The organism is Bradyrhizobium sp. LA2.1 (assembly GCF_040547725.1).
Taxonomy (GTDB): Bacteria; Pseudomonadota; Alphaproteobacteria; order Rhizobiales; family Xanthobacteraceae; genus Bradyrhizobium; species Bradyrhizobium barranii.
In genome coordinates, this window is sequence record NZ_JBEPQI010000003.1 from 114887 (window position 1) to 171285 (window position 56399).

54 protein-coding genes (2 of these 54 running past the window's edge) are annotated in these 56399 nt (G+C 64.6%); 30 read left to right on the forward strand and 24 right to left on the reverse strand.

The annotated features are described in order from the left end of the window. The 4 genes in view from ABIB95_RS06080 to cnbZ are tightly spaced (at most 9 nt apart) and all read left to right on the forward strand, a layout consistent with a single transcriptional unit that may run on beyond the window. A protein-coding gene (locus tag ABIB95_RS06080) for a sensor histidine kinase (RefSeq protein WP_354238226.1) crosses the window boundary here: on the forward strand, positions 1-2032 show its 3' portion. Its footprint begins 566 nt before the window's first position; the window shows 2032 of its 2598 coding nt (coding positions 567-2598); its start codon lies beyond the left edge, outside the window; it ends in the stop codon at positions 2030-2032. Beyond that, positions 2029-2418, forward strand: a complete 390-nt coding sequence (locus ABIB95_RS06085) for a response regulator (RefSeq protein ID WP_166350850.1) — start codon at positions 2029-2031, stop codon at positions 2416-2418. The genes ABIB95_RS06080 and ABIB95_RS06085 overlap by 4 nt, the downstream gene beginning before the upstream one ends. Further along, a complete protein-coding gene (locus ABIB95_RS06090; RefSeq protein WP_166350852.1) occupies positions 2415-3665 on the forward strand; it encodes an adenylate/guanylate cyclase domain-containing protein in 1251 nt (416 codons plus the stop codon). Before ABIB95_RS06085 ends, ABIB95_RS06090 begins: the two co-directional genes overlap by 4 nt. A 9-nt stretch (positions 3666-3674) precedes the next feature. Beyond that, a complete protein-coding gene (cnbZ, locus tag ABIB95_RS06095) occupies positions 3675-4421 on the forward strand; it encodes a 2-amino-5-chloromuconate deaminase CnbZ (RefSeq protein ID WP_354238227.1) in 747 nt (248 codons plus the stop codon). 117 nt (positions 4422-4538) lie between these two features. Here the strand turns inward: cnbZ and ABIB95_RS06100 are convergent, their stop codons facing one another. From ABIB95_RS06100 to ABIB95_RS06155, 12 genes are all read right to left on the reverse strand, one after another. Continuing rightward, complete coding sequence (locus ABIB95_RS06100; RefSeq protein WP_039151440.1) at positions 4539-5426, reverse strand: ABC transporter permease; 888 nt, start codon at positions 5424-5426, stop codon at positions 4539-4541. Positions 5427-5429: 3 nt separating this feature from the next. Then, a complete protein-coding gene (locus ABIB95_RS06105) occupies positions 5430-6371 on the reverse strand; it encodes an ABC transporter permease (protein ID WP_071915894.1) in 942 nt (313 codons plus the stop codon). A 31-nt stretch (positions 6372-6402) separates the two neighbouring features. Then, the gene (locus ABIB95_RS06110; protein WP_354238228.1) at positions 6403-7914 is read right to left on the reverse strand and encodes an ABC transporter substrate-binding protein; all 1512 of its coding nucleotides are present in this window, start codon (positions 7912-7914) and stop codon (positions 6403-6405) included. Between the two features lie 23 nt (positions 7915-7937). Continuing rightward, the gene (locus tag ABIB95_RS06115) at positions 7938-9038 is read right to left on the reverse strand and encodes an ABC transporter ATP-binding protein (RefSeq protein WP_354238229.1); all 1101 of its coding nucleotides are present in this window, start codon (positions 9036-9038) and stop codon (positions 7938-7940) included. Further along, the gene (locus tag ABIB95_RS06120; protein ID WP_166350860.1) at positions 9038-10027 is read right to left on the reverse strand and encodes an ABC transporter ATP-binding protein; all 990 of its coding nucleotides are present in this window, start codon (positions 10025-10027) and stop codon (positions 9038-9040) included. The genes ABIB95_RS06115 and ABIB95_RS06120 overlap by 1 nt, the downstream gene beginning before the upstream one ends. Further along, positions 10024-10734, reverse strand: coding sequence for a DUF1028 domain-containing protein (locus ABIB95_RS06125; protein WP_354238230.1), 711 nt, complete (start codon positions 10732-10734; stop codon positions 10024-10026). The genes ABIB95_RS06120 and ABIB95_RS06125 overlap by 4 nt, the downstream gene beginning before the upstream one ends. A gap of 9 nt (positions 10735-10743) precedes the next feature. Next, on the reverse strand, positions 10744-12549 hold the full coding sequence (locus ABIB95_RS06130; protein ID WP_354238231.1) for a gamma-glutamyltransferase family protein: 1806 nt from the start codon (positions 12547-12549) through the stop codon (positions 10744-10746). A gap of 85 nt (positions 12550-12634) precedes the next feature. Then, entirely contained in the window at positions 12635-13624 is a 990-nt protein-coding gene (locus tag ABIB95_RS06135) for an ABC transporter ATP-binding protein (protein WP_354238232.1), read from the reverse strand. Then, positions 13621-14607 (reverse strand): ABC transporter ATP-binding protein, encoded by a 987-nt coding sequence (locus ABIB95_RS06140; RefSeq protein WP_354238233.1) that lies wholly within the window; start codon positions 14605-14607, stop codon positions 13621-13623. The genes ABIB95_RS06135 and ABIB95_RS06140 overlap by 4 nt, the downstream gene beginning before the upstream one ends. A gap of 13 nt (positions 14608-14620) precedes the next feature. Further along, positions 14621-15592 carry an ABC transporter permease gene (locus ABIB95_RS06145; RefSeq protein ID WP_071915888.1) on the reverse strand — a complete coding sequence of 324 codons (972 nt, stop codon included), beginning with the start codon at positions 15590-15592 and terminating at the stop codon, positions 14621-14623. A 10-nt stretch (positions 15593-15602) separates the two neighbouring features. Then, on the reverse strand, positions 15603-16583 hold the full coding sequence (locus ABIB95_RS06150) for an ABC transporter permease (protein ID WP_063984746.1): 981 nt from the start codon (positions 16581-16583) through the stop codon (positions 15603-15605). A 104-nt stretch (positions 16584-16687) separates the two neighbouring features. Then, on the reverse strand, positions 16688-18283 hold the full coding sequence (locus ABIB95_RS06155; protein WP_354238234.1) for an ABC transporter substrate-binding protein: 1596 nt from the start codon (positions 18281-18283) through the stop codon (positions 16688-16690). 385 nt (positions 18284-18668) lie between these two features. Between ABIB95_RS06155 and ABIB95_RS06160 the strand changes: the two genes are divergently transcribed. The 6 genes from ABIB95_RS06160 (at position 18669) to ABIB95_RS06185 (ending at position 26403) form a co-directional block, all read left to right on the forward strand. Next, a complete protein-coding gene (locus ABIB95_RS06160) occupies positions 18669-18926 on the forward strand; it encodes a DUF6489 family protein (RefSeq protein ID WP_071915885.1) in 258 nt (85 codons plus the stop codon). Beyond that, complete coding sequence (locus ABIB95_RS06165; protein WP_354238235.1) at positions 18927-19727, forward strand: esterase/lipase family protein; 801 nt, start codon at positions 18927-18929, stop codon at positions 19725-19727. Between the two features lie 46 nt (positions 19728-19773). Continuing rightward, positions 19774-21324, forward strand: coding sequence for a WS/DGAT/MGAT family O-acyltransferase (locus tag ABIB95_RS06170; RefSeq protein WP_354238236.1), 1551 nt, complete (start codon positions 19774-19776; stop codon positions 21322-21324). A gap of 10 nt (positions 21325-21334) precedes the next feature. Beyond that, the gene (locus ABIB95_RS06175) at positions 21335-22330 is read left to right on the forward strand and encodes an alpha/beta fold hydrolase (protein ID WP_354238237.1); all 996 of its coding nucleotides are present in this window, start codon (positions 21335-21337) and stop codon (positions 22328-22330) included. Positions 22331-22461: 131 nt separating this feature from the next. After that, on the forward strand, positions 22462-25698 hold the full coding sequence (locus ABIB95_RS06180; RefSeq protein WP_354238238.1) for a bifunctional cytochrome P450/NADPH--P450 reductase: 3237 nt from the start codon (positions 22462-22464) through the stop codon (positions 25696-25698). Between the two features lie 30 nt (positions 25699-25728). Further along, entirely contained in the window at positions 25729-26403 is a 675-nt protein-coding gene (locus ABIB95_RS06185; protein WP_354238239.1) for a spermine/spermidine synthase domain-containing protein, read from the forward strand. A 99-nt stretch (positions 26404-26502) separates the two neighbouring features. Here the strand turns inward: ABIB95_RS06185 and ABIB95_RS06190 are convergent, their stop codons facing one another. Beyond that, positions 26503-26967: a nuclear transport factor 2 family protein gene (locus tag ABIB95_RS06190; protein ID WP_354238240.1), complete on the reverse strand. Its 465-nt coding sequence runs from the start codon at positions 26965-26967 to the stop codon at positions 26503-26505. A 124-nt stretch (positions 26968-27091) separates the two neighbouring features. Next, positions 27092-28006, reverse strand: a complete 915-nt coding sequence (locus ABIB95_RS06195; RefSeq protein WP_354238241.1) for an alpha/beta fold hydrolase — start codon at positions 28004-28006, stop codon at positions 27092-27094. Between the two features lie 164 nt (positions 28007-28170). Between ABIB95_RS06195 and ABIB95_RS06200 the strand changes: the two genes are divergently transcribed. The 16 genes from ABIB95_RS06200 (at position 28171) to ABIB95_RS06275 (ending at position 42219) form a co-directional block, all read left to right on the forward strand. Continuing rightward, complete coding sequence (locus tag ABIB95_RS06200; protein ID WP_354238242.1) at positions 28171-28554, forward strand: hypothetical protein; 384 nt, start codon at positions 28171-28173, stop codon at positions 28552-28554. Continuing rightward, positions 28551-29633 carry a PHA/PHB synthase family protein gene (locus tag ABIB95_RS06205; protein WP_071915877.1) on the forward strand — a complete coding sequence of 361 codons (1083 nt, stop codon included), beginning with the start codon at positions 28551-28553 and terminating at the stop codon, positions 29631-29633. Before ABIB95_RS06200 ends, ABIB95_RS06205 begins: the two co-directional genes overlap by 4 nt. Next, positions 29630-30220, forward strand: a complete 591-nt coding sequence (locus ABIB95_RS06210) for a GNAT family N-acetyltransferase (protein ID WP_354238243.1) — start codon at positions 29630-29632, stop codon at positions 30218-30220. Before ABIB95_RS06205 ends, ABIB95_RS06210 begins: the two co-directional genes overlap by 4 nt. A 200-nt stretch (positions 30221-30420) precedes the next feature. After that, the gene (locus tag ABIB95_RS06215) at positions 30421-30876 is read left to right on the forward strand and encodes a phasin (RefSeq protein ID WP_071915875.1); all 456 of its coding nucleotides are present in this window, start codon (positions 30421-30423) and stop codon (positions 30874-30876) included. Between the two features lie 162 nt (positions 30877-31038). After that, positions 31039-32325, forward strand: a complete 1287-nt coding sequence (locus tag ABIB95_RS06220) for a DUF445 domain-containing protein (protein WP_354238244.1) — start codon at positions 31039-31041, stop codon at positions 32323-32325. Between the two features lie 201 nt (positions 32326-32526). Beyond that, positions 32527-33297: an esterase/lipase family protein gene (locus tag ABIB95_RS06225; RefSeq protein ID WP_014496932.1), complete on the forward strand. Its 771-nt coding sequence runs from the start codon at positions 32527-32529 to the stop codon at positions 33295-33297. A gap of 202 nt (positions 33298-33499) precedes the next feature. After that, complete coding sequence (gene paaX, locus ABIB95_RS06230) at positions 33500-34366, forward strand: phenylacetic acid degradation operon negative regulatory protein PaaX (RefSeq protein ID WP_166350890.1); 867 nt, start codon at positions 33500-33502, stop codon at positions 34364-34366. A gap of 75 nt (positions 34367-34441) precedes the next feature. Further along, on the forward strand, positions 34442-35434 hold the full coding sequence (gene paaA, locus ABIB95_RS06235; RefSeq protein WP_085403974.1) for a 1,2-phenylacetyl-CoA epoxidase subunit PaaA: 993 nt from the start codon (positions 34442-34444) through the stop codon (positions 35432-35434). Between the two features lie 10 nt (positions 35435-35444). After that, positions 35445-35732: a 1,2-phenylacetyl-CoA epoxidase subunit PaaB gene (gene paaB, locus ABIB95_RS06240; protein ID WP_014496929.1), complete on the forward strand. Its 288-nt coding sequence runs from the start codon at positions 35445-35447 to the stop codon at positions 35730-35732. After that, the gene (paaC, locus tag ABIB95_RS06245; RefSeq protein ID WP_354238245.1) at positions 35732-36508 is read left to right on the forward strand and encodes a 1,2-phenylacetyl-CoA epoxidase subunit PaaC; all 777 of its coding nucleotides are present in this window, start codon (positions 35732-35734) and stop codon (positions 36506-36508) included. Before paaB ends, paaC begins: the two co-directional genes overlap by 1 nt. After that, a complete protein-coding gene (gene paaD / locus ABIB95_RS06250) occupies positions 36502-37005 on the forward strand; it encodes a 1,2-phenylacetyl-CoA epoxidase subunit PaaD (protein WP_354238246.1) in 504 nt (167 codons plus the stop codon). Before paaC ends, paaD begins: the two co-directional genes overlap by 7 nt. Before the next feature lie 2 nt (positions 37006-37007). Further along, a complete protein-coding gene (gene paaE, locus ABIB95_RS06255; RefSeq protein WP_354238247.1) occupies positions 37008-38090 on the forward strand; it encodes a 1,2-phenylacetyl-CoA epoxidase subunit PaaE in 1083 nt (360 codons plus the stop codon). Positions 38091-38145: 55 nt separating this feature from the next. After that, positions 38146-38595 carry a hydroxyphenylacetyl-CoA thioesterase PaaI gene (gene paaI, locus ABIB95_RS06260; RefSeq protein ID WP_354238248.1) on the forward strand — a complete coding sequence of 150 codons (450 nt, stop codon included), beginning with the start codon at positions 38146-38148 and terminating at the stop codon, positions 38593-38595. 46 nt (positions 38596-38641) lie between these two features. Then, on the forward strand, positions 38642-39973 hold the full coding sequence (gene paaK / locus ABIB95_RS06265) for a phenylacetate--CoA ligase PaaK (protein WP_354238249.1): 1332 nt from the start codon (positions 38642-38644) through the stop codon (positions 39971-39973). 180 nt (positions 39974-40153) lie between these two features. Beyond that, positions 40154-41158 (forward strand): quinone oxidoreductase family protein, encoded by a 1005-nt coding sequence (locus ABIB95_RS06270; RefSeq protein ID WP_354238250.1) that lies wholly within the window; start codon positions 40154-40156, stop codon positions 41156-41158. Positions 41159-41160: 2 nt separating this feature from the next. After that, positions 41161-42219 carry a YeeE/YedE family protein gene (locus tag ABIB95_RS06275; RefSeq protein WP_354238251.1) on the forward strand — a complete coding sequence of 353 codons (1059 nt, stop codon included), beginning with the start codon at positions 41161-41163 and terminating at the stop codon, positions 42217-42219. Here the strand turns inward: ABIB95_RS06275 and ABIB95_RS06280 are convergent. Next, positions 42198-43112, reverse strand: a complete 915-nt coding sequence (locus ABIB95_RS06280; RefSeq protein ID WP_071917623.1) for a DMT family transporter — start codon at positions 43110-43112, stop codon at positions 42198-42200. The two genes, ABIB95_RS06275 and ABIB95_RS06280, sit on opposite strands and share 22 nt — an antisense overlap. Positions 43113-43194: 82 nt before the next feature. Here ABIB95_RS06280 and pdxR point away from each other — a divergent pair, with 82 nt between their 5' ends. After that, a complete protein-coding gene (pdxR, locus tag ABIB95_RS06285; protein WP_354238252.1) occupies positions 43195-44640 on the forward strand; it encodes a MocR-like pyridoxine biosynthesis transcription factor PdxR in 1446 nt (481 codons plus the stop codon). A 61-nt stretch (positions 44641-44701) separates the two neighbouring features. On the opposite strand, the gene ABIB95_RS06290 is transcribed toward pdxR, so the two are convergent. The 5 genes from ABIB95_RS06290 to ABIB95_RS06310 are packed head-to-tail and all read right to left on the reverse strand — an operon-like array spanning position 44702 to position 49470. Then, complete coding sequence (locus tag ABIB95_RS06290; RefSeq protein WP_354238253.1) at positions 44702-45925, reverse strand: bifunctional alpha/beta hydrolase/OsmC family protein; 1224 nt, start codon at positions 45923-45925, stop codon at positions 44702-44704. A gap of 25 nt (positions 45926-45950) precedes the next feature. Beyond that, positions 45951-46613: a sulfite oxidase-like oxidoreductase gene (locus ABIB95_RS06295; RefSeq protein ID WP_354238254.1), complete on the reverse strand. Its 663-nt coding sequence runs from the start codon at positions 46611-46613 to the stop codon at positions 45951-45953. Positions 46614-46616: 3 nt separating this feature from the next. Beyond that, positions 46617-47951 carry an MFS transporter gene (locus ABIB95_RS06300; RefSeq protein ID WP_354238255.1) on the reverse strand — a complete coding sequence of 445 codons (1335 nt, stop codon included), beginning with the start codon at positions 47949-47951 and terminating at the stop codon, positions 46617-46619. Between the two features lie 30 nt (positions 47952-47981). Continuing rightward, positions 47982-49202, reverse strand: a complete 1221-nt coding sequence (locus ABIB95_RS06305; RefSeq protein ID WP_354238256.1) for a cytochrome P450 — start codon at positions 49200-49202, stop codon at positions 47982-47984. A gap of 58 nt (positions 49203-49260) precedes the next feature. Continuing rightward, complete coding sequence (locus ABIB95_RS06310) at positions 49261-49470, reverse strand: ferredoxin (protein ID WP_007607931.1); 210 nt, start codon at positions 49468-49470, stop codon at positions 49261-49263. Positions 49471-49622: 152 nt separating this feature from the next. Between ABIB95_RS06310 and ABIB95_RS06315 the strand changes: the two genes are divergently transcribed. Continuing rightward, complete coding sequence (locus ABIB95_RS06315; RefSeq protein ID WP_208085646.1) at positions 49623-50270, forward strand: TetR/AcrR family transcriptional regulator; 648 nt, start codon at positions 49623-49625, stop codon at positions 50268-50270. Here ABIB95_RS06315 and ABIB95_RS06320 read toward each other — a convergent pair. The 4 genes from ABIB95_RS06320 to ABIB95_RS06335 all read right to left on the reverse strand — a co-directional run bounded on the left by ABIB95_RS06320 (position 50267) and on the right by ABIB95_RS06335 (position 54317). Further along, entirely contained in the window at positions 50267-50917 is a 651-nt protein-coding gene (locus tag ABIB95_RS06320; RefSeq protein ID WP_354119603.1) for an aspartate/glutamate racemase family protein, read from the reverse strand. The genes ABIB95_RS06315 and ABIB95_RS06320 overlap by 4 nt on opposite strands. A gap of 148 nt (positions 50918-51065) precedes the next feature. After that, positions 51066-52079 carry an amino acid ABC transporter substrate-binding protein gene (locus tag ABIB95_RS06325; RefSeq protein WP_063984716.1) on the reverse strand — a complete coding sequence of 338 codons (1014 nt, stop codon included), beginning with the start codon at positions 52077-52079 and terminating at the stop codon, positions 51066-51068. Between the two features lie 12 nt (positions 52080-52091). Then, positions 52092-53441, reverse strand: coding sequence for an aspartate aminotransferase family protein (locus ABIB95_RS06330; protein ID WP_354238257.1), 1350 nt, complete (start codon positions 53439-53441; stop codon positions 52092-52094). A gap of 3 nt (positions 53442-53444) precedes the next feature. Further along, a complete protein-coding gene (locus tag ABIB95_RS06335; protein ID WP_354238258.1) occupies positions 53445-54317 on the reverse strand; it encodes a MurR/RpiR family transcriptional regulator in 873 nt (290 codons plus the stop codon). Between the two features lie 87 nt (positions 54318-54404). Here ABIB95_RS06335 and ABIB95_RS06340 point away from each other — a divergent pair, with 87 nt between their 5' ends. Together ABIB95_RS06340 and ABIB95_RS06345 are read left to right on the forward strand one after the other, a co-directional pair. Next, on the forward strand, positions 54405-55592 hold the full coding sequence (locus ABIB95_RS06340; RefSeq protein WP_085403949.1) for an amino acid ABC transporter permease: 1188 nt from the start codon (positions 54405-54407) through the stop codon (positions 55590-55592). A gap of 2 nt (positions 55593-55594) precedes the next feature. Next, a protein-coding gene (locus ABIB95_RS06345; RefSeq protein ID WP_354238259.1) for an amino acid ABC transporter permease crosses the window boundary here: on the forward strand, positions 55595-56399 show its 5' portion. It continues 305 nt past the right edge of the window; the window shows 805 of its 1110 coding nt (coding positions 1-805); the start codon lies at positions 55595-55597; the stop codon falls past the right edge of the window.

Here is a 56399-nt window from a genome sequence, read left to right on the forward strand (position 1 = left end):
CGCGCTGGCCGGCGCGCGCAAGGATGCCGGCGTCAGCATCGCGGAGGTCAATCTCAAGCTGATCTGGGACGTCGTGTCCCAGATCAAGGTCGGCGAACACGGGCACGCCTATGTGGTCGGCCCGGAGGGACGCCTGATCGCGCATCCCGACATCAGCCTGGTGCTGCGCAACACCGACATGTCGGGCCTCGCGCAGGTGCGCGCCGCGCAGGCTGGAGGCGGCACCCTGTCCGACGCGCTCCCCGAAGCGCGCAATATCCAGGGGCAGAAGGTGCTGACCACATCGGCCCCGATCGAGCCGCTGCATTGGACCATGCTCGTCGAGCTGCCGGTCGAGGAGGCCTATGCGGCGCTCTATGCTTCGCTGCAGCGGCTGGCGATCGTGTTGCTCGCAGCGTCGATCTTCGCGGTGCTCGCCGGGATTTTTCTCGCACGCCGCATGGTCGGACCGATCCAGGCCCTGCGCAGCGGCGCCGAGCGGATCGGCGGCGGCGATTTCTCGCAGCGCATCTCGATCAAGACCGGCGACGAGCTTGAAGGACTCGCCGACCAGTTCAACGACATGGGCGCGCGGTTGCAGGAATCCTATGCGGATTTGGAAAACAAGGTCGAGCGGCGGACGGCTGAATTGTCCGAAACGCTCGAGCAACAGACGGCGACTTCTGAGGTGCTGGAGGTCATCAGTTCCTCTCCGGGTGAACTCGCTCCCGTGTTCTACAAAATGCTCGAAAATGCGACGCGGGTCTGTGGCGCAAGTTTCGGCGTCATGAATCTCTGGGACGGTGAAAGCTTCACGATTGCGGCGGATTACAATGTGCCGGCTGCGTTCGCTGCTTCGCGAAAAGATGTGGAAATCCGACCTCGTCCGAACAGCGCGCTCGCCGAGGTCGTCAGGACACGTGAGGTCGTCCACGTTCACGATGTGCGAAACACACCTGCCTATCTTGCTGGCGGGCCTGCCGTTCGCGCGATCTCAGACGTCGCCGGCGCCCGTACGATCGTCATCGTGCCGATGCTGAAGGAGAACGAGCTGATTGGCACGATCGCGGTCTATCGCAAGGAGGTCCGTCCGTTCGCCGACAAGCAGATCGCACTGGTTGAGAATTTCACCAAACAGGCTGTGATTGCGATCGAGAACGCTCGACTGCTCAAGCAGCTTCGTGAGCGTACCACAGAGCTGTCGCAGTCGCTCGACAATCTGCGTACCGCGCAGGATCGCCTGATCCAGACCGAGAAGCTCGCCTCCCTCGGCCAGCTCACGGCGGGGATCGCCCACGAGATCAAGAACCCGCTCAATTTCGTCAACAATTTCTCCTCGGTCTCGACCGAGCTGATCGATGAACTCAACCAGGCCCTGCAATCGGCTTCGCTCGACGGCAAGACGAAGGAGGAGGTCGACGAGCTGACCGGCATGCTCAGGAGCAATCTGGAAAAGGTGGTGCAGCACGGCAAGCGCGCCGATTCCATCGTCAGGAACATGCTGCTGCATTCGCGCGCAGGTTCCGGCGAGCATCGCCCCAGCGATATCAACGCGGTCATCGAGGAGAGCCTTAATCTCGCCTATCACGGCGCGCGCGCGGAACGGCCCGCCTTCAACGTCACGCTCGAGCGCGAGTTCGACCCTGGGGCCGGGATGGTCGATGTCTATCCGCAGGAGATCGCGCGCGTCTTGCTCAATTTGATCTCGAACGGCTTCTATGCTGCGGCCAAGCGCAAGGAGAGCGCGACGGACGGCTTCGAGCCCACCTTGAACGCGGCCACCAAAAACCTCGGCGACAAGGTCGAGATCCGGATCCGCGACAACGGCACAGGGATTCCGCCCGAGGTGAAGGCGAAACTGTTCAATCCGTTCTTCACCACCAAGCCGGCCGGCGAGGGCACCGGGCTTGGCCTGTCCATGAGTCATGACATCGTCGTGAAACAGCACGGCGGCACGATCGACGTGAACACCGAGCCCGGTGTATTCACCGAATTCATCATCACGCTGCCGCGCATGATGGCGGCAGGCGGCACTCCCGGAGGCAAGAGTTGAACGTTTACATCCTGGTCGTCGATGACGAGCCCGACGTCGAGGCGCTGTTCCGGCAGCAGTTCCGGCGTGACCTGCGCGCCGGACGCTTCCAGATGGAATTCGCGCCGTCCGCGTCCGATGCGCTCAGGCTCGCCTCCGAGGTGCGCGACCCCTCGTTGATCCTGATCCTGTCCGACATCAATATGCCCGGCATGAGTGGGCTCGACATGCTGCCCAGGGTGCGCGCCGAGCATCCGGACGTTCCCGTCATCATGATCACGGCCTATGGTGACGCCGAGACGCGCCGGAAGGCGATCGAGCGTGGCGCCATCGGGCTCCTCACCAAGCCGATCGATTTTGCGCTGCTGCGGCAGGAGATCGACACGAGGCTCGAGCAAGCCGCATGACTTCGACCATCCTCTTCGTCGATGACGAGCCAGACCTCGAGGCGCTGATCCTGCAAAAATTTCGCAGGCAGATCCGCGACGGGCTCGTGGACATCATGTTTGCACGCGACGGCGTCGAGGCGCTGGAATCGCTCGAGCAGAACCCGCATGTCGACATGGTGGTCTCCGACATCAACATGCCGCGCATGGATGGGCTGTCGCTGCTGGCGAAGCTCCAGGAGGCCGAGGACAAGAAATCGACCATCATCGTCTCGGCCTATGGCGACATGAGCAACATCCGCACCGCCATGAACCGCGGCGCGTTCGACTTCCTCACCAAACCGATCGACTTCGCCGACCTGGAGGCCACGATCGAGAAGACCATTCGCCATATCGAGATGCTGCGGGAGGTGCGGCGCCGTCAGATGGAGGCGGAGCGGGCCCATGCCGCGCTGTCGCGCCATTTCTCGCCCGAGCTCGCCAAGCGTCTGGTGGCCGGCGGCGAGGGTGAGGGGATCGAGGTGCAGTGGCGCGATGTCGCGACCATCTTTACCGATATCACCGGGTTCACCTCTCTGGTCGAGAGCGCGCCGCCCGAGACGCTGGGCGCGCTCCTCAACGAATATGTCGGCGGGATGACCGAAACCATCTTCGCACATGAGGGGACGGTCGCAAAAATCATCGGCGATGCGATCCAGGTGCTCTTCAATGCGCCCGGCGATCAGCCGGACTATGCGACGCGTGCGGTCGCCTGCGCCCATGACCTCGATGCCTGGGCGCAGGATTTCTGCGCGCGCCAGAGGGCCGTGGGCGTGAATTTCGGCACCACCCGCATCGGCATTCACGCCGGGCCGGCACTGGTCGGCAATTTCGGAGGCAACCGCTTCTTCGACTACACCGCCTATGGAGACACCATCAACATCGCGGCGCGACTGGAGGCCGCCAACAAGCATCTGGGAACACGCATCTGCGCCAGTGCCAGCGTCGCCAAGGCGGCCGAGCATTTTCAAGGCCGTCCCGTGGGTGATCTGATGCTGCGCGGACGCAGCGAACCGCTGCGTGCGTTCGAACCGTTGCCGCAGGAAAAATTCGAAGCGCCAAGGACGGCGCAATATTCCGAGGCTTTTGCCAAGATGGAAGCCGGCGACGTCGCGGCGATGCCGGCCTTTGCCGCGCTGGTCGGGATGCACGCCGACGATTCCCTGGCCGGCTTTCACCTGAAGCGCCTGCTCAACGGCGCCAAGGGTGTCCGCATGAAACTGGAATAGGAGTTCGACATGATTGGTGATTTCTCCGCCGGCAACTATCGTTTCATTCCGTCCGTGTTCCAGTATTCGGCGGGTGCTGCCGCTGACGACGGATACGAGATCGAGCGGGTTCGGTTCGATCGCCTGGTGCCGCTGGCCGAGGGATTTGCGCTCGCGGCGAAGTATATCCAGGAAGCAGGGCGTCCGCTGACGGCGTTCTGTGCCTGCGAGTTGCGCTCACCGGCGGCCTTCAGCGAGGACGGCTTTCGCGCATTCAACCTGCATTATGTGAAGACGCTGTCCGAATGGGGCATCTTCGACGGCACCACCAATCCGGTGGCGCGCAGCAATGTCTGTCCGGAGTTCGATCCGCCATCCGAACCGTCGTTCTATGCCTTCTCCTTCACGCGTCCGACAACCTCGAAGAGTCCTAGCTTCGTGATCGCCGGTGGCGCCGAGGCGCGCGAGGGCGGCGGGACCTATGTCGAGCGCACGGTGCGCTATCGCGACCTCAGTTCGGAGGGGCTTCGCGAGAAGGTGCGGTTCACCACCACGTCGCAGATGGAGAACCGGATGACGGCCTTCGGCTTCGGCTGGAAGGACACCACCGGCGTGCAGGCCTATTCCGTGCACGATTTCCACCACGCGCTGGTCGACGAGCTGGTCCGCCACGGCGCGCTGCGCTCCGGCCTGACCTGGCATTTTGCCCGGCCGCCGGTGGTCGACCTCGAATACGAGATGGATTGCCGCCGCGTGCTGCGCGAGACCGTGATTTGAGGTCCTCATCCTGAGGAGCGGCCGTCAGGCCGCGTCTCGAACGATGGCTCCAGGTGACAGTCGGGCCTTCATGGTTCGAGACGCGCGTAAGAACGCGCTCCTCACCATGAGGGACTGCTAGCGCTGGCGCGGGTCGAGTGCGTCGCGCAGGCCGTCACCGAGCAGGTTCAGCGACAGCACCACGAGGAAGATCGCAAGGCCCGGCCAGATCGCCATCCACGGCGCCTGGGTCAGGAAGCGCTGCGCCGCGTTGAGCATGCTGCCCCAGGACGGTGCGGGCGGCTGCTGGCCGAGACCGAGAAACGATAAGGCGGCCTCGGCGATGATGGCGGCGGCAATCGACAGCGTCGCCTGCACCAGCAGCGCCGGCAGGATGTTCGGCAGGATGTGCGAGAACGCTATCCGCCATGGCGGATTGCCGAGCGCGCGCGCAGCCTCGACATAGTCTTCGGCCTTGACGCTCAGCACCTGCCCGCGCGTCAGACGGATGAAGATCGGCGTTGCCGAGATACCGATCGCGATCATGGCATTGCCGAGGCTCGGGCCAAGGAACGCGGCGAGCGCGATCGCCAGGATCAGGAACGGGCAGGCCAGCATTGCATCGGTGATCCGGCTGATCAGCGCGTCGACAAATCCGCCGCGATAGCCGGCGAGGAGACCAAGGGGGACACCGATCCCGAGCGCGATCGCGACCGAGATGAGACCCGCCATTAGCGAGGCCCGCGCGCCGTAGATGACGCGGCTGAGGATGTCGCGGCCGAGATCGTCGGTGCCGAACCAGTGGGCGGCGGTGGGCGGCTTGCGCACCAGGCTCCAGCTCGTCGCAATGGGATCATAGGGCACGACCAGCGGCGCAAGGGCCGCAAGCAGGATGAAAGCCGTGATCACGACAAGTCCGAAGACCGCGGCCTTGCGCTTGAACAGGCGCCGCCGCGCACGGCGGGCCGGGCTGTCCAGCTCGTAGGCCTGGGTGGCGGGACTGGCTGGCAGTGCGGCGTCGGTCATCGTCTAACCTCGCAGCCGCGGATTGACGAGGACATAGGCGACGTCGGCAACGAGATTCAGCGTGATGTAGACTGTGGCCGTCACCAGCACCACGCCCTGCACCACCGCATAGTCACGGTTGAAGACGGCATCCACGATCAGCTTGCCGAAGCCGGGAATGGAGAAGATCTGCTCGGTCAGCACCGCGCCCGACAACAGCGTGCCGAGTTCGAGCGCTCCGAGGGTGATGATCGGCGTCAGCGCGTTGCGCATCGCATGCTTGAGGATCACCGAGCGCTCGGAGAGACCTTTCGCGCGCGCGGTGCGGACATAGTCGCTCTCGAGAACCTGGAGCATGGCGCTGCGCGTGTGCCGCATCAGGACCGCCGAAATTGCGTTGCCGAGCACGAAGGCCGGCATGATGGTGGCTGCCAGGCTCGCGCGCCAGTCCTCAGTGAGCGGCACATAGCCTGAGGCCGGCAGCCAGCCCAGGTGAATCGAGAACAGGAAGATCATGAGGATTCCGAGCCAGAAATTCGGCGTCGAGATGCCCCACAGCGCGAACAAATTGGCGCCATAGTCCCAAACCGTGCCCTTCTTCACCGCGGAGATGATGCCGGCGGGAATGCCGATGAGGAACGCGATCAGGATCGCCATCGAGCCGAGCTGGAGCGTCACCGGCAGCTTCTGTGCGATCAGCTCGCGCACCGGCATCTTGTTGCGCAGCGACTCGCCGAAATTGCCTGAGAGAACGCCCTTGAGCCAATAGACGTACTGCACGGGGATCGGCTGATCCAGCTTGTACTGCTGGCGGATCTGTTCGATCACGGCGGGATCGCGCTCCTCGCCGGCCATCACCAGCGCGGGATCGCCCGGCAGCAATTGCTGGAGCGAGAAGATCAGCACCGACACGAAGAACAGTGTCGGCACGATCTGCGCGATTCGGTGGGCGAGGAAGTTCAGCATGGCTCCACGCGCGTCCCAACCGCTGCCGTGATCACTTGAACTTTAATCCGACCACACGCACCAGCCCATCGGGCATCTGCCTGTAGCCGTCGAGCTTCTTCGTGTGCGCGATCAGCAGTGTGCGGTGGTAGATGTAGATGATCGGCAAATCGTCAAGCAGGATCTTGGTCAGCTTTTCGTAGATCGCCTTGCGCTCCTCGACGTTGGACGTCATGCGTCCATCTTCCATCAGCTTGTCGGCCTCGGGGTTCGAATACACGCCGTCGTTTTGCGGCGCCTTGCTGCGCATGAAGATGTAGGAATTGCCGTCGGGATCGATGCGGCCGCTCCAGTTGATCTGGAAGATCTGGAACTCGCCGGCCTGGGCCTGCTTGAAGGTCGTCGCGAATTCGACCGCGCGGATCTTGATGTCAAAACCCGCTTCCGCGGCCATGGACTGGACGACCTGGGCGACGGCTTCGTTCTCCGCGCCCTTGGGGATCATGTAATCGACCGTCACCGGCGCGGTGACGCCGGCTTCCTTCAGCAGTGCCTTGGCCTTCGCGATATCGCGACCGCGAACCGGGAACGCTTTCTGGTAATAGGGATGCTTCGGGCTGACCCACTGGTTGCCGGGCGTGAACTCGCCGTTGAATACGACCTGGTTGAGGGCTTCGCGGTCGATCGAGAGATCGAGCGCCTGGCGGACCTTCGCCGACTGGCTCAGCGGCCCCTTGGTCTTGTCGTTTCCGATATTGACGGTCAGGCCGAGATAGCCGAGCTCCGGCGCGGTCGACAGCACGAGGCGGGAATCGGCGCGCACGTCCTTGATGTCGGTGGCCAGCACGCGCTCGATCAAATCGAGCCCGCCGGACTTGAGGTTGGCAAGGCGCACCGTCGCGTCGACAATCGGCAGGAACACGACGCGGTCGATATGGATGTTGTCCTTGTTCCAATAGTCGGCAAACCTCTCGAACACCATGCGGTCCTGCTGGACGCGCTCGACGAATTTGTAGGGGCCGGCGCAGACCGGATGCAGGCCGAACTTGTCGCCCGCCTCCTTCGCTGCCTTCGGCGAGACCATCATGCCGGAGCGGTCGGTGAGCTGGGCGATCAAGGGCGAGTAGGGCGTCTTGAGCACCAGCTTGATGGTCAGGGGATCGACCACCTCGACATGGTCGACGCTGGCAAGCTCCGACTTCCGGAACGAGGTCGGCAGCGTCATGTGACGCTCGATCGAGAACTTTGCGGCTTCGGCGTCCAGCGGCTCGCCGTCATGGAATTTGACGTTGGGCCGGAGCTTGATCGTCATCTCCTTGCCGTCGGCCGAAGTCTCGTAGGACAGCGCGAGCTGCGGCACGATGTTGAGCTTCTCGTCGATGTCGAACAGCTTGTCGCAGAAGGCGGAGAAGACGATGCGGCCGACATAGGTGCGGCCGATGCTGGGATCGAGGATGTCGGGGTCTTCGGCGATGCCGACGCGAAGCGTGGTCTGAGCCTGGGCTGCGCCCGCGAGCGACGTCAGCACAGCCGACGCCAGGATTGTCAAACGCATGAAACTCATCGCTCTCAACCTCTGTTTTGCGGCTATGCCGGGTCCGTTCCCAATGAACTAACCCCGCTGCCGCGGACTGCTTCCGGGCCCCCGCTGAAGGCGGCGACCAATTTTTCAAGGACCGGCGAGAAGCCGCCGTCGGACGGGACGATCGCCGCGGAGGACGGCAGTTCCGACGTTCGGTGACAGGCCGTTGCATGTCCGATGCCATCCGGCACGAGCTGCGGCATTTCACTGCGGCAGCGGTCGATCACGTAGGGGCAGCGGGTGTGGAAGCGGCAACCCGGCGGCGGGCTGAGTGCGCTGGGGATCTCTCCCTGCAGCACAATTCGGCTGCGCTTTGCCCGCGGTTTAGGCATGGGGATCGCGGACAGCAGCGCACGGCTGTAGGGATGGCGGGGTGCCGCGAACAGGGCGTCCGCCTCGGCAGTCTCGACGATCTGGCCGAGATTCATCACGGCGACATGGTCGGCGATGTGCTTGACCACGGCGAGGTCATGCGAGACGAAGATATAGGCCAGCCCAAGCCGGTCCTGAAGCTCGCGCAGCAGGTTCAGGATCTGCGAGCGGATCGAGACGTCCAGCGCCGAGACCGGCTCATCGCAGATGATCAGTTTTGGTTCGACCGCAAGCGCGCGGGCAATTGCGATGCGCTGGCGCTGGCCGCCGGAGAACTCGTGCGGATAGCGCCGTTCGAGCCGCGGCTCGAGACCGACCAGCCGCAGGATTTCCGCGACGCGTTCGCGCCGTTGCGCCGGCGGTACCAGATCGTGCAGCGCCAGCGGCTCGGTGAGAATCTGGCCGACCGTCATGCGCGGATTGAGCGAGGCGTAGGGGTCCTGGAAGATGATCTGCGCTTCGCGGCGGAAGGCGCGGATCGCCCCGGCGTCCAGCGAGAGCAGGTCACGGCCGGCGAAACGCACCGTGCCTGCATCCGGCTCGATCAGCCGCAGCACCAGGCGACTGACGGTGGATTTGCCGCAACCGGATTCGCCGACCAGGGCCAGCGTCTTGCCGGCGTCGAGAGAGAAGCTGACGCCATCGACCGCTTTGACATGCCCCAGTGCCCGGCCGAACAGCGAGCGCCCGGCGACAAAATGCTTGACCAGGCCTTCGACCTCGAGAAGCGCCATCACGACACCAGAAGTTCGAGCGGTGCGCGGATGCAGCGCGAGAGGTGATCGGGGCTGACTTCGACCAGCGGTGGCGGCACCTCGGTGCAGGCGTCCAGCACGAAGGGGCAGCGCGCGGCGAAACGGCAGCCGGCGGGTGGCTGCGCCATGTTCGGCACCATGCCCTCGATCGTGGCCAGTTGCTCGGCGCGATGATCGAGCCGCGGGATCGAGCCCAGCAGGCCGACGGTGTAGGGATGCTGCGGCATCGCGAACAGCTCGTCGACCGGCGCGCGCTCGACGATCTCGCCGGCATACATCACCGCGACCTCGTCGCAGACTTCGGCGACGACACCGAGATCGTGGGTGATCAGGATGATGGCGGCGCCGCTCGCCGCCTTCAGTTCGCGCATCAGCTCCAAAATCTGCGCCTGCAGGGTGACGTCGAGCGCGGTGGTCGGCTCGTCCGCGATCAGGAGCCGCGGATCGCAGGCGAGCGCCATCGCGATCATCACGCGCTGGCGCATGCCGCCGGAGAGCTTGTGCGGATATTCGTCGATGCGGCGCTCGGGCGAGGGGATGTGAACGCGCCGCAGCAGCTCGATCGCCCGCTCGCGCGCGCTGCGCCGGGAGCCGCCGCGGTGGCGCAGAATGGTCTCGATGATCTGGTCGCCGATGGTGAAGCTCGGATTGAGCGACGTCATCGGCTCCTGAAAAATCATCGCGAGCCGGTTGCCGCGGAGATCGCGCAGCGTCTGGTCAGGAGTCTTCAGCAGGTCGAAGCCGTCGAAGCGGATCGCGCCCGAGATCTCCGCGCTTTGCTTCGGCAGCAATCCCATGATCGCCAGCGACGTCACGCTCTTGCCGCAACCGGATTCGCCGACGAGGCCGAGCGTCGCGCCATTGGCAACGCTGAGATCGACGCTGTCGACGGCGTGGGTCACGCGGCCGTCGTCGCCGTGGAAGCGGATGCGCAGATCCTTGATCTCGATGAGAGGACTTGCGCTCATGATTGCCTTGCTCGGCTCGCAGCAATGCTGGCGTCGATGACGCTGCGATCGGTGTTGCCTGCCGGGTTCTGCCGCGTCGGCATGGAAGAGCGGAAATGCACCCAGAGTTCCTGACTGACGCGCTCCAGCCGTTCGAGTTCGCCCAGCGGATCGGGATGATCGTCGGCGCGAATGTCCAGCGCCGGCCATTCCTCCTCGCCGTGGATCAGGAGCGCAGCGGATTGCTTGCCGCGCTTGTCGCCGCCGGCGGCCTCGCCCGCGCGCATGGCGGCGAGCAGGCGGCGCGGGAAGGGCAGGCTGTCATTGGCGATATAGGTCTTCGCGGTCTCGTCGAGCACGTCGGCGCCGGCAAGCATGTTGCCGGCGATCGAGAAGCCGCTGCCGGCGATGTGCCCGCACCAGTCGACGCAGTCGCGCCCGGTATGCGAGGCGATCGCGCCGCTGGCGTCCATGATGTGGATCTGGCGGCTCTCGCGGCCGTCGTCGGTCGCGAGCTGGGTGGCGAGAACGTCATGCGCATTCAGGCCCTCGCGCAGCAGCTTGACGCCGTCGATGCCGTAATAGGGATTGACGAAGGCCTGGGTCGCGATGGCGCCGAGACCGGCCGCGATGTAGGGCACGCGCGCTCCGACGGCGAAGAAGCGGGTAGCTACAGCGATGCCGAACTGGCCGGTGGCAGGGTCTCGCGCGATGATCGACCAGGTCATGTGCTGCCTTCAGCGCCCTGCGGCGTAGCCCTGCATGCCACGCGGGTTGGCGGCGGCGCGGCGGCGCACCCCGACGCGCGAGGCCGCGGTGAGGCGACCTTCCGACCAGTCGGGGCCGACCTCGACAATGTGTCCGCGCTCGCGAAGGTTCTCGATCGTCGCCTTCGGCACGCGGTTCTCGACCACGAGCACGCCGGGGCGCGCGGTGCGCGGCCAGAACGAGATCGGGAAATGCTCGGAGTGCCAGGCTGGCGCGTCGATCGATTCCTGGAGATTGAGGTTGCAATGGACGTGCCGCAGGAAGAACTGCGTGATCCACTGATCCTGCTGGTCGCCGCCGGGCGAGCCCCAGGCGAGGTACGGCTCGCCGTCGCGTAGCGCCATGGTCGGCGACAGCGTCGTGCGCGGCCGCTTGCCCGGCGCAAGCGCTGCAGGATGGTCTTCCTCCAGCCAGAACATCTGCGCGCGGCTGCCGAGGCAGAAGCCGAGCTCCGGAATGATCGGCGAGGATTGCAGCCAGCCGCCCGATGGCGTCGAGGACACCATGTTGCCGGCCTTGTCGATGATGTCGAAATGCACGGTGTCGCCGCGCACTTCGCCGAAACGCCCGACTGTCGGCTCGCCCGCGCCAAGCGCGCCGACCGCCTCGCGCTGCCCCTCGGCGCGGCGCAGCTTGACCACGCCGCCAAAACCTTCGACCGAACCGGGGAGGAAGTCGAGCGATGCCTTCTCTGAGATCAGTTTGCGGCGTTCGTCGTTATAGGCATCCGACAGCAGCGTCGCGATCGGGATCTCGCTGAATTTGGGGTCGCCGTAGAATTTCTCGCGGTCGGCAAACGCAAGCTTGGCGCATTCGATCTGGAGGTGGATGAATTCCGGCCCGGTGGGATCGAGCCCGTCAAGCGCAAAGCCCTTGAGCAGCGCGAGCTGCTGGAGCGTCACCGGACCCTGGCTCCAGACGCCGGCCTTGCAGACGGTGTAGCGGCCATAGTCGTAAGTGAGCGGTGCCTCGATCGTCGGCTGCCAGCGCGCCATGTCGTCGGCCGAGAGCACGCCGCGATGCGGCGAGCCGCTGACATCCATCACTTCCTGGGTGCGGCAGAACTTGTCGATGGCTTCCGCAACGAAACCTTGCGACCAGGCCTTTCGCGCGCGCTCGATCTCGGCGTCGCGGTCACCGCCGCCGCTCTCGGCTTCGCTGAGAATGCGGGCGTAGGTCGCAGCCAGCGTCTTGTTGGTGAAGAGCGTGCCGGGCTTCGGCACTTCGCCATTGGGCAGATAGACCGCCGCCGAGGTCGGCCAATGCTTGCGGAACAGTTGCTCGACGGTCTGGATCGTGGCACAGGCGCGCTCGACCAGCGGATAACCGTCGCGCGCGTAGGAGATCGCAGGCTCCAGCACGTCGCGCACGCGCATCGTGCCGTATTCGCGCAGCAGCATCATCCAGGATTCGAACGTGCCGGGGACGCAGGCCGCGAGCAGGCCGGTGCCGGGCACCATGTCGAGGCCTTCGCTCTTGTAGTGGGCGATGGTGGCGCGCGCCGGCGCCGGGCCCTGGCCGCAGATCACCTCGGTGCGTGCGCGTTTGACGTCATGCACGATGATGGGCACGTCTCCGCCCGGGCCGTTCAAATGCGGTTCGACGATCTGGAGCGTGAACGCTGTGGCGACGCCGGCGTCGAAGGCATTGCCGCCCTTTTCCAGGATGGCCATGCCGACCGCGGTCGCGATCCAGTGTGTGGTGGCGACGACCCCGAATGTGCCCTCGATCTCGGGGCGCGTCGTGAAGGGATCGGGATTGACGTTGCTGGCCATGGGATTTCGCTACCTTATTTGTCGCGCGCAATTGATCACAGGCGATGCCGTGCCGCCAATGCGTGGACCGCATGGCACGCGCGCGTCACGCCGGGACCGGCGCGGTGTTCACCGCATGGCAGGCGACGCCGGCGATCAGTTCCGGGGCTTCCTTGCGGCAGAGATCGTACGCCAGCGGGCAGCGCGGATTGAAGGCGCAGCCGGGCGGCGGATTGATCGGATTCGGGATCTCGCCCTTCACCGGAATACGCTGGCGGCCCGACATCGCGAGGTCAGGCACGGCGCCCAGCAGCATCTTGGTGTAGGGCATGCGCGGTCGGGCGAACAGCTCGCGTCCCTCCGCGATCTCGACGATGCGGCCGAGATACATCACGCCGACGCGGCTCGCCATGTGGCGGACCACGGCGAGGTTGTGGCTGATGAACATGTAGGTCAGGCCGAACTTGTCCTGGAGGTCGCGCATCAGGTTCAGGATCTGCGCCTGCACGGAGACGTCGAGCGCCGAGGTCGGCTCGTCGCAAACGATGAACTCCGCATCGGAGGCGAGCGCTCGCGCGATCGCGATGCGCTGGCGCTGGCCGCCGGAGAATTCGTGTGGAAATTTCAACCGGTCGTCGGGATGCAGCCCGACAAGGCTGAGCAGTTCGCCGACGCGCGCCTGGATGTCGCGCTCGCCCTGGATCAGGTCGAAGGCGCGGATCGGCTCGGAGATGATGGCATCGACCCGGAAGCGCGGGTTCAGGCTCGCATAGGGGTCCTGGAAGATCATCTGGATGCGGCGGCGCAGTTTTCGCCGCGCCTGCGCCTGCCGTGGATCGGTCATCGAGATGCCGTCGATCAGCACGTTGCCGGAACTCGGCGGCAACAGGCCGACGACCATCCGCGCCACCGTGGTCTTGCCCGAGCCGGACTCGCCGACCAGCGCAAATGTCTCGCCCTTCCGGATGTCGAAGCTAACGTGATCGACAGCCTTGAGATATTCGAGATGCCCGCCTTCGAGCACGCGGTTGAGCCAGGGTTTGGAGACGTCGAAGACGCGGCGCAGATTTGTGGCCTGGACGAAAGGCGTGCTCATGCCGCGCTCTCCGCAGGCACGGTGTCGTAGAGATGGCAGGCAACGGATTGGGTGCCGCGCGATAGTGGCTCCGGCCGTTCAACCCGGCAGCGATCGAAGGCGAAGGCGCAGCGCGGATTGAACGAGCAGCCGCGCGGGATCGCCGACAGGCGCGGCATGGAGCCGGGGATCTGCACCAGGCGCTTGTCGTCCCCGGCAAGCGTCGGAATCGCGCCCATCAGGCCCTTGGCGTAAGGGTGCAGCGGATTCTTGACGACGTCCTGTACCGGGCCGATCTCGGCGACGCGGCCGGCGTACATCACCGCGACGCGGTCGGAGGTCTCCGCGATCACGCCCATGTCGTGGGTCACCAGCATCACGGCGGTGCCGTGGTCGCGGCCGAGCCGCTTGATCAGCGAGATGATCTGCGCCTGCACGGAGACGTCGAGCGCGGTGGTCGGCTCGTCCGCGATGATCAGTTCGGGCTCGGCGCAGATCGCCAGCGCAATCACCACGCGCTGGCGCATGCCGCCGGAGAATTCGTGGGGATAGCCGTCGATGCGCTTTTCCGGCGCGGGAATACCGACCTCGGCGAGCAGGTCGATGGCGCGGCGGCGGGCGGCCGTCTCGGACAGGTTCAGGTGGGTTTTGATCGTCTCGATGATCTGGTCGCCGACGCGGTACAGCGGATTGAGCGAGGTGAGGGGGTCCTGGAAGATCATGCCGATCCGTTTTCCCCGGATGCGGCGTATCTCCTCGGCCGGCAGATTGTCGATGCGCCGGCCGGCGAGACGAATCTCGCCGCCGGCGATGCGGCCGGGCGGATCGATCAGGCCGATCACCGCCAGGCCGGTGACGGACTTGCCGGCGCCGGATTCGCCGACCACGCCGAGCACCTCGCCCTTGGCGATGTCGAACGAGACGCCGTCGATCGCGCGCAGCGTACCGCGGCGGGAGGCGAACTCGACCTGGAGATTGCGCACGGAGAGAACGGGTTCGGTCATGGGCGACGCATACTCATCGAAGCTTCGGGTTCAACGCGTCGCGCAGCCAGTCGCCGAGCAGGTTGATGGACAAGATCAGCGCGGCCAGCGCGATGCCGGGGAAGGCGACGATCCACCATTCACCCGCGAACAGATAATTGTTGCCGATGCGGATCAGCGTGCCGAGCGACGGCATGGTGTCGGGCAGGCCGACGCCGAGGAACGACAGCGTCGCCTCGGTGATGATGGCGAGTGCGAGGTTGATGGTGGCGATGACCAGGATCGGACCCATCGTGTTCGGCAGCACGTGGCGGAACATGATCTTCGGCGCGGGCAGGCCAATCAGCTGCGCCGCGGCCACGTAGTCCTTGTTCTTCTCGACCATGACCGAGCCGCGCACCGTCCGGGCATATCCCACCCAGAAACTCAGGCCGATCGAGATCACCAGCACCACTAGCATGCTGTTGGCATCCAGCCGGTTGCCGAGGATCGATTTCGCGATGCCGTTGACCAGCAGCGCGATCAGAATGGCGGGGAAAGTGAGCTGCACGTCGGCGATCCGCATGATCACGCCGTCGACCGCTCCCCCGAAATAGCCGGCGATCAGGCCGAGTGCGATTCCGAGCGCGCCGGCGAAGACCACGCCGGCGACACCGACGGCGAGCGAGATGCGCAAGCCATACAGGATGGCGGAGAACACGTCGCGGCCCTGCTCGTCGGTGCCGAGCAGGAACGGGCTCTGGCCGTCGGCGGTCCAGAGCGGTGAGATCCGCGAGTTCATCAATTGCAGCTGCGCCGGATCGAACGGGTTCTGCACCGCGAGTGCCGATGCAAAGATCGCGAGCAGGAAGAACAGCACGGTAATGGCCGCCGCCACCATGGTCAGCTTGGAGCGGCGGAACGAATAGAAGATGTCGCTGTCGAGCGCGCGGCTGAGCCAGCTGCGGGCGGCATGCGTCGGCAGCGTGCTCGGCTTGTCGGAATTTGAGGCGACTACGTCGGACATGGAGGCTGCCTTATGCCGCGCGGCCGATGGTCGAGCGCAGGCGCGGATCGACCACGGTGTAGAGGATGTCGACCACCAGATTGATGGTGACGAAAATCAGAGAGACCATCAGCAGGTAGGCGGCCATAATCGGGATATCGACGTTTTGCACGGCCTGCACGAACAGAAGTCCCATGCCGGGCCATTGGAATACGGTTTCGGTGATGATCGAAAATGCAATAACCGAGCCAAACTGTAGTCCGGCCACCGTGATGACGGGAATGAGCGTGTTCTTCAGTGCGTGGCCGAAATGGATGGCACGGGTGGTCAGCCCGCGGGCCCGAGCGAAGCGAATATAGTCGGTCCGAAGCACTTCCAGCATTTCCGCGCGCACCAGCCGCATGATCAGGGTCATCTGGAACAGGCCGAGCGTGATCGAGGGCATGATCAGCGCCTTCAGGCCCGACAGCGTGAGCAGCCCCGTCGTCCACCAGCCGAGCTTGACCACCTCGCCGCGACCGAACGAGGGCAACCAGCCCAATGTCACCGCGAACAGATAGATCAGGAGAATGCCGATCAGGAAAGTCGGCAACGAGATGCCGATCAGCGAAACCGCCTGGAATAATTTGGCGAGCACGGTGTCGCGTTTGAGCGCCGAATAGACGCCCATCAGGATGCCGAACACCATTGCGAATACGGTCGCGCAGATCGCCAGTTCCAGCGTCGCGGGCATGCGCTCCATCAACAGCGTAGAGACCGGCTGGCGGAACTGATAGGAGACGCCGAATTTGAACTGCGCGGCGTTGCCGAAATAGCGGACGAACTGCACCGGCACGGGATCATCGAGGCCGAGCGATTTGCGCACGGCTTCGCGTTCGGCCGCCGACGTATCGATCGAGACGATCTGGTTGACCGGGTCGCCGGCGAAGCGGAACATCGAGAACGCGATGATGCCGACGGCGAACATGACGCCGATGGCCTGAAGGGCGCGGCGAAGAGTGAAAGCGAGCATGCCTTCCACTATCCTTGGGTGTGCGTTTGGCTGACGTCTTTGTCAGCCGGAAAAGGAAAGGTCCCGGAAGCCTGACGCTGCCGGGACCTCGTGTTCAACTGTCGCTATTCCTTCTTGGTCGCCCAGTGGAACATGACCAGATTGTCGGCGCGCTGCGGCAGGTTGACCTTCTTTGATACGCCCCAGGCCAGCGCCTGCTGGTGCAGCGGGATGTAGGACCAGTCCTTGTTGCCGATTTCGTAGGCCTGCTTGATCAGCTGGTTGCGCTTGGCGGTGTCGGTTTCGACCAGCACCTTGTCGGTGATGGCGTCGAACTCCTTGTTGCAGTAACCGCCGAGATTGGCTTCGCCGCGCGAGGATTTGGCATCGTCGCGGCAGCCCATGATGTCAAAGAGCACGTTGTGGGAATCCATCGTGCTCGGCGTCCAGCCCAGCATGTAGAACGAGGTCTGGTAGCCGCCTTGCTTCAACACCTTGGCGAAGTATTGCGCCTTGGGCTGCGCCAGCAGATTGATCTTGACGCCGATGCGGGCGAGCATGCCGACGACGGCCTGGCAGATCGCGGCGTCGTTGACGTAGCGATCGTTCGGGCAATCCATGGTGACCTCGAAGCCGTCGGGGTAGCCGGCCTCGGTCAGGAGCTTCTTGGCGCCTTCAGGGTCGAATTTCGGCCGGGTGAACTCCTTGGACAGCAGGAACAATTCCGGAGCGATCATCAACGCCGACGGCGTCGACAGCCCGCGCATCACGCGCGTCTTGATCAGCTCGATGTCGATCGCCTTGTAGAAGGCCTCGCGGACCCGGATGTCCTTGAATGGGTTCTTGCCCTTGATGCTGGAGTAGAGCAACTCGTCGCGGACCTGATCGAAGCCGATGAAGATGGTGCGCAGCTCCGCCCCCTTCAGCACCTGGGCGTTCGGGCTCGAATCGACGCGGGAGATGTCCTGGATCGGCACCGGCTCGATGACGTCGACTTCGCCCGACAGCAGCGCGGCGACGCGGGTGGCGTCGGAGGCGATCGGGGTGAAGATGATCTCCTTCAAATTGCCTTCGACCTTGCCCCAGTAATTGGGATTGGCCTTGAACACCGTCTTCACGCCGGGCTGGTGGCTCTCGATGATGAAGGGACCGGTGCCGTTTTCGTGGAGCGAGGCGTAGCTCGGCGTGGTCGCCGCCACCGGCGTCGGGTCGACGACGTTGTTCTCCTCGGCCCATTTCTTGTCCATGATGTACCAGACATCCCACGCGTTATGCAGGATGGGATTGGGCGACGGCAGGACGAAATCGACGGTGTAGTCGTCGACCTTGATCACCTTGACGTCCGGAGCAAGGCGGGTCTGCATGTTGGACCCCTTCTTGCGGACGCGATCGGCCGAGAACAGCACGTCGTCGGCGGTGAAGGGATCGCCGTTGTGGAATTTCACGCCTTTGCGCAAATGGAAGCGCCAGCGGGTCGGCTCCGGGGTTTCCCAGCTTTCCGCCAGCGCCGGAATGATCTTGAGGTCCTTGTCGCGCGCGGTGAGGCCTTGATAGACGTGACCGAGATGGGCGTGGGTGGTGCTCTCGTTGAGCGTATAGGGATCGAGCGACTTCAGGTCACCCTGGTTGGCATAACGTAGCGTCTGGCTCGACGCCGGCGAGACCGCCAACGCAAGCGTACCGGCGAGCGTCGCCGCAAACAGAGTTCGACCGACTGACATTCTTGACCCTCTCCACTCTGCCGCGCCGTGATTTTTGATTGTTCGGCGGGCGTCCCAATCCATGTTGCCCAGAGTTCACGACCCGTGCAAGCGCCATTCCAGCAAGGAACGCGCCAAGTTGCGCCGCTGTGCAGCAATGCTGGCCGACAATCTGGCGGCGAGGGGTTCGCGGGCGATATTCGACTTTCGATCGGTGAAGTCCCCGGCCGCGGGGCCCTCGTGCCCCGCCGGGCGCCGAGGAAGCGGGCTCATGGCGGGCGCGATTTCATTGACCATATCCGCCGATCGCGGAAGCAAGGCCGGCCGCCAGCCTCAGGTCGCTTGCGTTGCACACCGTCTCGCGGCGATACTGCGACAGGCCGCTCGAATCTCATCTGGAGGGGACATGAAAGTTAACATCGAAATTGACTGCACCCCCCTTGAAGCCCGCCAGTTCTTCGGACTACCCGACGTGATGCCGATGCAGACCGCCGTGATGGACAAGTTGCAACAGCAGATGATGTCCAACATCGACAAGGTCTCGCCGGAATCGCTGATCCAGAGCTGGTTCACCTTCGATCCCAAGATCGCCGAGCGGTTTCAGGACATGTTCGTCACCATGGCCGGTCTCGGCAGCCCGCGCAGCGGCGACAAGAAGAAATAAATGCCGCCCGGGCCGGACGAGCCGCAGGCGTCGGGCCGGCTTCGTCCGCCGAGCCTCGGCCTGCTGCTGGCCGAAGCGCGTGGACTTTTCGAATTCAACGCCAGCGTAATGCTGTCGCCGCTCCTGATGCGCGCGCCCAGGGGCGACGGCCATCCGGTGCTGGCGCTGCCGGGCTTTCTTGCCAGCGATCTTTCGATGGCGCCGATGCGGCGCTATCTCAGCGAGCTCGGCTATGAGGCGCATGCCTGGCGGATGGGGCGCAATCTCGGTGGGCTGGAACGGATGAGGGAAGCCCTGCGCGCGCGCCTTGCCGAAATCCACGCCACGAGCGGACGCAAGGTCAGCCTGGTCGGTTGGAGTCTCGGCGGCGTCTATGCCCGCGATCTCGCGCTCCAGGCGCCCGAGATGGTCCGTTATGTCGTCACGCTCGGCAGCCCGTTTGCCAACGACGTGCGGGCGACCAACGCCACGCGGCTGTACGAAGCGCTGACCGGCGACCGTGTCGAGGACTTTGCCGAACTGCGCGAGGCGATCGCCGGCGATCTGCCGGTGCCGGCGACGTCGATCTATTCGCGCGCCGACGGTGTCGTGAACTGGCGAACCTGTTTGTTGCGTCCCTCCGACCGCGCCGAGAACATCGAGGTGCACCTGGCGAGCCATATCGGGCTCGGCGTGAACCCCGCGGCGCTGTGGGCCGTGGCGGACCGGCTGGCGCAACCGGAGGGGGAATTCTGGCCGTTCGACCGGGCAGGGCCGTTTGCCATTGCATATGCCCCGCCGGAACGGGCAGTATCGGCCTGACGAGAAGCGCCGGCAAAGGCGCCCGTCAAAACGAGCGGAGGGAACTATGGCTGACGGTAAGAAGCTGTCGTCGCTGGACGCATCATTTCTCTATCTGGAAACGCCGGAGATGCCGATGCATGTCGGCAGCATGGCGATCTTTCGCCTGCCTGACGGCTACAAGGGCGACTTCTTCGAAGACTTCAAGGCGATGATCGTCTCGCGCCTGCACATCGCGCCGATCCTGAAGGCGCGGCTGGAGAAGGCGCCGCTTGATATCGATCATCCCTCCTGGGTCGAGGACGACCAGTTCGACATCGACCGCCACATCTTCCGCGCCAGCCTGCCGCAGCCGCGCGACCGCGCCACGCTCGAACGCATCGTCGGCTGGATGCACGCCAAGCTCTTGAACCGCGCCCGGCCGCTCTGGGAGTTCTACGTGTTCGAGGGCATGAAGGACAACGAGGTCGGGCTCTATTCCAAGATGCACCATGCCGCCATCGACGGCGGCGCCGGGGCGGCGCTGACCAACATGATCTACGATATCTCGCCCACCCCGCGGAAGGTCGATCCGCCGACGGCGGGCAGCAAGCCCGGACAGGAGCCGCGCGACATCGCCGCCAACCTGCTCGACTCCTATCAGCAGCTCTTCACCCAGCCGCTCGATGCCTCGGCGGCAGCGAAGAACCTGCAACTGCCGCGCACGGGCAAGAGCGACATCGGCTCGATCCTGTTCGACAATGCGATGTACCAGATCGAGAGTGCGGTGCGCTTCGCCGGCAACATCCCGACCATGGTCAAGAGCGTCTCCGACGTGCTCGGCAAGATCTCCGATCCGAAATCCCGGGAAAGCCTCGCCAGCATGGTGTCGCCGCCGACCATGCTGAACAAGACGATTTCCTCGGAACGCAGCTTTGCCGGCGTCTCGATCTCGCTGTCGCGTTCAAAGGCGCTCGCCAAGCAGGCCGGCGGCAAGCTCAACGACGTGGTGCTGGCGCTCGCCTCCGGCGTGGTCCGGCGTTACCTCCAGCAATATGGCACGCTGCCCGCGAAATCGCTGACCGCCGCCGTGCCGATCTCGCTGCGCGAGGAAGGCAACACCGAGGCCAACAACCAGGTGTTCGGCATGATCTGCTCGATCGCGACCAATATCGACGATCCCAAGGCGCGGCTGGAGGCGATCATCGCGCAGTCGACCAAGTCCAAGGAGATGTCGCATCCATTGCGGGCCCTGATGCCGCAGATTTCCAACATCTCGATGCTGGGTGCGCCGATGATGGTGCAGGTTCTGGCGCTGCTCTACAGCCGCTCGAACCTGTCGGATGTGCTGCCGCCGGCGGCCAACATCACGGTGTCCAACGTGCCGGGCCCGCGGCAGACGCTCTATGCCGCCGGCGCGGAGCTGTTGCACATCTTCCCGGTGTCGATCTCGACGCATGGACAGGCGCTCAACATCACTGTGCAGAGCTATCGCGACCAGCTCGACTTCGGCTTCATCGTCGGCGCCAACATCATTCCGCACGTGCAGGTGATGTGCGACATGCTGCCGGAGGAGTTCGCCGCGCTGGAGGCGGCCTACGCGCCGCCGGCGGCCGACGTCAAGGGCGCCGCAGAGTAGGAATATTGCGATGATTGAAATGCCACCGCTCAAATTCGTGCAGACGAACGGAATCCGCATGGGCTATTACGAGGCGGGCCCGGTCAGCGACAAGCCGCCGATGGTGCTGTGCCACGGCTGGCCGGAACTCGCCTTCTCCTGGCGTCACCAGATCAAGGCGCTAAGCGAGGCCGGCATCCGGGTGATCGCGCCGGACCAGCGCGGCTATGGCGCGACCGACCGGCCCGAGCCGGTCGAGGCCTACGACATCGAACATCTGACCGGCGACCTCGTCGGGCTCCTCGATCATCTCCAGATCGACAAGGCCATCTTCGTCGGTCACGACTGGGGCGGCTTCATCGTCTGGCAGATGCCGCTGCGGCACATCGACCGGGTTGCGGGGGTGGTCGGCATCAACACGCCTCATACCAACCGTGCCTGGGCCGATCCGATCGAGCTGTTGCGCGCTCGCTTCGGCGACAAGATGTACATCGTGCAGTTCCAGGATCCGGCGCATGAACCCGACAGGATCTTCGGCAGCCGCGTCGAGCAGACATTCGATGCGTTCATGCGCAAGCCGGCGCCGCGCCCGCCCGATGCGCCGGCAGAGGAAGTGATTGCGGGCGTGGGTGCTTCGCCGCGGGTCAATCTGGCGTTTCCGCAGATGATTGCGGCTTACGACGCGAAGCACGATCCGCGCACGCCGATCCTGTCGCCGGAAGAGAAAAAGGTGTTCGTCGACAATTTCACCAGAACGGGCTTCACCGGCGGCATCAACTGGTACCGCAACATGTCGCGCAACTGGATTCGCGCCGAAGGGCTCGATCATACGGTGCGGGTGCCGTCGCTGATGATCATGGCGGAGAACGACGCGGTGTTGCCGCCGTCTTCCGCCGACGGCATGGACAAGCTGATCCCCGATCTCGAAAAATATCTGGTCCGCGACAGCGGCCATTGGACGCAGCAGGAGAAGCCGGAAGAGGTCAGCGCCAAGCTGATCGAATGGCGTAGAAAGCGGTTTGGCTAGCGCTCGTCGTTGCGAACTCGTCATTGCGAGGAGCGAAGCGACGAAGCAATCCAGACTACCTCCGCGGATATATTCTGGATTGCTTCGCTTCGCTCGCAATGACGACATTGAGGCAGGGGGACTACATTTCGATGTCATCCAAGAACCGTCTGGACCCGATTCCGCAGCCACCGACCAAGCCGGTGGTCGGCAACATGCTGTCGCTGGATTCGGCTGCGCCGGTGCAGCACCTGACCCGGCTTGCCAAGGAGCTCGGGCCGATCTTCTGGCTCGACATGATGGGCTCGCCGATCGTCGTCGTCTCCGGCCACGATCTCGTCGACGAGCTCTCCGACGAGAAGCGCTTCGACAAGACGGTGCGTGGTGCGCTGCGCCGCGTGCGCGCGGTCGGCGGCGACGGCCTTTTCACGGCCGACACCCGCGAGCCGAACTGGAGCAAGGCCCACAACATCCTGCTGCAGCCGTTCGGCAATCGCGCCATGCAGTCCTATCACCCGAGCATGGTCGATATCGCCGAGCAGCTCGTCAACAAATGGGAACGGCTCAACGCCGACGACGAGATCGACGTCGTCCATGACATGACCGCGCTGACGCTGGACACGATCGGCCTGTGCGGCTTCGAGTACCGCTTCAATTCCTTCTATCGACGCGACTACCATCCCTTCGTCGAGTCGCTGGTGCGCTCGCTCGAAACCATCATGATGACGCGCGGCCTGCCGTTCGAGCAGCTGTGGATGCAGAAGCGCCGGAAGACGCTCGCTGAAGACGTCGCCTTCATGAACAAGATGGTCGACGAGATCATCGCCGAGCGCCGCAAGAGCGCGGAAGGGATCGACGACAAGAAGGACATGCTCGCCGCGATGATGACCGGCGTCGACCGCTCGACCGGCGAGCAGCTTGACGACATCAACATCCGCTACCAGATCAACACGTTCCTAATCGCGGGGCACGAGACCACCAGCGGGCTGCTGTCCTACACACTCTACGCTCTGCTCAAGCACCCGGACATTCTCAAGAAGGCCTATGACGAGGTCGACCGCGTCTTCGGCCCCGACGTCAATGCCAAACCGACCTACCAGCAGGTGACGCAGCTCACTTACATCACGCAGATCCTCAAGGAAGCGCTGCGGCTGTGGCCGCCGGCGCCGGCCTATGGCATCTCGCCGCTGAACGACGAGACTATCGGCGGCGGCCAGTACAGGCTCAGGAAGGGCACCTTCATCACCATCCTGGTGACGGCGCTGCATCGCGATCCCTCGGTCTGGGGGCCGAATCCGGACGCCTTCGATCCCGAGAATTTCAGCCGCGAGGCGGAGGCCAAGCGGCCGATCAACGCCTGGAAGCCGTTCGGCAACGGCCAGCGCGCCTGCATCGGCCGCGGTTTTGCGATGCACGAGGCGGCACTCGCGCTCGGCATGATCCTCCAGCGCTTCAAGCTGATCGACCATCAGCGCTATCAGATGCATCTGAAAGAAACGCTGACCATGAAGCCCGAGGGCTTCAAGATCAAGGTACGTCCGCGCGCCGATCGCGAGCGCGGTGCTTATGGCGGGCCGATCGCAGCTGCAGTTTCAGCGCCGAGAGCACCGCGTCAGCCGACGACGCGGCCCGGCCACAATACGCCGATGCTGGTGCTGTACGGCTCCAACCTCGGCACGGCCGAGGAGCTCGCGACGCGCATGGCCGACCTTGCCGAGATCAACGGCTTTGCCGTGCATCTCGGGCCGCTCGACGATTACGTCGGCAAGCTGCCGCAGGAGGGCGGCGTGCTGATCATCTGCGCCTCCTATAACGGCGCGCCGCCTGACAATGCGACGCAATTCGTCAAATGGCTCGGCGACGATCTGCCGAAGGATGCCTTTGCCAATGTGCGCTACGCCGTGTTCGGCTGCGGCAACAGCGATTGGGCGGCAACCTATCAATCGGTGCCGCGCTTCATCGACGAGCAATTGTCGAAGCATGGTGCGCGCGCGGTCTATCCGCGCGGCGAAGGCGATGCGCGCAGCGATCTCGACGGCCAGTTCCAGAAATGGTTCCCTGCGGCCGCGCAGGTTGCCACCAAGGAATTCGGCATCGACTGGAATTTCACCCGCACCGCGGAGGACGATCCGCTCTATGCGATCGAGCCTGTCGCAGTAACCGCCGTCAACACCATCGTCGCGCAGGGCGGTGCTGTCGCGATGAAGGTGCTGGTCAATGACGAGCTTCAGAACAAGTCCGGCGCCAATCCGTCCGAGCGTTCGACGCGCCATATCGAGGTGCAGCTGCCGTCCAACATCATCTATCGCGTCGGCGATCACTTAAGCGTCGTTCCGCGCAACGATCCGACGCTGGTGGATTCGGTTGCCCGTCGCTTCGGCTTCCTGCCGGCGGACCAGATCAGGCTTCAGGTCGCCGAAGGCCGGCGCGCGCAGCTGCCGGTCGGCAATGCCGTCTCGGTCGGACGCCTGCTCAGCGAGTTCGTCGAGTTGCAGCAGGTGGCGACACGGAAGCAGATCCAGATCATGGCCGAGCATACCCGCTGCCCGGTCACCAAGCCGAAGCTGCTGGCCTTCGTTGGCGAGGAGGCCGAGCCGCTCGAGCGTTATCGCACCGAGATTCTGGCCAGGCGCAAATCGGTGTTCGACATGCTGCTCGAATATCCGGCCTGCGAGTTGCCGTTCCACGTTTACCTGGAAATGCTCTCGCTGCTGGCGCCGCGCTACTATTCGATTTCGTCCTCGCCGTCGGTGGACCCGGCGCGATGCAGCGTCACGGTCGGCGTGGTCGAAGGGCCGGCCGCCTCCGGGCGCGGTGTCTACAAAGGCATCTGCTCGAATTATCTCTCCAACCGGCGTGCGGGCGATGCGATCTATGCCACCGTGCGCGAGACCAAGGCCGGCTTCCGGCTCCCGGATGAGTCATCGGTCCCGATCATCATGATCGGCCCGGGCACCGGGCTTGCGCCGTTCCGCGGCTTCCTCCAGGAGCGCGCTGCGCGCAAGGCGAAGGGCGCCGCGCTCGGTCCGGCCATGCTGTTCTTCGGCTGCCGCCATCCCGACCAGGATTTTCTCTACGCGGATGAGCTGAAGGGGATGGCGGCAAGTGGCGTCACGGAGCTGTTCACCGCGTTCTCGCGCGCGGACGGACCGAAGACCTATGTGCAGCACATGCTTGCGGCGCAGAAGGACAGGGTCTGGCCGCTGATCGAGCAGGGCGCAATCATCTATGTCTGCGGCGACGGCGGCAAGATGGAGCCCGATGTAAAGGCCGCGCTCGTCGCGATCCATCGCGAGAAGAGTGGCAGCGATGCCGCCGCGGCTGCGCGCTGGATCGAGGAGATGGGCGCGAAGAACCGGTATGTGCTGGACGTCTGGGCGGGAGGGTGATTGTTCGCCCGATCGTGCTAAAGCTCTCGCATGATTCCCTGGGAAAAGATCGACACCGCAAAAATCCCCGGCTCCGACGAAGAGCTCCGCCTGATGCGGCGCGGCAAGGAGTTCTCTATCAAGCTCGGCACCAACGAGCTGATGAACAACCGCCTGTCAGGCTCTGAGGCCGCGCTCGCAACTCTCGCGGCAAAGCAGATCGAGACGGTCGCAAAACCCGTTGTCCTCATCGGAGGACTCGGGATGGGCTTTACGCTGCGCGCGGCGCTGACTGTGCTCGGGAGCAAGGCGAAGATCGTGGTCTCCGAGCTCGTGCCGGCGGTGGTCGCCTGGGCGCGCGGCCCGATGGCCGAAGTCTTTGGCGACAGTCTCGATGATGTCAGGGTGAAGATCCGGGAGACCGACGTTGGCGAGATCATCCGGGCGCAGCGGTCGGCCTTCGACGCCATTCTCCTCGACGTCGACAACGGGCCGGAGGGGCTCACCCGGAAGGGCAATAACGCACTCTACAATGCGAGCGGGTTGAAAGCGGCGAAGGTGGCGCTGCGGCCGGGCGGCGTGCTCGCCGTCTGGTCGTCGGGACCCAACCCAGCCTTCACCAAGCGCCTCAGCAGCGCCGGTTTCGATGTGAACGAAGTCAATGTTCGCGCCACCGGCAGAGGCGGCGGCGCACGCCATGTGATCTGGATTGCGCGGAAGAGCTAGGCGGTGATTTGTAGCCCGGATGGAGCGAAGCGAAATCCGGGGCGGTCGATCCGCAAAGAGTGGTCCCGGATTACGCTGCGCTCCATCCGGGCTACGGCTCTAGAACATCGTATTGTTGTTCGCCGGATTTTCCGGGATGTCCTGAACGACGTCCCAGTGTTCGACGATCTTGCCGTTCTCCAGCTTGAAGATATCCACGATCGCGCGGCCCCTGCTGCCGGGCTCGCGAACGGAGTGAACGTGCAGGATGACAAAGTCGCCATCGGCGAATGAGCGCTTGATCTCGCTGTGCGAGTTCGGAAATTTTTCGCGCAGGAAGCCGATGAACTTTCGAAAACCGTCCGGACCATCGGGCGCATTCGGATTGTGCTGGACATAGCGGTTGCCGACATAGGCGAGGGCCGCATCGGCGTCCTTCTGATTGAGGCCCTTCTCGTAGAAGGCCAGCACGGCGGCGCGGTTGGCTTCTTCCTGCGCGCTGGCGGCCAGCGCAGCGCCGTTGCCGAGGGACAGCATGAGAATGGAAGCCGCAATCATTGCGACGGACCGGACGATGAGATGCATGTGAGCTCCGAGAGGCCGCAGCCTCTGTCTTGCGATTGAGGAAGGCCTGTATAGCTTTCGCCCCGGCTCGCGTTAAGAGAGTAACCGGAAGCTCACATGGTCACCGCGAGGAGACCGGTCGCGTCTACGCCGCCTGCGCCGCCGCCGCATGAGCGTGGTTGTCGATGGCGCGGATGATGTCGGGCCAGAAGCGCATCGGCAGCGCATGGCCCATGCCGTCGATCATCAATAGCTTTGCGCCGGGAATCGACTCTGCGGTGTCCTTGCCGCCTTCGGGCCGCACCAGCGGATCGACGGTGCCGTGAATGACCAGCGTCGGTGTTTTCACGCCACGCAGCCGCTCCTTGCGGCTGCCGGAGGCGAGTACGGCGCGGAGCTGCCGGCCGACGCCGGCCGGATTGAGGCCGCGTGCGAAGACGCGCTCGGCACGATCGGGGTCGAGCGCTTCCTCTTCCGGAAAGGACCCGGCGCGCAGCACCTTCCAGGTCTCGCCGAAGCGGACGATGAACTCCTCCTTGCTGCGTGGCGGCGGTGCCATCAGCATCGCGGAGGCCTCGCGTGTCGGCGGCGGCACACGCGGATTGCCTGTCGTCGACATGATCGAGGTCAGCGAGCGCACGCGCTCTGGAAACGACAGCGTCACCTCCTGCGCGATCATGCCGCCCATCGAGGCACCAACCAGATGCGCGGACTTGATGCCGAGCGCATCCATCAGGCCGACCGTGTCCTTCGCCATGTCGATCAGCTTGTAGGTCGCGGCGACGGGAATCCTCAGAAAGCGCAGCTTCAACAGCTCGAGCGGCGTCAGGCGTTTGCCGCCCGTCAGATGGCTCGACTTGCCGATGTCGCGATTGTCGAAGCGGATCACGCGAAAGCCATGCACGGCGAGCTGCTCGCAGAACGCATCGTCCCAGTGGATCATCTGCGCCCCGAGCCCCATGATCAGCAGCAGCGGCTCGGCGTTGTCGTTGCCGAAGATCTCGTAGCAGATGTCGATGCCGTTGGCGCGGATGGTCTGGGGCGGCTGATGGGTGGTCACGGGCGCGTTCCCTCCTGCTGATCGATGCTGTATCGCACGGTTTGCCGCCGCAAAGAAGCCGTGTGCGCCGCACCGCGCGACCTGCCGGTTGACCGCTCCCTCGCAACGGTGTGGTATGGCGAAAAAAGAAGGGCATCGCAGCTCTCGATTTCAGGAGGACGCCGATGACCGACAAGACCAATGACCCCGTCGCCATGTGGCAGAAGATGGTTGGTGAGATGGAGAAGGGGTTCAACTCCTTCGCCAACCAGGCCATGTCGTCGCCCGAGTTTTCACAGGCGATGAACCGCGCGGGAGGGGTTGCTGCAGGTGCTCAGAAGCAACTCGGCGAGCTCATGGAAAAATATCTGGTCTCCATGAACCTGCCCAGCCGCGATCAGGTCACTGGCCTTGCCGAAAGGTTGCAAGCCATCGAAGGCCAGATCGGTGAAATCAAGTGGATGCTGAGCCAGATGGCGGCAGGTTCCGGCGTATCTCAGGGCTCCGATACGGCATTGCGACCGCCGCGCACCAGGCGCCCGCCGTCCGAGGGCGGAGAGCAGACATGAATGCAGCCACCGGACTAGATTTCGCATCGATCCCGGATCGCATCCAGTCCGAGGTGCAGCGCGCCATCCAGCGCAGCATCAAGGGCGTCGAATATTTTTCGACTTCGGGCCCTTCGCTCGGCTCGACGCCGAAGGACGTGCTGCATTCGCGCGGCACCATGAGCCTCTATCACTACCGGCCGATGTCCGACGAGATCTACCGCGTGCCGGTCTTGATCGTGATGGCGACCACCAATCGCGGCTACATCCTCGATCTCGTGCCTGGCCAGAGCTTCATCGAATTCCTGCTCAAGCGCGGCTACGACGTCTACATGCTGGACTGGAGCGCGCCGAGGCCGGAGGAGAAGAGCCTGCGCATGGAGGACTACGTCCTCGACTTCATCCCGGATTGCGTCCGCCGCGTGCAGGCCGATTCCGGCGAGCAGGACGTCTCCGTGATCGGCTATTGCTTCGGCGGCGTGCTGTCGCTGCTCTACGGCTCGATCCACAAAGACGGGCCGATGAAGAATTTGATCTGCTTCACCACCCCGATCGATTTCCGCGAGATGAAGTTGTTCTCCAATTTCTCCGACCGCCGCTATTTCGACGTCGACCGTCTCGTCGACAGCGTCGGCAACGTGCCGCCGGAGATGATCCTGTCCTCGTTCGAGATGCTGCGCCCGGCCTCGCGCACGGTGAGCCAGATCCAGCTTTGGGAAAACATCTGGAACGATGAGTTCGTGAAATCGTACCGCATGTTCGACCGCTGGGCGACCGACACGCTGCCGCTGGCGGGCGAATATTTCCGCACGATCACCAAGGACCTGATGTGGGACAACAAGCTGTTCAACGACACCATGTCGGTCGGCGGCCGCGCGGCGAAGCTCGAAGACATCAAGGTGCCGTTCCTGCATGCGGTCGCCGAGCACGATCACATCGTGCCGTATGACGCCGCAAAACACCTGATCGCGAAGATCGGATCCGATGACAAGGAAGAGGTGATGCTGAAGGGCGGTCACGTCTCGCTTGTTGCCGGCGCCAACGCGGTGAAGCGGCTGTGGCCGAAACTGGACTCCTGGCTGGGGAAGAGATCGACATGAGCGAGCAGCGTTCCTATCCGCGTCAGGTCAAGACCGACGCCGGCGATATCGAGATCCGCCTGATGTCGCCTGCGGACGAGGCCGCGATGTTGGCCTTCGGCAAGGGCCTGCCGACCCATGATCTGTTGTTCTTGCCGCGCAACATCAGCGAGCCGAAGGTGCTCTCGGCCTGGGTCAAGGAGATCGAGCGCGGCGCGATTACCAGCCTGCTCGCGGTCAGGGACGGCAAGGTCGTCGGCTGCGGCACGCTGGTGCGCGATCCGCATTCCTGGTCGCCCCATGTCGGCGAGATCCGGATGGTTGTTTCCCTCGACGTGCGCGGGAAGGGGGTGGGGCGGGCGCTGTCGCAGGAGACCTTTGCGCTCGCGCTCGGCGCCGGCCTGGAAAAGCTTTCGGTCCAGATGACGGTCGACCAGCAGGCGGCGATCGCGCTGTTCGAGAGCCTCGGCTTCAAGGCCGAGGCGCTGCTGCGGGACCATGTCCGGGACGTCGACGGCAAGACCCACGACATCGTCGTGCTCGGGCACAATATTGCGCAGGTACAGGCCCAGATGGAGGCCTATGGGCTGCCGGGTGCCGTCCAGTAAGGCGCCTTGCCGTCTTCCGGGAAACGATTGGCTACAGGGGCGCCAGATTGCCTGACATTAAGGCTTTTCACTATTTCGTGATATCGCAGTGCAATACGAATATTGCATCGCACCATTAATTATGTCATATAAGCCGTGCCCCGGGCCAATGAGGACGGGGTGAGCCCATAGCTCAACCCAATGAGGATGGAGAGAACCCCATGACCACCGAAACCAACACTGCCTTCGAGGGCTTCAAGGACGCTTTCAAGAACATCCAGAACCTGGAAGTTCCCGAGGCCGCCCGCGAGTTCGTCAAGAAGTCCGCCAACACCGCCAAGGACCGTGCTGCCGAGGTGTTCGCTGGCTCCGAGCGCGTGACCGCCGCCGTCGAGAACGCGGTGACCGAGTCCGTCACCGAGGCCGGCAAGATCAGCCGCAACATCCAGCAGGCGATCTACGAGGACGCCGAGGCGTTCTTCTCGGGCATCGACAAGCTCGCGTCCGCCAAGTCGATCAGCGAAGCCGTCGAGATCCAGTCGAGCCTGCTCCGCGCCCGCGGCGAAGTTTTCGTCTCGCGCGCCAAGGCGACCGCCGACTATGTCGGCAAGCTCGCTGCCAATGGTGCGAAGTCCGCTCAGGACAACTTTGCCAAGGTCTACACCAAGACCGCTTGATACGGCACCCTGAGTACAAACTGAAATTTGAGGCCCGCTTCGGCGGGCCTTTGTTTTTGCGCTGCCGTCATTGCGAGCGAAGCGAAGCAATCCAGTCCGTCTCCGTGGAAAGACTCTGGATTGCTTCGCTTCGCTCGCAATGACGAGTAGGGTGATGCAGTGATGACCCCGCCCGCTACCTTCTCCTTCGACACCCCCGGTGACGCCGAACGCGCGGCGGAGCTTCGCCGCGTCAAGGCACTGGCGACGCTGGTGCTGGTCTCGACGCTCGCCCTTTTCGTCGTCGCGAAATGGCTCGTGCCCGTGCATCCAATGTTCGGCTTCATCGCGGCCTTCGCGGAAGCGGCGACCATCGGCGGGCTCGCCGACTGGTACGCGGTGGTCGCGCTGTTCAAGCGGCCGCTCGGCCTTCCGATCCCGCACACCGCGATCATCCAGAGCAATCAGGCCCGCATCGCCGACAAGCTCGGCGAGTTCATCCAGGTGCATTTCCTCGAGGCCCGCCCGGTCGAGGCCAAGCTGAGGGAGATCGATTTCGGCTCCTTCGTCGCCGACTGGCTGCGCGACCGCAAGCGCAGCGATGATCTCGCGCGTTTCGCGCTGCGCCTGCTGCCGGAGGCCGTCTCTGCGACGGAAAGCTCGGGTCTGATGACCTTCATCATTCGCCGCATGTCCTCGCAGCTCCAGGCGATCGACCTTGCGCCGCTCGCGGCCGGCACGCTGCGCGGCTTCGTCGCGGAAGGGCGGCATCAGATCCTGTTCGACGATCTCCTGCGCGTGATGCACGAGACGCTGAACCAGACCGAGACGATGGCGATGATCCGCGAGAAGGTGCGCGCGGAGTTGCCGACCCTGCTCAGGCTCTATCGCGCCGACAAGTTTCTGGTGAACAAGATCGTGGCGTCCGCCACCGCGTTCTTCAATGAGGTGCGCAGCGATCCCAAACATCCGTTTCGCGGTGAATTCGATCGCATGGTGCTGGGCTTCGTCGATCGGCTCGGCACCGATCAAGCCTATATCGATCGTATCGACGGATTGAAGCGCGATCTGCTCGCCCGGCCCGAGCTTGCCGATCTCGCCCGGACCGTCTGGACCAACATGCGCTCCTTCATCGAGCGCAGCGCAAGCGGCGAGACGCATGTACTGCAGCATCATCTCGCCGGCATGTTCGTCGCCGCGGGCGAGGCGCTCGCCGGCGATGCCGAGCTCCGCGGCGAGATCAACAAGGGCCTGGTGGCGGTGCTGCGCAGCTTCGTTGCGGATCAGAAGAGCGGCGTCTCGACCTTTATTTCCGACCAGGTCAAGGCGTGGGATATGGCGCAGCTGATTTCGCTGATTGAAATCAACATCGGCCGCGACCTGCAATACATCCGCTTCAACGGTTCGTTGATCGGCGGGCTCGCAGGTCTTGCGCTCTACTCCGTAGAATTCCTGCTTCGATGGTTGTGACTTTTGCGTCACTGACGCTGGCATTCACCTGCGGGCCTATTGTCGCCTTGGGCTTCACCCGCTTGAATGTCTGGAACCGGCCGCCTAGCTGATTCATGCTGCGTTGCGGAACGTTCGAGAAGCCGGACTGTTGGAATTCGTACCCATTTGCCGGCATCGCAACCGGTAGCCTTTTCAGCAATTCTGCCCAGGGGACCATTGATGACCGCTACTGCCCAGACGCTGCGTCCGCCGTCCCGTACCTTGATGTTCCTGGAAGGGCGCGCGATCCACGAGTTCGGTGCATTCCTCGGCGCGCTGCCGCTGCTGAGCCTCGCGCCCCGCGGCGATGGGCATCCGGTGCTGGTGTTCCCGGGCCTCGTGGCCTCCGACGCGTCGACGCGCGCGCTGCGCTCGTTTCTGACCAGCAAGGGCTACGCGGCAAGCGGCTGGCGCCAGGGCCGCAACTACGGCCTGCGCGAGGGCGTGCAGCATGCGATGGTCGATCTCGTGCAGGAGCTCAGCGACAAGCATGGCCGCAAGATCAGCCTGGTCGGCTGGAGCCTCGGCGGCCTCTATGCGCGCCAGCTCGCCAAGATGATGCCCGCGCGCGTGCGCCAGGTGATCACGCTCGGCAGCCCCTTCGCGGGCGACCCCCGTTCGACCAATGCCTGGCGCGTCTATGAGTGGGCGAGCGGGCGGAAGTCCGACGAGGTCGATCCGCAGTTCGGCGGCGAGCTCGCCGTCCCGCCGCCGGTGCCGACCACCGCCATCTTCAGCCGTACCGACGGCGTCTGCGCCTGGCAGGGCTGTATGGAGAAGACGGGAGCGCAGACCGAGAGCATCGAGGTCGAGAGCAGCCATTGCGGTATGGGCCATCATCCCGCCGCCGTCTATGCGGTCGCCGACCGCCTCGCGCAGAAGGAAGGCCAGTGGCGGCCGTTCGACCGCAGCGGCTGGCGCAGCATGGTCTATCCCGATCCGCATCGGTAAGCGCGGCCTGCATGGTTCGAGACGTGCGGCTTTGCCGCGCTCCTCACCATGAGGACTGAGAGCTAGTGATGCCGCGCGAAAGTGATCAGACCTCATCCTGAGGAGGCGCGAAGCGCCGTCTCGAAGGATCGAGCCCGGTTCTCGCTTTGATTGTCGCCCCCGTCCATTGTCGCGCCCGCACCAAACGCGCTATGCCTCGGGCATGGCGCATCCGCTCTCCCGCATCATCGACCAGCTCAAGCGTGAGCCGTCACGCACGGGCTCCATCGTCATCACCGTGTTCGGCGACGCCATCGTGCCGCGCGGCGGCTCGGTGTGGCTCGGCACGCTGTTGGAGTTCTTCGAGAGTGTGGACATCGATAGCGGCGTGGTGCGCACCGCGATGTCACGCCTTGCTGCCGATGGCTGGCTGACACGCGAAAAGGTTGGCCGGAACAGTTTTTATCGCCTGGCCGACAAAGGAAGTCAGACCTTCGAGGCCGCCACGCGCCACATCTACGATCCGCCATCGTCGGACTGGACCGGGCGCTTCGAGCTGCTCCTGATCGGCAACGGCGAGGATCGCGACGTCTCGCGCGAAGCGCTGCGCAACGCGGGCTTCGGCAGTCCGCTGCCCGGCGTGTGGGTCGCGCCATCAGGTGTGCCGGTGCCGGACGAGGCTGCCGGAGCGATCCGTCTTGAAGTCTCGGCTGAGGATGACAGCGGGCGCCGTCTGCTCAGCGCGAGCTGGCCGCTGGACCGCACCGCCGACGCCTATCTGAAATTCATGAAGACGTTCGAGCCGCTCCGTGCCGCTATCGCGCGCGGTGCGGATCTGTCCGAGGCGGACGCCTTCACCGCGCGCATCCTGCTGATCCACTACTATCGCCGCGTCGTGTTGCGCGATCCGCTGCTGCCCGAGAGCCTGCTGCCCGGCGACTGGCCTGGCAGGGCAGCACGTGAACTCTGCGGCGAGGTCTATCGCGCGCTGCTTGCGCCGTCGGAACAATGGCTTGATAGCCATGGAACCAACGAGAAGGGGCCACTGCCGCCGGCTCGAAAGCTCCTGGAGCGGAGGTTCGAGGCCTGATTTATATGTTACAGAAATATCTTGCATGAAGTAATTTCTGTTATATATTGCCTCCCAATAAACGGGAGGATGCGCATGTATACCCAGGCGCTGAATACGGCCGAGACCGACGATCGCGGTCTCGAGGATGCGGCGAAGGCTGCGCAGTTCCAGGCCCGCATCGATGCCGAGGAGCGCATCGAGCCGAACGACTGGATGCCGGCGGCCTATCGCAAGACGCTCACCCGCCAGATCTCCCAGCACGCCCATTCCGAAATCGTTGGCATGCTGCCTGAGGGCAACTGGATCACGCGCGCGCCGACCTTGCGCCGCAAGGCGGCGCTGCTGGCTAAGGTGCAGGACGAGTGCGGCCACGGACTCTATCTCTACGCCGCCGCCGAAACGCTCGGCACCTCGCGCGAAGAGCTGGTCGACGCCATGCTTGCCGGCAAGGCCAAATATTCCTCGATCTTCAACTATCCGACGCTGACCTGGGCCGATATCGGCACCATCGGCTGGCTGGTCGACGGCGCTGCGATCATGAACCAGATCCCGTTGTGTCGCTGCTCCTATGGCCCGTACGCACGCGCGATGATCCGCGTCTGCAAGGAGGAATCTTTCCACCAGCGCCAGGGCTACGAGATCATGCTGACGCTGTGCCGCGGCTCGGATGAGCAGAAGGCGATGGCACAGGATGCGCTGAACCGCTGGTGGTGGCCGGTGCTGATGATGTTCGGCCCGCCCGATGCGACGAGCCAGCACAGCGACACATCGACGAAGTGGAAGATCAAGCGCTTCTCCAATGACGAGCTGCGCCAGAAGTTCGTCGATGCCACCGTGCCGCAGGCGCAATATCTCGGCCTCACCATTCCCGATCCCGGCATGACGCAGGACGCCGAAGGCCACTGGCGCTACAGCGAGATCGACTGGACCGAATTCAAGCAGGTGCTGGCCGGTAACGGCCCCTGCAACCGCGATCGGCTCGCCGCGCGTCGCAAGGCGCACGATGAGGGCGCCTGGGTGCGTGAGGCGGCAGCTAGCTATGCCGCAAAGCGGGCGCGGCGTCAGACCGCACAAGCCGCGGAATAAGGAGATCACGATGGCCACGCCAAACACGCCGCTGTGGGAAGTCTTCATTCGCAGCCGCAACGGGCTCGCGCACAAGCATGTCGGCTCGCTGCATGCGAACGATGCCACCATGGCCCTGCAGGCCGCGCGCGACATTTACACCCGGCGCGGCGAGGGGCTGTCGATCTGGGTCGTGCCGTCGACCGCGATCACCGCGAGCGATCCGGCCGAGAAGGGCATGATGTTCGAGCCGGCGGAATCGAAGATCTACCGGCATCCGACGTTCTACGAGGTGCCTGAGGAAGTGGGGCACATGTGATGCTTGTGGCCAACATCCAGGTCGCGGAAACACCGCTGGTGCTCTACGCGCTGCGCCGCGCCGACGATGCGCTGATTCTCGGTCATCGTCTGTCGGAATGGTGCGGACATGCGCCGATGCTGGAAGAGGACATGGCGCTCTCCAACATCGCGCTCGATCTCATCGGCCAGGCGCGTGAGCTCTACACTTACGCTGCCAAGGCCGAAGGCAAGGACAACAACGAGGACAAGCTCGCCTATTTGCGCGACGTCAGGCAATACCGCAACCTTCTGCTGGTCGAGCAGCCGAATGGCGACTTTGCCCAGACCCTGGTGCGGCAGTTCTTCTATTCCGCCTTCGCCGACCTCTATTGGCGGGCGATGATGGCCTCGCGTGATCCGACGCTTGCGGCCATTGCCGCCAAGTCCGAGAAGGAGAGCGCTTATCATCTGCGCCACGCCTCGGAATGGATCATTCGGCTTGGCGACGGCACCAGTGAGAGTTGCGCCAGGGCGCAAGCCGCGATCGATCACCTCTGGGCCTTCACCGGTGAGATGTTCGCCGTCGATGACGGAGAGCGCGCCCTGATCCATGCCGGTATCGCGATTGATCCCGGCAGCTTGCGCGGTCGCTGGCTGACGACGCTCTCCGATGTCGTCAGCGAAGCAACACTCACGCTGCCGCAAAATGACTGGATGCAGCAGGGCGGCCGCGTGGGCCGCCACAGCGAGCATCTCGGTCATCTCCTGTCCGAGCTTCAGTCGATGCAGCGTACTTTTCCGGGGCAGACATGGTGACGGTGCTGGACCGCGACAGTGAGCTGCGCCGGCGCGCCTGGGACGCCGCGGCGGGCGTCGTTGACCCCGAAATCCCGGTGCTGACCATCGCCGATCTCGGCGTGCTGCGCGATGTCGTGCTCGACGGCGATCATGTCGAGGTCGCTATCACCCCGACTTACTCGGGCTGCCCGGCCATGAACATGATCGCGTTCGAGATCGAGCTTGCGTTGGAGCGCGCCGGTTTTCGCCAGCCGAAAGTGCGCACCGTGCTGTCGCCGGCATGGACCACCGACTGGATGAGCGAAGAGGGGCGCCGGAAGCTGCACGCCTACGGCATCGCGCCGCCGCAAGCCTCCAGCTCACGCCGCGCGCTGTTCGGCGAGCAGGCCGTCGCGTGCCCGCAATGCGGTTCTGACAAGACCGAGTTGCTGTCCGAGTTCGGCTCAACCTCCTGCAAGGCGCTCTGGCGCTGCAAGGCCTGCCGCGAACCCTTCGATTATTTCAAGTGTCATTGATCATGTCCGCAGCCGCACCGCGCTTTCATCGCCTGACCGTCAACGACCTCCGCCGCGAGGCGGCCGACGCCGTGTCGATGACCTTTGCGGTCCCTAGCGAACTCGCGGGCGATTACGCTTTCGCGCCCGGCCAGTACCTCACGCTCCGCACCATGCTGGATGGCGAGGAAGTCCGGCGCTCCTATTCGATCTGCTCGGGTCCTGACGATGGCGAGATCCGCATTGCCGTGAAGAAGATTGACGGTGGAGCATTTTCGAACTGGGCGGCGGATGAACTCAAATGCGGCGACGAGCTCGACGTCATGACGCCGACCGGACGCTTCGGCGTGATCCCGCCGGCTGATAGCGGACGCATCCATGTCGGCTTTGCCGCAGGCTCCGGAATCACGCCGATCCTGTCGATCGTCAAGGGCGTGCTCGCGCGCGAGCCGGACAGCCGCTTCTTCCTGTTCTACGGCAACCGCGCCACCGACAACATCATGTTCCTGGAGGCACTCGAGGAGCTGAAGGATCGCTTCATCGATCGCCTCTCGATCTTCCACGTCATCTCCGGCGAGGAGCAGGACATCCCGATCCTGCATGGCCGGCTCGACGGCGACAAGGTGAGGGTGCTGCTGCGCTCGCTGGTGCCAGCCGCGAGTGTCGATCATGTCTTCATCTGTGGCCCCCTTGGCATGAGCGAGGAGATCGAGGCGACCTGCCGCGATCTTGGTATCGCGGAAGAGCGTATCCACGTCGAGCGCTTCGTCTCCGAATTTGGCGGCAAGCCGCGGCCGAAGAAGATCGTTGCGCCCGATGCGCCGCCGAAGGCGATGGCCTCGCTGATCATCGACGGCAAGCGTCGCGACGTGCCGGTTGCCGAGGACGAGGCGATCCTCGATGCCGCGCTGCGCGCCGGCGTCGATCTGCCCTTCGCCTGCAAGGGCGGCATGTGCTCGACCTGCCGCGCCAAGCTGGTCGAGGGCGAGGCGCCGATGGACATCAACTATTCACTGGAGCCCTGGGAATTGAAGGCCGGCTTCGTCCTGACCTGCCAGGCAAAGCCGTCGTCGGAGCGGGTCGTGGTCGATTACGATCACGTTTGACAGTTATGGCCGGGCAGCAGAGCATTGTGGCCAAACATTTGGCCGGGAGAAGCGCGTGAACGTCAAAGCCAACCTGTCGCCCGAGGATATTGCCCGCGCCTGCGCCGACGCGATGTGGGCGGAGGATGATGCCTCCAAGGGGCTCGGCATGGAGATCGTCGAGATCGGTCCGGGCTTCGCGACGTTGGCGATGAATGTGCGGCCGGACATGGTCAACGGCCAGCGCATCGCCCATGGCGGCTTCATCTTCACGCTGGCCGATTCCGCCTTCGCCTTTGCCTGCAATTCGCACAATGAACGTGTCGTGGCGGCACAGGGCCAGATCACCTTCATCAGGCCGGGCAGGCTTGGTGATCGCCTCGTTGCAAAAGCGCGCGAGGTCAGCCGTGGCGGACGCTCAGGCATCTACGATGTGCGCGTGACGGTGGGCGACACCGTCATCGCGGAATTCCGGGGGCATTCGCGTGTCATTCCCGGCACGTGGCTGCCGACGCAAGATCAGTAAAAAGAACCAACCAATAAAAAGAACCAACCAATGTGGGGAAACGAGGATGGCTCTGACGAGGCTCAAGGAAGGTGGCAACGCCTATCGTGCCGAGATGGACGCGCATGAGCGCGCCTCACGTGACGAGATCATGGTGCTGCAAAAGCAGCGGCTGGCCTGGTCGCTGAAGCACGCCTACGACAACGTCGCGCATTATCGCCAGGCCTTCGACAAGGCCAGCGTGCATCCGTCCGACTTTCGCGAACTCTCCGATCTCGCAAAATTCCCGTTCACCGTGAAGACGGATCTGCGCGACAATTATCCCTTCAACATGTTCGCCGTGCCGCGCGAAAAGCTGGTGCGCGTGCATGCGTCGTCCGGCACCACAGGCAAGCCGATCGTGGTGGGCTATACGCAACGCGACATCGACACCTGGTCGGAGGTGATGGCACGCTCGATTCGCGCCGCCGGCGGCCGCACGGGCATGATCATCCACAACGCCTATGGCTACGGCCTGTTTACCGGTGGACTGGGTGTGCACTACGGCGCCGAAAAACTTGGTTGCACCGTGGTGCCGATCTCCGGCGGCATGACCGAGCGGCAGGTGCAGCTCATTAACGACTTCCGGCCCGACATCATCACGGTGACGCCGAGCTACATGCTGGCGATCCTCGACGAGTTCAAGCGCCAGAAGCTCGACCCGCGCCAGTGCTCGCTCAAGGTCGGCATCTTCGGCGCCGAGCCCTGGACCAATGCGATGCGTGGGGAGATCGAGGACGCCTTCGACATGGACGCGACCGACATCTATGGCCTCTCTGAAGTGATCGGCCCCGGCGTCGCGCAGGAATGCATCGAGACCAAGGATGGCCTGCACATCTGGGAGGACCATTTTTATCCCGAGGTGATCGACCCCCAGACGGGCGCGGTGCTGCCGGATGGCGAGAAAGGCGAGCTGGTCTTCACCTCGCTGACCAAGGAAGCCTTCCCGGTGATCCGCTATCGGACCCGCGACCTCACGCGGCTGCTGCCGGGCACGGCGCGGCCGGGCATGCGGCGGATGGAGAAGGTGACGGGCCGCTCCGACGACATGATCATCCTGCGCGGCGTCAATCTGTTTCCGACCCAGATCGAGGAGGTGTTGCTTGCGACCGACTGGTGCGGCGGGCATTTCATTCTTGAACTCACCCGCGAAGGCCGCATGGACGAGCTGACCATCATTGCCGAGGCGCGCCCGGAGAGCTGGGACGGCCGGGGGCTCGTCGATCACGCCGACCGCATTTCGACCCACATCAAGAACACCATCGGAATCAGCTCCAACGTGCGGGTGGTCGCCCCCGCCACGCTGGAGCGCTCGCTGGGCAAGGCCAAGCGCCTCTACGACAAGCGGCCGAAGGACTAGCTGTCGCTCCTCATGGTGAGGAGCGCCGAAGGCGCGTCTCGAACCATGAAGGCCCGGATGCTGCAGCGCGGGCCTGTATCCTTCGAGACGCCGCTCGCGCGACTCCTCAGGACGAGGGGAGGCGGTTGACTTGACCGGTCCCAAAGGCGACAAGGCCCGCGAGAAATCGTGGGTCTTTCGATGTCACCAGCCGATCGCAAAACCGTCGAAGCGCGCTGCGTCCGCCTCAATGCCAAGGCCGATAATGCTGCGGCGATCGCGCCGCTGATCGAGCATCATATGCTCGCGCGCGGTCCGAAGGATCTCCTGATCGAGATAAGGGCCGCCGCCGTCAACCCGTCCGATGTGAAGGCTGCGACCGGGCTGATGCCCTACGCGGTCTTCCCCCGCACGCCCGGCCGCGATTATGCCGGCGTGGTGATTGACGGGCCGGCCGATACGATCGGCCGCGAGGTGTTCGGCTCTTCCGGCGATCTCGGCATCCGCCGTGACGGCACCCATGCCAGCCATCTCGTCGTCGAAGCCGACGCCGTGGTGGAGAAGCCGAAGACGGTGTCCTGGGAGGAGGCAGCCGGCATCGGCGTGCCCTTCGTCACCGCAATGGAAGGCTTTCGCCGCGCCGGCATTCCGAAGCCCGGCGAAACCGTGCTGGTGTTCGGCGTCAACGGCAAGGTCGGTCAGGCCGCGGTCCAGATCGCGACCTGGCAGGGCGCGCGCGTCATCGGCGTGGTGCGCAAGGCGGAAGCCTATGAGGGCCATGCCAACGCAGCCATCGAGGTGATTGACGCCTCGGCGACCGATGCCGCCACGCGCGTGCGCGAACTGACCGGCGGCAAGGGGGCCGACATCGTCTTCAACACGGTCGGCGATCCCTATTTCCAGGCCGCGCACAAATCGCTCGGATTGCGCGGCCGCCAGATCCTGATCGCCGCGATCGACCGCATCGTGCAGTTCAACATCCTCGAATTCTACCGCGGGCAACACACTTATGTCGGCATCGACACGCTCGGGCTGTCCTCGGCCGCGACCGGCGCGGTGCTGCGCGACCTCGGCCCCGGCTTTGCGGGCGGTCACCTGAAGCCGTTCCCGATCAACGCGAATGCCGTCTATCCGCTGGAGCGCGCCAAGGAGGCCTATGTCGCGGTCGCTGGTTCGTCGCGGGATCGCGTGATCCTGAAGCCTTGACCATGGACTCGTCCACTCAACTCGTCATCCTCGCCGGCCTCATCATCGGGCTCATCTATGGCGCCGTGGGCCTGCTCAGCGGCTTCTGCCTGATGAGCAGCATGCGCGGCTGGCTGGCCGAGGGAGACGGGCGGCTGGTGCGGACCTTTGCGATGGCGATTGCTGTTGCGGTTGCTGCGAGCCAATTCCTCGCCGGTAGCGGCATGGTCGATCTTGGCAAGTCGATCTATCTGCAAAAATCCTTCTCGGTGCCGGTGCTGTTCCTCGGCGGCCTGTTGTTCGGCTACGGCATGGTGCTGTCGAACGGTTGCGGCTCGCGGGCGCTGGTGCTGCTCGGCCGCGGCAATCTCCGCTCCTTCGTCGTCGTGATCGTGCTCGCCATCGCCGCGCAGATGACGCTCAAGGGCCTGATCGCGCCGGTGCGCATTGCGCTGGTTCAGGCCTCGCAAACGACCGTCAACGCCAATTCGCTGCCGTCACTGTTGGCGACGCTGGGTCCCGGCGACGCGCTCTCGCGCGCGCTGACCGCTGCTGCAATCGTCGTTGCGCTGATCCTGTTTGCGTTCGCGCACCCGGCGTTTCGGCGTTCGCCCGGCCAGATCGCAGCCGGTGTCGTCGTCGGCCTCCTGGTCGCCAGCGGCTGGTTCGTCACCGGCTATCTCGGCGCCGACGATTTCAATCCGGTCCCGGTGACCTCGCTCACCTTCGTCGCGCCGATCGCCGATAGCCTGCAATACGCCATGCTCTCGACCGGGCTGACGCTCAACTTCGGCATCGCCACCGTGGCCGGCGTTCTCGCCGGCAGTCTCGTCACCGCGCTCGCTACAGGCCGTTTCCATCTCGAAGGTTATTCCTCGCCGCGCCACATGCTGCGATCTGCCGGCGGTGCGGCGCTGATGGGGATCGGCGGCGTGATGGCGTTCGGCTGCTCGATCGGGCAGGGGCTTACCGGCGTGTCGACGCTCGCTCTGGGCTCGTTCGTCGCGGTCGCCGGCATCCTGCTCGGCACGACGGCCGGCCTGCTCGGTGCACTGCGGGTTCAGCCGCTCGCGGTGGCTTGACCGCGCAGCAGCCGGTCGCCCAGCGTCGCAAGACCGATGCCGGTGACGATCAGTCCGGCCGCGACAGCAAGACTCATGTCGATTGGCTCGCCCAGCAGGATCGCAGCACTGGCGATACCGACGAGCGGCGTCCCGGTGGTGCCGAGCGACGTCGTCAGGGCCGAGATGCTCTTGTTGACCATCGACATCGCCCAATAGGCCAGCGCCGTTCCGATCAGCCCCGAATACAGGAACAGCAGCACGAGCTTCCACGACCATTCCGCGTGCGGCGGGCCCTCCGTGATAACAGCCGATCCCGTCAGTACGATCGTCGCCACGAGCACCTGCCAGAGCAGGAGCTGGAGCGGCGATGCAATCCAGCGATGCGCGCTCATATAGATGATGTTCGCGGCCCAGGACATCGCGGCCAGGACGACCATGCCGGCCCCGAGCAGGACGTTGGTATTGGTCCAATCGATCGACGTGGGGTTCAGGATCACGGCAAGGCCGATCAGTCCGAGCAAGGCGCCGGCGAGCTTGGGCGCCGTCAGCGTATCCTTCCCCAGCAAGGGCGCGGCGATCGCGACCCAGAGCGGCGTGGTGTAGCCGAGCACGATCGCTTTGCTCGCGGGCAGGAAGCGCACACCGGCCGCAACCAGAACCGAGAACACCGTCATGTGCAGCAGCGCGACGCTCAGGATCACCGGAATGTCGCGCCGCTCCGGGATCATCAGATTGTTGCTCAGCCCGAGGATCACGAACAATCCGGCCAGCGCGATCCAGCTCCGGATCGCCGAAGTCCACAGTGGCGGGAGGAACTGGACGAGTTGCTTCGTCACCGACCAGTTCACGCCCCAGGCCAGCACGACGATCAGGAACAGGCCGACGGCCGCGCGGGACGAGAGGGAGTTCATCGCAAAATCCTTGAAGCAGTCCAGTCCGGCGCATAACATCCGGATTGGCACCTGAAAAAGTGCCAGATTGGAAAGGAATAAGGTGCCAGTTTCGGAAGGTGTGATCTCCGCCCTGATCGAGCTGAAGCGGACCGACGACGAGGGGCTGACGGCGCAACTGACGAGCCAGCTTCGCGGCCTGATCGCGACCGGTCGGCTCGGCAAAGGCCGCGCGCTGCCGTCGAGCCGCCGGCTTGCGAGCGACCTCGGCGTCTCGCGCAACACCGTTACTTATGCCTTCGAGCAGCTCGCCGCCGAGGGATATCTCGAGGCGTCGCACGGTCGTCGTCCCATGGTCACGGTCGACGGCGGCCGTAACGAAGGGACAGGCGCCGTCGCACCGAGCGTCCGCTCTGGCAAGCCGCGGCTCTCGCCCTGGGCGTCGAAGCTCAAGCAGACCGACTGGCCGATGTCCTATCAGGCGCCGCTAAAACCCCTGCGTCCGGGGCATGGAGATGCGCGGGAGTTTCCGCACGAAGTGTGGGCCCGCTGCCTGCGCCGCAGCGCGGTGCGCGCAGCCAAGCGCGAGCTTGGGCCGGTCAACCGGACGCGCCTGCGCCAGGCGCTGGCGCATTATCTGGCCGCCAGCAGGGGCGTGCGCGCCACCGCAGACCAGATCCTGATCCTGCCGAGCGCGCAGGCCGCGCTGACCCTGATTGCGGCTGCGCTCATCACGCCCGGCGACGATGTCTGGGTCGAGGATCCCGGCTATCCCGGTGCGGCGGCGGCCTTCCGTGCCTCCGGCGCGCGCGTGATGGGGCTGAAGCTGGATGAGCAGGGCATGCAGCGGATGCCGGGCATGGCCGCGCCAAAGCTCATCTTCATGACGCCCTCGCATCAGCATCCGACCGGGCGGTTGATGTCGCTCGCGCGCCGCACCGAATTCCTGGGCATGAGCAGGCCAGGCGAGACCTGGATCGTCGAAGACGATTACGATGGCGAATTCCATTATGACAGCCGGCCGGTGCCGGCCCTGCAGGGGTTAGACGCCCATGGCCGCGTATTCTATGTCGGAACGTTTTCGAAGGTGATGACGTCGGATATCCGGCTCGGCTATGTCGTCGCGCCACCAGGGCTGGTCGGCACCCTCGAGATCGCACAGCGGCACATCGGGCTGATCGCCTCCAGCCACATCCAGGAAGCGCTGGCGGAGTTCATCGCCGACGGCCATTTTCTCGCGCATCTGCGCCGGATGCGACGGCTCTATCACGCGCGCCGCGATCACCTCGTCGAGGGACTGGAGCGCCATCTGGGCGAAGTTCTCTCTGCCGAAGTGCCCTCGGGCGGCATCCAGTTGGTCGCCCGCCTCAAGCGCGGTCGCGCCGATCAGGCGGTGGTGCAAAGGCTGGTCGAGGCGGGCGTTGAAACGCGGGCCTTGTCCAGCCTGGCGCTCGGCCGTCCACGCGACCATGGCCTGCTGCTCGGCTTCGCGGCCTGGCGCGAGAATGAGATCAGCGCGGCGGTGCGGACCATGGCGTCGTGCTTCTAGAGCATGATCCGGAAAAGTGTGAAGCGGTTTTCCGAAAAGATCATGCTTAAACAATAACGCGCTAGTCCACGGCCTTCGTCACGATGCGGATCTCCGAGGTCAGCGTCCGGTGCACCGGACACTTGTCGGCGATCTCCATCAGCTTCTTGCGCTGCTCCGCATCGAGCGCGCCGTCGATCGCGATGTCGCGCTCGATCTGGTCGAGCATGCCATCGCGCGTCTCGCACTCCGCGCAGTCCTTGGCGTAGATTTTCGAGTGCTTCAGCGTGACCGTGACGCGATCGAGCGGCAGCGATTTGCGATCGGCATAGAGGCGCATGGTCATGGAGGTGCAGGCACCCAGCCCGGCCAGCAGGAAGTCGTAAGGGCCGGGGCCGGCATCCTCGCCGCCGGCCGCAATCGGCTCGTCAGCCACCAAGTGATGCGGGCCGACGGTGATGGCCTGGTTGAACTTGCTCTTGCGGGTTTCCTGCACCACCACTTTGCGCGGCTCTTCCGCGAGATCCATCGCCTTCGCGGGCTTCGCGGTGTCGATGTAGCGGCTGGCCCAGGCCGCGATCACGTCGGCCGCGTAGAGGGCGTCGGCCGTCTTGGTCAGGAGATGATCGGCGTGGTCGAGCGAGACGAAGCTCTTGGGGTGTCTTGCCGCAACGAAAATCTTGGTCGCATTGTCGATGCCGACGGTGTCGTCGACAGGGGACTGCATCACGAGCAGGGCCTTGTGCAGGCCGGTGATGTCCTTCATCAGTTCTTGCTCGGCGATGTCGTCGAGGAATTCGCGCTTGATGCGGAACGGGCGCCCCGCGAGCGAGACCTCGACTTCGCCCTGCGCGCGGATGCTGTCGAGATGCTCGCTGAACAGACCGGTGACGTGAGCGGGATCGGACGGCGCCGCGATGGTCACGACAGCCTTGGCTTCCGGAATCCTTCCGGCCGCGGCGAGGATCGCGGCACCACCGAGGCTGTGGCCGATCAGGATCGACGGCGCCGTGCGGACCTGGCGCAGATGATCGGCGGCGCGCATGAGGTCGGCGACGTTGGAGGAGAACGTCGAATTGGCGAAATCGCCTTCGCTGGAGCCGAGCCCGGTGAAGTCGAAGCGCAGCACCGCAATGCCCGTGGCGGCGAGCGCGACCGAGATGCGTTTTGCTGCCAGCGTGTCCTTGCCGCAGGTGAAGCAGTGCGCGAACAGCGCGTAGGCCGTGGGCTCGCCATCGGGCAGCTCCAGCGCGGCGGCTAGTTGATGGCCACCTTCGCCGGTGAATTGAAAGCGTTCCGTCGGCATGGGATTCCCCCGTCCTTGCTTGAACCTAATCGCTTGAATAACGCTGCTCGGCCCAGGGATCGCCGCGGTTATGATAGCCACGGACTTCCCAGAAGCCCGGCGCGTCCTCGGTCAGGAATTCGATGGCCTGAAGCCATTTGGCGCTCTTCCAGAAATACAGATGCGGCACGACGAGCCGCACCGGGCCGCCGTGCTCTTCGGTCAGCGGCTGACCCGACCAGCTATGGGCGAGCAGGGCGTCCTCGGCGGCAAAGTCTTCCAGCGTGAGGTTGGTGGTATAGCCGTCATGGGAATGCAGGACCACGAAGCGCGCGTCCTCGCGCGGCTGGCAAGTTGCGAGCAGCTCGCGCGTGGCGAGGCCCTCCCACTCATTGTCGTAGCGCGACCAGGTCGTCACGCAGTGAATGTCGGAGGTGATCTGCGCCTGCTTCTGCGCCGCGAATTCGGCAAAGGTCCAGAACACGGGGGTCTCGATCGCACCGTAAACGTCGAGCCGCCAGCGCTCGCGCGAAACCGGCGGCACGACTCCGAGATCGAGCACCGGCCAGTCCTTGGTGAGATGCTGGCCCGGCGGTAGCCGCTGATCCTCCGGTCGCGTAACGCGGCCGGTGAGGAAGCGGGCTTCGCGCGCCCATTTCTCCTTGGTGCGCGTCAGCTTGCTGTCGGGCGGCTCGTTGTCGTCGGCCATGAGCTACTCGTGGCGATGCATCGCGGAGGCGTGCTTGGTGTCACGCATGGTGGAATAGATGATCAGCGACAGGCAGATGACGCCTGCGAGATAGTAGTAGAACCACTCCTCATGCCCGATGCTCTTGAAATAGAGCGCGATCGCCGGCGCGGTGCCGCCGAAGATCGAGACCGTGATGGCGTAGGGCAGGCCGACACCGAGGGCGCGGACATTGGTCGGGAACAGCTCGGCCTTCACCACGGCGTTGATCGAGGTGTAACCGGCGACGAATAGCCAGGCGCAGCAGATCAGGATGAAGGCCATGAAAGGCGACTTGGTCTCCTTCAGCGTCATCAGCAGCGGCACGGTCGCGAGCGTGCCCGCGACACCGAAGAAGATCAGCAACGGCTTGCGCCCGATCTTGTCGGAGATCGCGCCGTAGATGGGTTGCAGGATCGTCGCGAAGATCAGCGTGCCGAAGATCACGAAAGTGGTCTGGTCCTCGGTCAGGCCGACCGAGAGCTTGACGAAGGTCTGCATGTAGGTGGTGAAGGTGTAGAACGCTGCCGTACCGCCGGCCGTGAGGCCGACCACCAGCAGCAGCTCGCGGGGGTAGCGCAGCAAATTGGTGATCGAGCCGGTCGGCTTCACCACCTTCCTGGCTTCCTCGAAGGCCTCAGTCTCGTGCAGATTGCGTCTCATCACTGCGGCAAAGATCGCCAGCGCCGCGCCGATCGCAAACGGGATGCGCCAGCCCCAGGCTCTGAGCTCCTCCGGCGTGAGGAAGACCTTTTGCAGGAGCAGCAGCACGATGATCGCGGTGAGCTGGCCGCCGATCAACGTGACGTATTGAAAGCTCGAATAGAAGCCGCGATGCTTGGGATCGGCAACCTCGCTGAGATAGGTCGCGCTGGCACCATATTCGCCGCCGAGGCTCAGGCCTTCGATGACGCGGGCGAGCGCCAGGATCACCGGCGCGGCGAAACCGATGGTCGCATAGGTCGGCGTCAGCGCGATGATCAGCGAGCCGAAGCACATGAAGACGACGGATAACGTCAGCGAGATACGCCGGCCGAAATGATCCGCGATGTAGCCGAACAGCCAGCCGCCCAGGGGGCGCATCAGGAAGGTCGCCGCGAACACCACGGCGACGTTCAATTGCTGGACGACGGGGTCGTTGCCGGGGAAGAAGGCCGGAGCGAAATAGAGCGCGAACGCCGTATAGGCGTAAAAATCGTACCACTCGACGAGATTGCCGATCGAGCCGATGAAGATCGCCTTGATCCGCCGTTTGGCGTCGGCGATGTCGATGTCGATGTCGATGTGATCAGAGGCCGGTAGGGTTGCTTGCTCTGTCACGTCCGGCCTCTCCGTTGGTCTTGGAAAGGCCTACATCGCCTTTCCGAACAGAAATGGCAACTGGCGGGGGCCTCTCACCGTGCCCTGTGACCAGGTCACCGTGCCTGCCGGATCGAGGGCGAAGTCCGGGATCCGCTTCAGCCATTCCTCCAGCGCAACCTGCATCTCCATGCGTGCAAGGTTGGAACCGACGCAGCGGTGGATGCCGAGGCCGAAGGCGGCGTGGCGGTTCTCGCGGCGGTCGATCACGACTTTGTCAGCGTCCGGAAACATCTTGGGATCACGGTTCGCGGCCGGGAAGGACAGCAGCACCATGTTGCCCGCCTTGACCGGGCAGCCCGAGATCGTGGTCTCCTTGACCACCTCACGGGCCATGGTCACGGGCGAATAGGCCCGCAGCAGCTCCTCCACGGCGATCGGGATTAGCCCAGGCTCGGCGATCAGCCGTTCGCGGTCGGCCGGCGTCCGGGCGAGATGCCAGAGCGAGGAGCCGATCGCACTCCAGGTGGTGTCGATGCCGGCGATCAGGAGCAGCCGCAGCGAACCCAGCACGTGGGAGTCCTCGAGCGGATGACCCTCCTTGTCCCTGGCGTTCATCAGGTAGGAGATCAGGTCGTCGGTCGGCTTCTTCTTCCGCTCCTCGATATGGGTGCTGAAATAGGCGCTCATCTCCTGCACGGCCTGGAGCAGCTTGCTCTCGTCCTTGATGCCGAGCTCGAGAATCATGTGGATCCAGTTGATGAACAGGTCGCTGTCGCTCTCGGGAATGCCGAGCATGTGGGCGATGGCCTGAACCGGGATATATTTACTGTAGCGCGCTGCGGCGTCGACCTTGCCATCGGCGATGAACCCATCGATCAGCTCGTTGCAGATCGCGCGCATCCGCGGTTCCAGCTTCTTCATCGCATCCGGCGTGAACGGCGGCAGCAGCAATTGCTTCGCCGGCTTGTGCACGGGCGGGTCGGAGGTGATCGGCGGAGCCGCGTTCCTGGAAATCTCCGGCCGGACGTCGCGGACGATGATGCGGCGCGAGGAGAAATGCTCGGAGTCGTTGGCGATCTCGCGCACGGCCTCATAGGTCGTCGGCATGTAGCAGCCGAGGAAGCGCTCGGTGTGCACGACCGGGCTCGCGGCGCGCAGTTCCTCCCAGATCGGGAAGGGATCGTCCGTCCATTGCGGATCGGTGTGGTCGAAATCATGGACCCAGTCGGTCACGGGGGGATGGGCGGCGGGCTGGCTGACGTCGGACATACGGGAAATCCCTTGGGGCTCGTGTTCGCTAAAAGCACGCAAGCGGGCAGGGGCCGCGCTACTCCTCGATCACATCGATCGCTATTTCCGGGCAGTTGGATTTGGCAAGCCAGGCCTTGTCTTCGAGGCCGGGCGGCACGGTGCCGTCCCCGGCCTCATGGGCGTTGCCGTATTCGTCGAGCTCGAACAGCTCCGGTGCGAGCGCCTTGCAGCGTGCGTGGCCCTGGCATTTGTCGGGATCGACGTGAACCCTCAGTCGCTCTGTCATGGCGGCTTCCTCGGTCGTGTACGCGGGGCCCGAAGGCCGCGCGATCCTCATGTCAATCTTATCGGCGGCATTTGCCGCCGCTTTAAGTTATATGCTATTACATTCGCGGCGGGCTTCCCCTGTCAAGCGCAAACTTATAGGCTTGACGTAACATGCGTTCACAACTCGTCCGTAAGCCGGAGAATACTTACCACCATGGCGATCTCCGTGACGCCTTGATCAAGGCCGCGCTGCGCGAGGCGGAGCAGGGCGGCGCCGAGGCGATCAGCATCAAGGCGCTTGCCAAACAGCTCGGCGTCTCGCAGCCGGCGCCGTATCGGCATTTTGCCGACCGTGATGCGCTGCTAACGGCGGTGACGGCGGAAGCGTTCCGGCAGCTCAGTGCACTTCTGCGCGAGGCGATGGCGAAGCCGTCGAAGCAATCGAAACTGTCGCGGCTGGCGCAGGCGACGCTCGATTTCGGTCTGCGCCGCAACGGCATCTATCGCCTGATGTTCGCTTCCCGCACCGTGTCATGCGCGGCAAAGGGCAGCGAGCTGCACGACGCCACGCGCGAGACTTTCGCGCTGGTGATCGAGGCCCTCGAGGCGCCGGCGGTCGGCTTCTTGCGCGAGCGGCAAGCGCTCAAGATCTGGGCGGCGTTGCATGGCGTCGTGATGCTGGCCGAGCAGGGCCTGTTCACCGGCGAGGCCGCGCATGCCACGCGCGAGGAACTGGTCGAGGACTTTGTGAACGAAACGAAGGCCGCGCTCGTTGCTGCGATCAAGGATGCACGACGTCGGAAAAAGTCCGGCGCCTAGGCCTTCGCTTTCAGTAGCCTCATCAGCTTGTCGACCGCGCTGTCCGGAGTCGTCACGACCGGGCGTCCGGTGGCTTCGGCGACCAGCGGCGCGGTCGCCGCGATGCTGAATTGCGCAAGCGCAATGACGTCGCAATCGCGCAAGTCCTTTGAAGCCTCGACAATCAGCCTGTCGTGCGTGGCGCGGTCGCCGCGATCGAGCGCGGCCAGCGCGCCCTCGGCGAGTTTCGGCACGACCTGGGCGGAGGCCGGAAACTCCGGTGGCATCGAGGCCAGTGTCGGCGGGAAAGTCGAGAGCAGGCCGATGCGCTTGCCCATGGTCACGGCCTGCTCGATCATCGCCTCGTTCGGCTTCAGCACGGGCATCGGCGCATGCGCGCGCGCGACGGCCTCGATGCAGGGGCCGAAGGCCGAGCAGGTGAACAGGATTCCGTTCGCTCCCGTAGCTGCCGCATAGTCGCCGAGCGCGAGGAAGCGCTCGGTCATGGCATCGTTGAGCACGCCGTCGCGGGCCAGATCCGCCGACAGGCTGTCGTCGAGCAGGTTCATCAGCCGCGCCTCTGGCCACGCCTTCGCGAACGCAGCCTCGATCGGCGCGATGGAATGCTTGAGGGCGTGGATCAGGGCGATGCGTGGGGGCGTCGTCATTGGAGGTGATTACCTGACAGGTCTCGCGCCCCGGACGCAGCGCAATGCGAAGTATTGCGCTGCAGAGCCGGGGCCCATTGTGGCCGCTGGGTCCCGGCTCTGCGCAGCATCGTTACACGCTGCAGCGCGTCCGGGACACGGGAGACACTTACTTGAACGGCACCGCGTACATCAAGCCGCCCTTGCTCCAGAGGCCGTTGAGGCCGCGGTCGAGCTTGAGCGGGCTCGCCTTGCCGACATTGCGCTCGTAGATCTCGCCGTAATTGCCGGTGGCCTTGATCACGGTCACCAGCCACTTGTTGTCGAGACCGAGCCGCGAGCCGAGGTCGCCGGAGGCACCCAGCAGGCGCTGGACCGCCGGCGTCTGCGACTTCGCCATCTCATCGACATTGCCTTGCGTGACACCGAGCTCCTCGGCCTCGATCAGGCCGTAATGCAACCAGGTGATGATGTCGCTCCAGACTTCGTCACCATTGCGGGTGAACGGCCCGAGCGGTTCCTTGCTGATGGTCTGCGGCAGCACGACGTAGTCGGCCGGATTCGGCGCCGCGGTCGTGACCGCGCCGGCGAGCGCGGAGGCGTCCTGGGTCATGGCATCGCAGCGGCCGCCGAAGAAGGTCTGGTACATGGTGTCGACGCGGTCGAACACCAGCGGCTTCCAGTCGATGCCGTTGGCGCGGCCGTAATCGCCGAGCGTGACTTCATGCGTGGTGCCCTGCGCGACGCAGACAGTCGCACCCTTCAAATCCTTGATCTCCTTCACGCCGAGATCCTTCTTCACGACAAAGCCCTGGCCGTCGTAGAAGTTGACCGGCCCCTGGCGGAGGCCCAGCGTCACGCCGCGCAGATAGGTCTGCGTCGAGTTGCGGTAGAGTACGTCGATCTCGCCCGATTGCAGCGCGGTGAAACGATTCTGCGCGGTCAGCGAGACGTAGCGCACCTTGCTGGCGTCGCCGAGCACGCCGGCCGCGAGCGCGCGGCAATAATCGACGTCGAGACCCTTGTAATTGCCCTGCGAGTCCGGCGCGGAGAAACCGGCAAAGCCGGCGCTGACGCCGCAGATCAGCGTGCCGCGGCTCTTCACCGTGTCGAGCGTCGCCGCCGACGCGGCAACCGTCGATGCCGCGAGCATGCCGGCTACGATAACCACTTTCCTCATCATATGACTCTCCCCTCAGTGATTGACACTACGCAACACGTTGTCGACGGCGGTGCCGAGCTTGTCGACGATCAGATTGATCTCGTCAGCCGAAGCGATATAGGGCGGCGCCAGCAGCACATGGTCGCCACGGACGCCGTCCACGGTACCGCCGCCGGGATAGCAGCCGAGCCCATTGGCGAAGGCTTCCGCCTTGATCTTCTGGTTCAGCTTGAGCGCGGGATCGAACGAGGTGCGGCCGGCGCGGTCGGCGACGAGCTCGATCGCCCAGAACAGGCCGCGGCCCCTGATATCGCCGACATGGCGGTGATTGCCGAAGCGCTCGGTCAGCCGCTGCTCGAGCTGTTTGCCGCGCTCCTTGACGCGGTCGAGCAGGCGGTCCTCGCGGATCACATCCTGCACCGCGAGCGCGGCTGCGCAGGCGAGGGGATGCGCCAGATAGGTGTGGCCATGCTGGAACGCGCCGGAGCCTGCGCGGATGGTATCGATGATCTTGCCGCTCGCGAGCATCGCGCCGATCGGCTGGTAACCGCCGCCGAGGCCCTTTGCGATCGCCTGGATATCAGGAGCGACGCCCTCCTGCTCCCAGGCGTGCGTCGTGCCGGTGCGGCCCATGCCGCTCATGACTTCGTCGAGGATGAGGAGGGCGCCATGCCGGTCGCAGATCTCGCGCACCGCCTTGAAGTAGCCGTCCGGTGCCGTCACCGCACCGGCAGTGGCACCGACGACGGGCTCGGCGAGGAACGCGGCGACGGTGTCGGGGCCAAGCCGCTGAAATTCGCCTTCGAGCTCCGCGGCCAGTCGCGCCACGAACTGCGCATCGGATTCGCCCTCGTGCTTCTCGTGATAGGCAAAGGCCGGCGTCACATGGCTGAAGGCACCGGACAGCAGGGGCGCATAGGGCGCGCGCCGCCAGGCATTGCCACCGGCGGCGAGCGCGCCGAGCGTGTTGCCGTGATAGCTCTGCCGCCGCGCAATGAAGTGCTGCCGCTGCGGCTCGCCGCGCTCGATGAAATATTGCCGCGCCAGCTTGATGCTGGCTTCGATCGCCTCCGATCCGCCACTGACGAAATAGGCGTAGGCGAGACCGCCGGGTTCGTGCCCGACCAGCGTCTCGGCCAGCGCCTCGGCCGGCTCGGAGGAGAAGAAGGCGGTGTGCGCATAGGCCAGCGTCGAGGCTTGACTTGCCATCGCCGCGATCACGCGCGGATGCTGATGGCCGAGGCAGGAGACGGCTGCGCCGCCGGAGGCGTCGATCACGCGCCGCCCGTCCTCGGCGAAGAGATAGACGCCTTCGCCGCCGATCGCCTTGGGCGGCGTTTCGCGCAACGAACGGTGCAGCACGCGGCTGGTGCGAGCGGCCATGGGTCAACCTTTCTCTGAAACGTATGTGGAGGCCGCGGCGAGCCGCGCCTCGGTGGTTTCCAGGCGCTTCTTCGCGGCCGTGCCGCCGAGCGAGAATGTTACCGCCGCGAGCGATTGCGCAATCGCGATGGCGCCCGTGAGACTCGGGAAGAAGCCGGGGGACGAGGCCGCCTCGAACAGCAGCACGTGGTCGGCGCCTTCTGCCATCGGCGCTGAGAGGCTGTCCGCGATCGCGATCAGCGCTGCGCCGGCACGATGGGCGGCCTGCGCAACACGGACGCTCGCATGCGTGTAGGGCAGGAAGCCGATGACGATGACGGCTTCGCCGGGACGAAAGGCGCCGAGATCGAGATCGTCGGGGCCGGATGCACCGACGAGTTGCACCTGTTCGGGACGGAACAGCCGGAGCTCGTAGTTCAAGAGCTCCGCGACGCCCCGGCAGCTTCGGTAGCCGGCAATCCAGATCCGCTTGGCGTCGTGCAGCGCGCGGGCTGCATCCGCAATCGGCTGGGCCGGAATGCGCAGAAGGCCGGCGCCCTCGGCCGCGAGCTTGTCGGTGACGAGCGCGACATCGGCGTTCGGGCCGTGACGGCGGCTCTTGGCGCGGCCGGAGAAAGGTGAGATCTGCGATGGCCGCCGCGCTTCGGTGAGCGCCGCGCGCAACTGGTCCCAGCCGGAATAGCCAATGGCCTTGGCAAGCCGCGTGAATGCGGCCGGGTCGGCGCCGGCTTCGGCGGCGAGATCGCGCATCGAACGGGTGGTGGCGTCGTAATCATTGGCGGCAACGAAGCGGCCGACCTCCTGCAGGCGCAGGGGGAGCGATGGTAACGCAATGCGCAGTTCGCTCAAGGGCGAGGATTTCGCGGGCTCGGCCATGAAACATTTGTTGCACGCTTTTTAGATTGGTGCAACAGTTGACGTGCGCCGCCGGAAATCGTTGCTCGCCAGAAGGATTTTTGTGCTGTGACTTCAGACAGTCCAAGACCGCCGCCCCGCCGTCGCTTCTTCGGCGGATTTGGCCGCCGAGAGCTGCAAGGCCTGTTCTGGCAGGTGCTCGTCGTCGGGATCGTGCTTGGGGTTGTCGCCTTCCTCTGGTCCAACACCGTCACCAATCTCTCGGCCCGCCGCATCACCACCGGCTTCGCTTTCCTCGGCCGCGAAGCCGGCATGCCGATCGCCGACAGCCTGCTCGCCTATAATCCGAGAGACACGTACCTGTGGGCCTTCGTCGTCGGCATCGCCAACACCTTGCGCGTCGCCGTGATCGGCATCGTGCTCGCGACGATCCTGGGCACGCTGATCGGCATTTCGCGTCTCTCCGCCAACTGGCTGCTGTCGCGGCTCGCTGCCGTCTATGTTGAAACGCTCCGCGACATCCCGCTGCTGCTTCAGCTCCTGTTCTGGTACGTGTTGATGCAGGCGCTGCCGGCCGCGCGCGCGGCGTGGCGGCCGGTCGAGGGCGTGTTTCTGTCCAATCGCGGCCTGATCCTGCCGGCGATCCCGCTGGGCTCGCCGCAGCTCTGGGTGCTCGGTACAGCCGTGCTCGGGCTTGCCGTGTTCTATCTCATCAGGCGATGGCTGATCGCGCAGCAGATGCGCGACGGCAAGCCGCGGCCGGCCTGGCCCTTTGCGGTTGGCCTCATCGTCGCGCTGCCGGCGGCAATGTCCGTGGCGCTTGGTGTGTCCTGGAAGATCGAATGGCCGGAGCTGCGCGGCTTCAACTTCGTCGGCGGGCTGACGCTCGCGCCGGAATATTTCGCGCTGCTGATCGCGCTCGTGACCTACACCTCGGCCTTCATCGCCGAGATCGTGCGCAGCGGCATCCAGTCCGTGCCGCGCGGACAGTGGGATGCCGCCAATGCGCTCGGCTTGCGCCGCAGCTTCATGCTGCGGCAGATCATCCTGCCGCAGGCGCTGCGCGTCATCGTGCCGCCGATGACGAGCCAGTATCTCAACCTGACAAAGAACTCCTCGCTCGCGGTCGCGATCGGTTACCAGGACGTAGTGTCTGTCGCCAATACCACGCTGAACCAGACCGGGCAGGCGATCGAGGCGATCGCGCTGATCATGGCGGTGTTCCTGACCATCAGCCTCGGCATCAGCTTCTTCATGAACTGGTACAATTCGCGCATCGCGCTGGTGGAGCGCTGATCATGACGGCGATCACCGACATTCCAGACGCTCCGCGTGCTGCCCGCCGCCCGCAGATGGGCAATCCGGTGCTGCGCTGGCTGCGCACCAATTTGTTCTCGTCGATCCCCAATGCCATCCTTTCGGTCGTGTTGCTGGCGATCCTCGCCAAGGGCATCTTCAGCTTCGTGCAGTGGGGCATCGCGAATGCCGTGTGGCTCACGCCGGCAAACGACTCGAGCGCCTGCCGCGCCGCGCGCGGCCTCGGTGCCTGCTGGGCGATCATCCCCGAAAAATATCGCTTCATCCTGTTCGGCACCTATCCGTTTGACGAGCAGTGGCGGCCGGCGCTGTCGGTCGTGCTGTTCATCGCGCTGTTCTATCTCTCCACCCGCCGCGCCCTGTGGCGGCGCGAGCTGGCCTATATCTGGATCGGCGCGCTGGCGCTGATCAGCGTACTGATGTGGGGCGGCGTGTTCGGCCTCTCCTTCGTCTCGCAGGACCGTTGGGGCGGATTGCCGGTGACACTGATCCTGGCGACGTTTGGATTGGCCTTTGGTTTCCCGCTCGGAATCCTCGTGGCACTCGGCCGGCGCTCAAAGCTGCCGGCGATCCGCTCGCTCTCGGTGCTCTATGTCGAGCTGATCCGCGGCGTGCCATTGGTGAGTCTGTTGTTCATGGCGAGCGTGATGTTTCCGCTGTTCATGCCGAGCGGATTCAACATCGACAAGCTGTTGCGCGCGCAGATCGCCATCATCCTGTTCGCGGGCGCCTACCTCGCCGAAGTCATCCGTGGCGGCCTCCAGGCCGTGCCGCGCGGGCAATATG

Coding starts and splice junctions, on each gene's coding strand:
- ABIB95_RS06090 (WP_166350852.1), top strand. CDS start 2,415: ATGACTTCGACCATCCTCTTCGTCGATGACGAGCCAGACCTCGAGGCG.
- cnbZ (WP_354238227.1), top strand. CDS start 3,675: ATGATTGGTGATTTCTCCGCCGGCAACTATCGTTTCATTCCGTCCGTG.
- ABIB95_RS06100 (WP_039151440.1), bottom strand. CDS start 5,426: ATGACCGACGCCGCACTGCCAGCCAGTCCCGCCACCCAGGCCTACGAG.
- ABIB95_RS06105 (WP_071915894.1), bottom strand. CDS start 6,371: ATGCTGAACTTCCTCGCCCACCGAATCGCGCAGATCGTGCCGACACTG.
- ABIB95_RS06110 (WP_354238228.1), bottom strand. CDS start 7,914: ATGAGTTTCATGCGTTTGACAATCCTGGCGTCGGCTGTGCTGACGTCG.
- ABIB95_RS06115 (WP_354238229.1), bottom strand. CDS start 9,038: ATGGCGCTTCTCGAGGTCGAAGGCCTGGTCAAGCATTTTGTCGCCGGG.
- ABIB95_RS06120 (WP_166350860.1), bottom strand. CDS start 10,027: ATGAGCGCAAGTCCTCTCATCGAGATCAAGGATCTGCGCATCCGCTTC.
- ABIB95_RS06125 (WP_354238230.1), bottom strand. CDS start 10,734: ATGACCTGGTCGATCATCGCGCGAGACCCTGCCACCGGCCAGTTCGGC.
- ABIB95_RS06130 (WP_354238231.1), bottom strand. CDS start 12,549: ATGGCCAGCAACGTCAATCCCGATCCCTTCACGACGCGCCCCGAGATC.
- ABIB95_RS06135 (WP_354238232.1), bottom strand. CDS start 13,624: ATGAGCACGCCTTTCGTCCAGGCCACAAATCTGCGCCGCGTCTTCGAC.
- ABIB95_RS06140 (WP_354238233.1), bottom strand. CDS start 14,607: ATGACCGAACCCGTTCTCTCCGTGCGCAATCTCCAGGTCGAGTTCGCC.
- ABIB95_RS06145 (WP_071915888.1), bottom strand. CDS start 15,592: ATGTCCGACGTAGTCGCCTCAAATTCCGACAAGCCGAGCACGCTGCCG.
- ABIB95_RS06150 (WP_063984746.1), bottom strand. CDS start 16,583: ATGCTCGCTTTCACTCTTCGCCGCGCCCTTCAGGCCATCGGCGTCATG.
- ABIB95_RS06155 (WP_354238234.1), bottom strand. CDS start 18,283: ATGTCAGTCGGTCGAACTCTGTTTGCGGCGACGCTCGCCGGTACGCTT.
- ABIB95_RS06160 (WP_071915885.1), top strand. CDS start 18,669: ATGAAAGTTAACATCGAAATTGACTGCACCCCCCTTGAAGCCCGCCAG.
- ABIB95_RS06165 (WP_354238235.1), top strand. CDS start 18,927: ATGCCGCCCGGGCCGGACGAGCCGCAGGCGTCGGGCCGGCTTCGTCCG.
- ABIB95_RS06170 (WP_354238236.1), top strand. CDS start 19,774: ATGGCTGACGGTAAGAAGCTGTCGTCGCTGGACGCATCATTTCTCTAT.
- ABIB95_RS06175 (WP_354238237.1), top strand. CDS start 21,335: ATGATTGAAATGCCACCGCTCAAATTCGTGCAGACGAACGGAATCCGC.
- ABIB95_RS06180 (WP_354238238.1), top strand. CDS start 22,462: ATGTCATCCAAGAACCGTCTGGACCCGATTCCGCAGCCACCGACCAAG.
- ABIB95_RS06185 (WP_354238239.1), top strand. CDS start 25,729: ATGATTCCCTGGGAAAAGATCGACACCGCAAAAATCCCCGGCTCCGAC.
- ABIB95_RS06190 (WP_354238240.1), bottom strand. CDS start 26,967: ATGCATCTCATCGTCCGGTCCGTCGCAATGATTGCGGCTTCCATTCTC.
- ABIB95_RS06200 (WP_354238242.1), top strand. CDS start 28,171: ATGACCGACAAGACCAATGACCCCGTCGCCATGTGGCAGAAGATGGTT.
- ABIB95_RS06205 (WP_071915877.1), top strand. CDS start 28,551: ATGAATGCAGCCACCGGACTAGATTTCGCATCGATCCCGGATCGCATC.
- ABIB95_RS06210 (WP_354238243.1), top strand. CDS start 29,630: ATGAGCGAGCAGCGTTCCTATCCGCGTCAGGTCAAGACCGACGCCGGC.
- ABIB95_RS06215 (WP_071915875.1), top strand. CDS start 30,421: ATGACCACCGAAACCAACACTGCCTTCGAGGGCTTCAAGGACGCTTTC.
- ABIB95_RS06220 (WP_354238244.1), top strand. CDS start 31,039: ATGACCCCGCCCGCTACCTTCTCCTTCGACACCCCCGGTGACGCCGAA.
- ABIB95_RS06225 (WP_014496932.1), top strand. CDS start 32,527: ATGACCGCTACTGCCCAGACGCTGCGTCCGCCGTCCCGTACCTTGATG.
- paaX (WP_166350890.1), top strand. CDS start 33,500: ATGGCGCATCCGCTCTCCCGCATCATCGACCAGCTCAAGCGTGAGCCG.
- paaA (WP_085403974.1), top strand. CDS start 34,442: ATGTATACCCAGGCGCTGAATACGGCCGAGACCGACGATCGCGGTCTC.
- paaB (WP_014496929.1), top strand. CDS start 35,445: ATGGCCACGCCAAACACGCCGCTGTGGGAAGTCTTCATTCGCAGCCGC.
- paaC (WP_354238245.1), top strand. CDS start 35,732: ATGCTTGTGGCCAACATCCAGGTCGCGGAAACACCGCTGGTGCTCTAC.
- paaD (WP_354238246.1), top strand. CDS start 36,502: ATGGTGACGGTGCTGGACCGCGACAGTGAGCTGCGCCGGCGCGCCTGG.
- paaE (WP_354238247.1), top strand. CDS start 37,008: ATGTCCGCAGCCGCACCGCGCTTTCATCGCCTGACCGTCAACGACCTC.
- paaK (WP_354238249.1), top strand. CDS start 38,642: ATGGCTCTGACGAGGCTCAAGGAAGGTGGCAACGCCTATCGTGCCGAG.
- ABIB95_RS06270 (WP_354238250.1), top strand. CDS start 40,154: ATGTCACCAGCCGATCGCAAAACCGTCGAAGCGCGCTGCGTCCGCCTC.
- ABIB95_RS06275 (WP_354238251.1), top strand. CDS start 41,161: ATGGACTCGTCCACTCAACTCGTCATCCTCGCCGGCCTCATCATCGGG.
- ABIB95_RS06280 (WP_071917623.1), bottom strand. CDS start 43,112: ATGAACTCCCTCTCGTCCCGCGCGGCCGTCGGCCTGTTCCTGATCGTC.
- ABIB95_RS06290 (WP_354238253.1), bottom strand. CDS start 45,925: ATGCCGACGGAACGCTTTCAATTCACCGGCGAAGGTGGCCATCAACTA.
- ABIB95_RS06295 (WP_354238254.1), bottom strand. CDS start 46,613: ATGGCCGACGACAACGAGCCGCCCGACAGCAAGCTGACGCGCACCAAG.
- ABIB95_RS06305 (WP_354238256.1), bottom strand. CDS start 49,202: ATGTCCGACGTCAGCCAGCCCGCCGCCCATCCCCCCGTGACCGACTGG.
- ABIB95_RS06310 (WP_007607931.1), bottom strand. CDS start 49,470: ATGACAGAGCGACTGAGGGTTCACGTCGATCCCGACAAATGCCAGGGC.
- ABIB95_RS06315 (WP_208085646.1), top strand. CDS start 49,623: ATGCGTTCACAACTCGTCCGTAAGCCGGAGAATACTTACCACCATGGC.
- ABIB95_RS06320 (WP_354119603.1), bottom strand. CDS start 50,917: ATGACGACGCCCCCACGCATCGCCCTGATCCACGCCCTCAAGCATTCC.
- ABIB95_RS06325 (WP_063984716.1), bottom strand. CDS start 52,079: ATGATGAGGAAAGTGGTTATCGTAGCCGGCATGCTCGCGGCATCGACG.
- ABIB95_RS06330 (WP_354238257.1), bottom strand. CDS start 53,441: ATGGCCGCTCGCACCAGCCGCGTGCTGCACCGTTCGTTGCGCGAAACG.
- ABIB95_RS06335 (WP_354238258.1), bottom strand. CDS start 54,317: ATGGCCGAGCCCGCGAAATCCTCGCCCTTGAGCGAACTGCGCATTGCG.